The following is a 52,993-nucleotide window of genomic DNA, read 5'->3' on the forward strand; positions in this document are numbered from 1 at the left end:
ACAAGGCGCCCTCCGCCTCCTGGCCACCCTCCTCCCCACCCCCTAACCCCGCTCCGACCCGACCCGACACCGCTCCTCACCACCCCGGTCAACAAGCACCCACCCCGAACCCGGCCCCCTCACCACCCCGGATCAGCGAGAACCCACCCCGAACTCGGCCCCTCACCGCCCCGACCAGCGAGAACCCACCCCGTACTCGGCCCCTCACCACCCCGACCAGCAAGCACCCACCCCGAACCCGGCCCCTCACGACCCGGGTCAGCGAGAACCCACCCCGTACTCGGCCCCTCACAACCCGGTCAGCGAGGACCTGCTCGGGACTCGGCGACGGCGGGGCGCTCGCCCAGCCCGGGAAGAACCAGCCGGACGGCGACTCCCACGTCCACGACTCCGGCGCGAACCACGCATCGAGTGATCGAAGCGTGGTTGGCCTCCGCCAGGGCCCGAGCGCGCCCACATGCCTTCTCGGGAGCGGCGAGCGCCTGGACCGCAGCCGCCAGGGCACTGAGATCAGCGGCCGACTGGGCACGATGCCGCGCTATTCGGGCCGCCCCGACGAACAACACCGTTGCCGCAAGAAACCAGATCAGCACCATCAACCCGACGACCCACACCGCAGCCGCGCCCCGCTCCCCAAACCTCCCACCCGCGCCGCGCTCCGCAAAGTTCTCATCCGCGCCGCGCTCCGCAAAGCTCTCACCCCGCTCCGCGAACCTCCCACCGGCGCCCCGCTCCTTAAGACTCCCTGTCACACCCCGCTCCCCAGAGCTCCGACCGGCACCCCGCTCCCCGAATCTTCCAGTCGCACTCCGCTGCCCAGAGCTCGCACCAAGGAGTCCACCGGTGAAGTCGTCAGTGTGCTTTTCATGATCCATCCATAGGTCCTCCCAGCGGGGAGCTCGCCGGGAGGTCTCCCGAAGGAGGAGCATCCGCTCCTAGCTCGGTGGCGGAACTCGCAGAGGCTCCTACCGGGACCGCCGGGACTGCGATCACCCAGCTTGGCCGGACTGAGGTTGAAATGGTCACCCGGCTCAAGGCGGAATCGCGGGTCACCGAGACGATGGCCCCTTCCGGTGCGGCGCGAGCGGCTGCCTGCCTTACCGCTTCGAGTGACTCCCCTCTCGCGGCAGCCCGGGCCCCGGCCCGGGCGGCGTCGACACATTCGAGCTGAGCCGTCACCGCCGCGATCGCCCACAGCGCCGCTCCCAGCACCAGTACCAGCGACGGAAGCGCCACCGCCATCTCAGCCGTGACAGAACCCCCATCGGCTCGCACGAGCCCACGGCGCTCGGCCGTAGCTCTTCCGTACGAGTGCCTCTGCGCGACTTCGACTCGTTCGGCTGAACCAGGTCGAGGCTTCATTTCCACCCCCTTGTCAGGGCTACAGAGCTTGACCAGGGCTACAGAGAGCGGGCAGTAGATGGGCCGAACGGCGGCGGAACATCCAGTCCTGCTCCGCCGCCGAACGACTTCGGGCACTGAGACGGCTCTCACGCCATCTGCTCGGAGGAGGCGGTCCTCACGCCGTGCGATTCACAGCCCGGCTCCTTCATGGCTGGGAGCCTGCTTTCATCCGGCGAGTCTCAGGGCCCGGCTGATGATGTCGGTCAGCATCTTTCGTACCTCCGGGCTGCTTACGATCTTGAACAGCAGGCCCGCGAACGCGCAGGCGGCGATGGTGCCCACCGCGTACTCGGCGGTGGACATGCCCGCCTCCGATCGCGTGCGCGCCACCATGGCGAGGTTGCGCGCCGAGGCGCGGACAGCGTCCAGTCGCTTGCGCAGACGCTGCTCGATCACATGGCCCTTCCTGATCAGCGCCGCTCCCAGCGTGCGCCGACCGCACTCACGGATCCACCTGCGCATCGGACCTCCCCTTGAGTCGTCATCGCGGCCGTGTGGATGACCCGCACCGGCCCCAACAGGTGAGATCAGGTTGGCCCAAACGAGGTACGCGACCTGTGGCCGAACCGGATTCTGTGGATAACCGCCCGCCCCTCATCGGAGTATGTGGAGAACCGCCGGCGCCTGTGGAGAACGTCCTTGGAGCCTGTGGAGGTCTTTCGTGCATGCGAAGAAGGACCTCGGTGCCGGCGAGGTCTTCGGTACCTATGGAGAGGGCCCGTGGAGAAGGGTCCCTGGGGGCCTGGGAGAGCTTCAGTGCTGCGGGGAGGGCCTTCGGCGGGCCAGGAGGTCCTCGGTGCCGTGAGCGGGCTTCGGTGCCCCTGAGCAGGCTTCGGTCCCTGCGGAAAAGCCCTCTGTTCCCCACGGACGAGAAGGAGCCGGCAGCCTCGCCGGCCGATGGGTCAGGTGCCGAAGACCTGGGCGGCGAGTCCGGCGACGACCGGGATGATTCCCAGGAACACGAAGGCGGGGAGGAAGCACAGGCCAAGGGGCGCGACCGCCTGGACTCCCACACGTCGCGCGGCGGCGGACGAGGCGGCCCGGGCCTCGTGGCGGGCGTCATCGGCGAGCCTTGACAGCACGTCGGCGACGGGCGCCCCGCTGAGCGAGGCACGGGTCATGCCGCGGGCCAGGGCAGCGAGAGGGCGATCATGCTCCAACTCCGACCAGGCGGCCTCAGGCAGCGCTCCCAGCCGCAACTGGCCGTTCACCCACGCCAGACGGTCGCCCAGGGGACCGCCCATCGCCCGGCCCGCTGACTCAACCGCCCCCGTGACGGGTTGACCCGCCCGTAGACAGGCCACCATGAGGTCGATCGCGAACGGGAGATCGGCGGTGACGCGTGCCTGCCTTCGTCGCACCTCGCCCGGTTCTCCACGAGAGGCGACCACCGCCATGACCACACCGATGCCGGCGCCTCCGACCAGGCCCAGTAGCGCACCGGTGAGGAGAAGACCTCCCAGCGCGGCCAGAAGCACGGAAAGGCCCCCACGTAGCGCGTGCCGGCTCCGCTCCTGCTTCGTCGGGACTCCGGACAGGCCAGAGGGACGCGTTCGAGTGAGGCCGGCGGAGGCGGGCGGCGCATCCGGCGGCCGGCCGTACATGCTCAGGCGGACGAGGCGCTCGGTGGGATTCCACGGCGTCAGCCACAACCATGTGGAAAGTGCCGCGAGCCCGGCGGCGAGCAGGATGCCCATAGGTCAGTCCGACGGATGGGTTCGCTGGGCGCGTGCTACCAGCCGGTTGGTCCACCACACGCCCGTAAGGTCCAGCAGCACGCCCGTACCGAGGCAGGCGAAGCCCGCCGGGCCGCCGAACAGGAAGGAGAGCGGCCGCAGGCCCAGCCCGGCCGCCAGCAGCAACCCGAGCACCGGGAGACCCGCGAGCAGCCGGGCCGTGGAGCGGGGACCGGCCAGTTGCGACGCCACCTCCGAGCGATGGGCCTCCGCTTCCCTCAGGGAAACGCCGACACGTTCGACCAGCGCCGCCAAGCCTCCCCCCACGGTGAGGCTGACACGCCAGCAGGCGGCGAGCCGAAGCAGACCTTCCCCTCCGTGGTCGGGCGCCGCCCGTTCTAGGGCCGTGGCCACGTCTCCGCCGTCGCGCGCGATGGCGACCACGGGGCGAAGCACGCCGGGGTCGGGAGGTTCGAGGCAGGATGCCGCCCGGGACAAGGCCTCCCCAGGCGTGCGTCCGGTGGCGAGCTCGGCGACGAGGCCCTGGCACAACTCGATCGACGCCACGCGCCAGGCCGCGGCCTCGCGGGCCCGGCTCGGTCGACGGGCGAACCGCAGGAAGGGGGCCACGAACCGCGATCGCATCCCATCGCGCGAACGGGTCAGCGAGAGCATCCGGGCCGTTTCCGGATCAGGACCTGTCCACAGCAGGGCAGCGATCACGGCCAGGAGCACGCCTGCCACCAGCACGCGAACCTCTCTTCCAGATCAGATCGATACGCGGCACCAGCGAGCGCCGGAGCCGGTGGTTGATGGTCAGAAGCCCGGGGCGGCGCCGGGGGCTCTGGACAGGAGGGATGGAAGGGCGGGGCCGGGCCGGGGCTCACCTGTGGGAGGGAAGGTGAGGGCCGGGAGCACCCGGACCAGCCCTGACGGCTCGCGATCCGTGAGACAGATCTCGGCGACCCTGCGCCGCCCTCCTCGGGGCTCACGGACCACGTGGATCACCGCGTCGAGCGCCGCCGCGATCTGGCTGTGGACCGCCTCACGGGTCAGCCCCGCGGCGCAGGCCAGCGCTTCCAGCCGAGCGGGCACATCGGCGGGGTTGTTCGCGTGCAAGGTGCCGCAACCGCCGTCATGGCCGGTGTTCAAGGCGGCCAGAAGATCGACGACTTCGGCTCCGCGCACCTCTCCCACCACCAGGCGGTCAGGCCGCATGCGCAGGGCCTGCCGGACGAGGTCTCGCAGGCCGACCCCGCCGGCTCCTTCGAGGTTGGACGGTCGCGTCTCCAGGCGGACGACATGTGGATGGAGTGGGCGGAGCTCCGAGGAATCCTCGACGAGAAGCAACCGCTCGCCTGGATCGGCCAGCGAGAGAAGCGCGGACAACAAGGTGGTCTTCCCGGTGCCTGTGCCGCCGGTCACCAGGAAGGCCAGCCGGGCGGCCATGATCGCGCGAACCGCGACGGCGCCCTGACCCGGAACCAGCTCCTCCAGCGTGAAGGACCTGCGCGGTGGAAGCCGGAGAGACAGGCACGTGCCTTCGGGGGCGACGGGCGGCAGGACGGCGTGGAGCCGCACTCCACCCGACAGCCGCGCGTCCACATACGGGCAGGCGTCGTCCAGACGCCTTCCCGCCGCCGCGGCGAGCCTCTGGGCGAGCCGCCGGACCTCGTCGTCACCGGAGAACACCACCGAAGTGCGCCGCAGGCCGTGGCCGTCGTCGGCCCACACCTCACGGGGGCCGTTGACGAGCACGTCGGTGACCTCGGGCTCGGCGAGCAACGGTTCGAGGGGCCCCGCACCGATCAGGTCGGCACGCAGGGCACGGGCGACCGCGAGGATCTCGGCGTCACCCAGCACCGCCCGCTCGGCGCGGAGGGCGGCGGCGACCTGGGCGGCCGAGGGATCGGCGCCCGTACGGGCGAGACGCACCCGGACGGCCTCCACGAGCTCCGGTGACACCATGCCACGGCTCATCGGAACTCCAGGGTGCGAAGGAACTCGGCGCAGAAACGACCCAGAGGAGTGCGGTCGCCCAGCGGGGGCGCGTCTCCGCGGTTCAAGACCTCGGCGAGGCCCCTCTGATCGGGCAGGACTCCCGTACACGGCAGGCCGAGGGATGTGGCGATCACATCGTGACGCAGCGATCCGCCTCGGACCACCGCGCCCAGGGCCGAGGTGTGCCGGCGCAGTTCGATCAGCACCTGGGACGCCGCGAGCACTCCCCTGACGTCGGCGGGCACGAGAAGCAAGGTCGAGGCCGCCCGTGACAGCGCCTCGGCCGCTGCCGGGCCCACGTGGCGAGGAAGATCGACGACGACCAGATCGCATCCTCTGCGGGCCGCCTCCAGCACCGCCCGCATCGCCTCGGGAGGAATGGGCGGGGACTCTCCACGGTGCCACGACAGCACGGTCAGCTCGCCGATCGTGGGCAGGGCCTCCTGGAGGGCGGTGAAGCTCACCCGGCCTTCTCGCTCGACGACATCGGGCCATCGCGCGCCGGTGGCCTGCTCCTGGCCGAGGACGACGTCGATGCCGCCGCCGAGGGGATCAGCGTCTACGAGCAATGTGCGCAGACCCCGGCGTGAGCCCGCGAGGGCGAGGGAGGCGGCGAGCACGCTCGCGCCCGCGCCGCCCCTGCCGCCGATGACGGAGACCGTGTGCCCGGCCCTGACCATGGGCTCGGAGGCCTCGGCGAACTCGTCGACCAGCTGTCGCTCTGCGGCGGGGAGCTCCAGAACGGCCCGCGCGCCGACCGCCACGCATCTTCGCCAGACCGAGGGGTCCTCGGGTGCGCGTGTCACCAGCAGCACTCCTTGCCGGGGTGGCGGGCCGGTGGCCGCCAGCGCGTCGGCCGCGTCGGTGCCGACGACGACGAGCGGCGCCCGCTTCCAGTAGGGCCGGGCGTGCGTGGCCGCGTGGGCGACGTCGATCTCCACGCCGGCCGCGGCGGCGACGCGGAGAAGGTCGTCGAGCAGATCCTGATCTTCGGTGATCACCAGGGGACGGTTCACGTGTGGGCCTCCCTGCCGTTGGGAGGCCCACCTTGCGCGATCTCGCCCCGGGCCCATCGCGCCGAACCGCGTTCTGGGGATAACCCGATCGTCAGGCGACGCCTGCGCGGGCGGTTCTGGCGGAGACCATGTACGCGGCCGGCCCCAGGCGGAAAGGGTGGCCGGAGAAAAGGGGCGACCCCCGCCGGGGGGGGAGAGCGGGGGTCGCCAACCGGTCCGGCTCCGGGGGGGTAGAGCCGGTCCCGTTTTAGAAGAAAGCCTTCATCGTTGACCGAGGCCTGGCAAGGAAGCGGCAAAAGCTAACCCAAGCACGATCGCCTCTGTCATGTGGCCACCAACGTATGGTGCCCGATGAACTCAAGTTCCGTCGAGGAGCAATCTCTGTTTTTCACTAGTTTTTTTTCGCCGTAGCGGAGCGGCTACTGGAAGTGTGCGAAAAACGGCCATGGGAGTCCGATCACACTCGGTGATCGGGGTGGATTCACACGCTGATGTCAGGAAGATCGGCAACTGCGGCGCGACAAGGCTTTGCGGCTTACCTGGGAAGCCGTCCGCGCCGGGGTCAGAGCACTCCACAACTCAGTAAAGGTCTTGCTCCGGGGGGTTCCCATCAGGCCGGATCGGACGTAGAAAGGTGGCACGGACCTAGTGTCCGAGTACGGCCGCCGGGCACCCACGCGCGACCAGCCGCGGGAGGCGCGTCGAGACGGGCTTGACCCGCTCAGACGATTTGAGGTGCACGCTTGGTAACCCGGCGTGGCGTACTGGCGACGGCGTCCCAGACCAGGGACGCCGTTCGCTTGTGTACAAAGGTTTTCGCGTTCCCTCGCCAGCAACGCAAGATTTGGCTTCCTCGCACCGTTCCGGCGAAGATGTTTCCGCGCACACGCCCCAGACCCCAAGAACATCCTGCGCTTGCGCATGCGGGTTTCGGCGAACCCGGCCACGCGCCGACCACGCCAAGGCCAGGACCGAAATCGCCGGCCCACAGGACGGTCTCAGGCAGGCGCGGCCCCGGAGGGCGTGCCGGGTCAGCCTCGCTGGAGCGCTTCGCAGATGGCGGTGGACTCGCGAGCGCCCAGCTCCACAGCCGTTGCGCAGTGCCGTACCCAGCCCGCGACGCCCTCAGAGGTCCCCTTCAGGTACCCCCGAAGGCCCTCCCTGTAAGCCTCTCCCGAATCGGCGTGACCGACCTCGACGGCCACCAGGGACTTGGGGTCCAGGCCGAACTCGACGAGCGTGAGCCGCTCGGCCGCCCTCGCCACCAGGCCGTCGGCGGTCCCGAACGGGCGGAGCACCACCAGCTCGGCGTGGACGATGGCGGCGAGCACCAGCGCGGGAGCCTTCGTGGGGGTCGTGAGGAGCGCCACGAGCGAGGCCATCCGGGCCGCGGCGACCTCCGCCGCGGGCGCCGGCCCGAGGCCGAGCAGGTCGGACGTCGCGGGGCCTGTGCGGGGCCGCCCCAGCGGTTCTTCGCCGTCGGCGGGACCGGCGTACCCCCCCTCGCCACCTGACCCGGCGAACCCACCGCCGACATCAGACCCGAGGAACCCACCGCCCACATCACGCCCGGTGAACCCATGGCAGGCATCGATCCCGGTAAGCCCAGGGCCCGCACCCGGTTCTCCGGGCCGTCCCGCGGCACCAGGCCCGGAAGGCTCCCGGTAGAAGTCCGCGGCGGCCACGGCGTGCAGGCGTGCCAGCACCTGCCGCGGGGCCGTACGCCAGGTCTTGGACAGCCTCCCCACCTCGGAGGACGCCCGAAGGGCCCCCTGGGCGACGGGCGACCCGGCCATGCCGGACCGCAGTGACTCCAGCGGGATGTCGGCGCCCTCCAGGGCCGCCGAGGCCCGCGCGCCGCGAAGGGCCGACTCGGCCGACACCTCCGGCCCGCGCCGGCGCAGCACGCGGTGCCCGTAGAGTCGGTCGACGGCCGTACGGGCCTCCTGTACGGCCTCGGGGACGCCAGGAAGCCGGGCGATGACAGCCAGAGGGTCGCTCACGCCTCCCGACCTTACCCGCGAGTACAGTCTGTCCCGACGGCAGTGCAGGTCAACAAGGGGTCAAGGGAAGTCCAGGGGAGTGTGAGCAAAGTCGCACTCGGTTCAGAAGCGGGCCCGCGCGGAGTCAAGACGACGGCGCCCGGCGAATGCGGTGAACCGTTCGGCGCGCGGTTCGGACCGTTCAACGAGGTCCACGGAAACCCGCTCCGGCTCCTGTCACATTTATTGTTAGATATCATTCCCGCACCGAATGCGTCGTTTTTGTGACTGTCTGTAAAGTCGGTTGTGAACCACGTCAGACATGATCACCGAACGGCACGGCCGGTCCCACCTCTTGTCCCCGCCACCCCCAGCCTGGTGAAGTGGGACCCAGCCCGATCGAGCCAGGCCATGTGAAGGAGTACGTTGTGGCCCCGGAAACCCCTGGTCGCGAGACCCAGGAGACGCTGTCGAACCTGCTGCAAGAGACCCGGAGCTTCGCGCCCCCGGCAGACCTAGCGGCTTCCGCGAACGTCACGGCCGACGCCTACGACGAGGCGGCGGACGATCGTCTCGGCTTCTGGGAAAAGGCGGCCGACCGGCTGAGCTGGGGGCAGCGCTGGGAGACCACTCTGGAGTGGAATCCCCCATTCGCCAAGTGGTTCCTGGGCGGCACGCTCAACGTCGCCTACAACTGCGTCGACCGTCACGTCGAGGCCGGGCGCGGCGACAAGGTGGCGTACTACTGGGAGGGCGAGCCGGACGGCGACAACCGCACGCTCACTTACTCCGACCTCCTGCGCGAGGTCAGCAAGGCCGCCAACGCCCTGACCGAGCTGGGCGTGGGCAAGGGCGACCGGGTCGCGATCTACATGCCGATGATCCCCGAGCTGCCGATCGCCATGCTCGCGTGCGCCCGCGTCGGCGCGATCCACTCGGTGGTCTTCGGCGGGTTCTCCGCCAGCGCGCTCAGCGGACGCATCAAGGACGCCGACGCCAAGCTCGTCATCACCGCCGACGGCGGCTACCGGAGGGGCGCGCCGAGCGCGCTCAAGCCGACCGTGGACGAGGCCGTCGCCGAGTGCCCGGGCATCGAGCACGTGCTCGTCGTCCGCAGGACCGGCCAGGACGTCGCGCGTACGGAGAAGGACATCTGGTGGCACGAGCTGGTCGACCGGCAGAGCGAGCGGCACGAGCCCGTGCAGCACGACGCCGAGGATCCCCTCTACATCCTCTACACCAGCGGCACGACCGGTAACCCGAAGGGAATCCTGCACACCACCGGCGGCTACCTCACGCAGGTCGCCTGGACGCACCACGCGGTCTTCGACCTCAAGCCGGAGTCCGACGTCTACTGGTGCACCGCCGACATCGGCTGGGTCACCGGCCACTCCTACATCGTGTACGGCCCGCTCGCCAACGGGGCGACCAGCGTCATCTACGAGGGCACGCCCGACACCCCCCACCGGGGGCGCTTCTGGGAGATCGTGCAGAAGTACGGCGTGACGATCCTCTACACCGCCCCCACCGCGATCCGCACGTTCATGAAGTGGGGCGACGACATCCCCGCGAAGTACGACATGTCGACGCTGCGCGTCCTCGGGTCCGTCGGGGAGCCGATCAACCCCGAGGCGTACGTCTGGTACCGCGAGCACATCGGCGGGAACCGCAGCCCGGTCGTGGACACGTGGTGGCAGACCGAGACGGGCGCCATCATGATCAGCCCCCTGCCGGGCGTGACCTCAGGCAAGCCCGGCGCGGCGATGCGCCCGCTGCCCGGCATCGTGGCCGACGTGGTCGACGACGAGGCCAGGTCCGTGCCCGACGGCGGCGGCGGGTTCCTGGTGGTCCGCGAGCCGTGGCCGTCGATGCTCCGCGGCATCTGGGGCGACGACAAGCGCTACGCCGACACCTACTGGTCGCGCTTCGAGGGGATGTACTTCCCCGGAGACGGCGCCAAGCGCGACCAGGACGGCGACCTGTGGCTGCTCGGCCGGGTCGACGACGTCATGCTCGTGTCCGGTCACAACATCTCGACCACCGAGGTGGAGTCGGCGCTGGTGTCCCACCCGAAGGTCGCCGAAGCGGCGGTCGTGGGCGCCACCGACCCGATCACCGGTCAGGCCATCGTGGCGTTCGTCATCCTGCGCGGCGGCGCCGAGGAGGGCGAGAACATCGCCAAGGAGCTGCGCGACCACGTGGCCAAGGCGCTCGGCCCGATCGCCAAGCCGCGTCAGATCCTGGTGGTGCCCGAGCTTCCGAAGACCCGTTCCGGCAAGATCATGCGCCGTCTGCTCCGCGACGTGGCCGAGAACCGCAGCATCGGCGACGTCACCACTCTGGCCGACAGCTCTGTGATGAACCTGATCTCCGAGAAGCTGCCCTCGGCCTCGACCGAGGACTGACGCCTGAGAGGCCCCCGGCCTCGCCGTACGGCGGTACGGGAGGAAGGCGCGGACCCGGCTGCGGGTCCGCGCCTTCCGCGCGTCCTGGACGAAACCGCTCGTGCGACCCGGCAGGGCCGTACCGCGATCACGTTCAGTAGTCTGGGGATGGTCGTGCCTAGATGTCCGGTTGGTTCTGCCGTCCGACCCGATCCGACCGATCCGACGGGATCTGACGGATCCGACGGATCTTCGGTGATCGTGATAGCCGGCCTCACGATCGGGAAGTACCCGGGCATATTAGGTGGCGCGTGGTTGTCCGTACGGCCGGGTCTGGCCAGACTGTCGGAGGAGTGGGGCCGCCGTGCCTGCGGGGAGCGCGCATCACGAGCCCGATCGCCGTGGCGATCTCGCCTCATGTGCGCGTCCGAACCCGCGGACCGGACGGCGAGGCGCGACGATAAGCACCATCGCACAAGATGAATGTGTCCGGAATTTCCGTTAGGAGAGCACACATGGCCGCTCCTCCCGAGGAGGAATCGCTCGGCGCCCTCGTCGCCCAGGCGAGCCACCACATATCCACCCTGGTCCGCTCGGAGATCGAGCTGGCGAAGGCCGAGCTGAAGTTCGACGCGAAACGGGTAGGCACGGCGGCCGGGCTCTTCGGCGTGGCCGCGTTCATGCTGCACCTGTGCCTGATCCTCGCGTCGTTCGCGATCGCCTACGGGCTCGTGCAGCTCGGCATGATGCGGTGGCTGGCGTTCACCATCGTGACCGCGTTCTACCTGATCGTGGCCCTGCTGCTGGCCTTCGTCGGCTACCGGAGGCTCAAGGGCCTCGCCGGGATGAAGCGCACCACCCGGAGCCTGAAGAACCTCAAGAACGGCGGCACGCACGACGACGAGCTCGACGCCCTGGTGGGCACGGGCCCCACGCGCGTACCCGAGCCCTACCGTGGCCCCACGGCGGGGCAGGTCGGCCACCACCGCGTGCCCGTGACCGACGAGACCGACTCCCTCCCCGACCCCGGGCATACGAGCCCCCGGCCGTGAGCTACGCCATGAGCACGCGTCCCGACGAGTCGCTGGCCCGGATACCCGGGCCCTGGACCCATCGCTCCGTCCACGCGGGGAACGGGATGTTCCACATCGCGGAGGCCGGTGAAGGGCCCATGGTGCTGCTGCTGCACGGCTTCCCGCAGTTCTGGTGGACCTGGCGCCGCCAGCTCGTGTCCCTGCCGGAGGCGGGGTACCGGGCCGTCGCGGTGGACCTGCGCGGGTACGGGGCGAGCGACAAGCCTCCCCGGGGGTACGACCTGCCCGCGCTGGCGGGCAACATCTCCGGGTTGATCCGCGCGCTCGGCGAGACGTGCGCGGTCGTGGTCGGCCACGACTGGGGCGGCCTGGTCGCGTGGACGATGGGGGCGACGGACCCCAAGGCGGTGCGCCGCCTGGTCACCGTCTCGGCCCCGCATCCCCTGCGGCTGCGCCAGGCCATGCTGACCCAGCCCTTCGGGCAGCTCAAGGCCAGCGGTCACCTCTTCGGCTCCCAGCTTCCGTGGCTCCCCGAGCGGTGGCTGACCAAGGACAACGCCTCGCGCGTCGGGCAGTTGCTGGACGCCTGGTCGGGGCCCGAGTGGCCCGAGGAGGACGTCGCCGGCACGTACCGGGACGTGTTCCGCATCCCCACGGTCGCCCACTGCGCGCTGGAGTACCACCGCTGGTTCGTACGCTCGCAGCTCCGGCCGGACGGCATGCGCTACCGCAGGCTCATGCGCACCGAGATCGAGATGCCGACGCTGCAGATGCACGGCTCGCTCGACCCCTGCACGCTGCCGCGTACGGCCCAGGGCTCCAGCAGGTACGTCGCCGCGCCGTACCGCTGGCGGCTCATCGAGGGCGCCGGGCACTTCCCGCACGAGGAGCGCCCCGAGCAGTTCGACGCGGAGCTGCTGGGCTGGCTCGGCGACCCCGAGCCCGACCGGTGAGGGCACCAGGCGGGCGGCTTCCAGAGGCCGGGACGGAGCGACGATGAGCCAGGTGGGGCGAGACAGGGATCCCGCTGGACGGCCGCGTAACGCCCGTCCCAGGGACGCGCTGGGCCGTCCCCTGCCTAAGGGCGTGCCCGGTGTGGAGCGGGTCCCCGACGACTACGCGCCCGGCGCCGGCCAGGCCGTGGCCGACGCGGTCCGCTACCTCGCCGAGGAACGGCCCTTCCATGCCCACGAGGTGCTGGAGGCTCGCTGGAAGACCGGACCGGCGGAGGAGCGCGAACTCTGGCAGGGACTGGCGCAGGTCTGTGTCGGGCTCACCCACATCCAGCGGGGGAACGCCCGGGGGGCCGCCACCCTGCTCAACCGTGGTGCCGACAATATCGCGCGATACGCGCCCGAACCCCCGCGAGATCAGCCCTTCGACCTGGACGAGATGGCGCGCACCGCCCGCGACCTGGCCGAGCACCCGGCGTCCGATCCCGGCGCCGCGATCACCCGCGTGGCCGAGATCCTGAAGCTCCCCGGACGCGGCCATTGATCGAGCACCGACCTCGGCGCGTCACCGACCTGCTGACCGAGTACAGCTAGTCGCAGTCCTGGGTGTCGACGCGCGCGAGGGCGCCGCTGCCGTCGTCGGCGTCGGGCCGTACCTCCGCGGCGGTGAGCGCGTACCCGGTGTCCGGCTCGTCGGTCGCCGCGGCGAAGATCACCCCGTACACCTGGCCGCTGGGGGTGAGCAGGGGGCCGCCGGAGTTCCCGGCCTGCACCAGCCCGCGGATCGCGTAGACCTCGCGGGTGACGGTCTTGCGCGAGTAGATGTCGGACGCCTTGGCGTTCTGCTTGACGCGGATCCTGGCCGGCTTGGTGGTGAACCCCTTGCCCTTGGGGAAGCCCGCGATGATCGCGTCGTCCTGGCTCTCGGCGGTGTAGTCGAACTTCAGCGGCGACACGTCCAGGTCGGGGACGTAGAGGATGGCGATGTCCCTGTCGGGGTTGTAGAGCACGACCTGGGCGTCATGCCCCACACGGTTCTCGTCGGTGACCCGCAGCTCCTGGGTGACCCCGGCGACGACGTGCGCGTTGGTCATGATGCGGTGGGGCGCGAAGACGAACCCGGTGCCCTCGATGCGCTTGCGGCACGCGGGCGCGGTGCCCTGGACCTTGACGATCGCGCGGCGGGCCTTCTGGAGCTGGGGCCCCTTGACCACGCTCGCGTCGGGCGGCGGGACGTCGACGAACTGGCCGCCGCCGATCGCGTTGAACACCTGCGGGAACTCCGAGGTGTCCACGAACTTCTTGAAGGAGAGCCGCCAGTCCTTGGCCTGCTCGGGCATCGCCGTGTCGACGGTCTGGAGCAGCAGCGAGCCGTTGGTCTGCTGCCGCAACCATGGAAAGGGGGCGACGGAGAGCAGCGAGCCGATCAGCCACGCTATGACCAGCACGGACAGCGCGCTGGTGAAGGTGCCGCCGACCGCGTCGACCGTGCGGGCGGGCTCCCAGGTGACATGGCTGCGGACGACCGCGCCGATCGTGGAGGACGCGAACTGGCCGACGACCGCCGCCAGGAACACGATCACGATGGCGAGCAACGCCTGCTCCGTGGAGGCGCTGACGACCGCGTGCGCGATCGGCGGCGCGATCAGGACCCCGAGAAAACCTCCCCCGACGAAACCGAGGAAGCTGAAGGCCCCGATGATGAACCCCTGCCGGTAGCCGGAAACGGCAAAGGCAATCACGAGAACAATCAGGATGAAGTCGAGGAGATCGCCGCTCACGCTTCAACGGTATCCAGCGCGGCCACAAGCCGTGCACCCGTTGGCTCGATATCGTTGCCGCATGGTATCGATCGGGGGGTCGAACGACAGGCGTACGGACGGGCACCCCGGCACGGGCACAGGCACCGGGGGCCGCTCCCACGGGAGCACCGGCACCGGCGCCCGGCCCGGCCCGGCAAACCCACACGAGCCTGCCACAGGGAATGTAAGCGGCCATAACCCGGGTGACGCGTATGAACCCAGCCAGGCCGGCGTACGAACATCCCAATCCGCCGACGTGCGAGAAGTGGGGACGGAAAGCCCTCGGAGCTCAAGGCCGGGGAACACGGAGGAACGACACCAAGGGTGGGAAGACGTGCTCGAACCGACACCGGCGAACGTCAGGGAGCCGAGCTTAGGAAGGCCGCGCGAGCACGCGCCTCTCCGATGGGAGGGCGCCGGCCTGCCCACCAGCCACGGCCTGGCAGCGCGCGGCGTCGGCGAGCTGATCGCGCTCGCGCTCGACGACGAGGACCCGGACGGCCCGATCAGGTGGAAGGCCGTGGGCGCCCTTCACGCGAAGGGCGATCTGGAGACCTTCACCGAGGCCAGGAGGCTCTGTGGGAGCGACTCCCGCGCCGAGCGGGTGCTGGGCGTGGACATCCTCGGAGAGCTCGGCGCGCCGCAGCGTCCGTTCGTCGACAAGACCCTCTCCGTCCTGCGCTACCTGGCCGCCGGCGACGACGACGTACGGGTGCTCCACGCTGTGCTGATCGCGTTCGGGCACCTGCGTGACCCGAGGGCCCTGCCGTCGGTGATCGAGCTGGCCACCCACCAGGATCCCACCGTGCGTTACGGGGCGGCGTACGCGTTGTCGCACGTCCTTGGACGTCCGGCGGACCCGGCCGGGCTCGCGGCGCTGCGGCGGCTCGCCAGGGACCCCGACGACGACGTGGCCGACTGGGCGGCGCTGGGCCTGATACTCCCGTAGAGGCTCCCGAACAGGCCCCCCGAGCCAGGCCTCGCGCAGAGGGTTCCGCAGGAACCTTCCGCGGAGGCTTCCGCAGGGCTTCCGCAGGGCTTCCGCAGGGCTTCGGCGGGAGCCTTCCGCAGGGGGCCGGGGTCCGTCAGCGCCGGGCGAGTCTGAGGACTTCGGGTGGCAGGTCCTCGATGCGGTCGTCGTCCCAGGGCCGTTCGAACCCGGTTACCGCCAGCACGTCGTCGAGCACGCCCGCCGTGAAGCCCCAGACGAGCATGCCCCGCACCCGGAAGGCCGGCCCGGCGGTGTAACCGCCAGGGAAGCGGAGCCGCAGGCGGTTGACGGGGTCGGCCAGCTCCGCCATCGGCACGCGTGCCACCGCCTCGACCTCGTCGGGCGAGGCGGCATGCACCGTGCTCGGCGTGTGCCACCAGCCCAGCACCGGCGTCACCCGGTTGTCGCTCCGCCAGATGTACAGCTCCGGCAACGTGCCGATCACGTGGACGCCGCTCGGATCGAGGCCCGTCTCCTCCTCGGCCTCGCGCAGAGCGGCCCCCACGGGGCCGCCGTCGCCGGGATCCACCCCTCCACCGGGGAACGCGGGCTGACCCGCGTGGTTGCGCCCCTTCGCGCTGCGCTGGATGAGCAGGACGTCGGGCCCGTCGGCCGACTCGCCGAACAGCAGCAGGACCGCCGCGTGACGCCCGCCGTCGAGCGGGGGCCGCATGGGGGCGGGGACGGGACGGTCGGGGGCGCTGGCCGCGAGGTCGTTCAGCCAGCCGGGCACGGGCGCAGTCATGCGATACCTCCTGCGGGGAGCAACATCAGCGGCACCCGGCTGCTTCCCCAAGATGGCCCATGGAGGCACAGACACGTGACGCCCGACGGCCCCGCGAGACGGGCCGATCAGGGACCGGTGCGGGCGGGGCGGCCACATCGGGGAGACGGGCCGATCGCCCCGGTACGGACGCGACGGGGCGGGCCGATCGCCCCGGTACGGACGCGAGGGGGCGGGCCGATCGCCCCATTACGGACGCGACGGGACGGGCCGGGCACCCCGGTCATGACGCGGCGGGGCGGGCCGGTCGGTCATGAGAACGGGCCGGTGCGGACGAGCTTCGACGCCTGGGCGGGGTCGGTCGGGCCCTCGCCGTAGGACGGGCACAGGCTCGCGAGCGGGCACACGCCACAGGCCGGCCTGCGGGCGTGGCAGATGCGGCGGCCGTGCCAGATCAGATAGTGGGACATCTGCGTCCACTCGCTCTTGGGGATCAGGTCGCCCACGGCGTGCTCGATCTTGACAGGGTCGGTCTCCGTCGTCCACCCGAAGCGGCGGGTGAGCCGCTGGAAGTGGGTGTCCACCGTGATCCCGGGCACGTCGAAGGGTTCTCCCGTTTTAGGATCACGTGCGTTCCCCAACACGACATTGGCCGTCTTGCGCCCCACCCCCGGCAAAGTGACCATCTCTACCAAGGTCCTGGGCACCTCACCTGCGAACCTGTCCCGCAGCGCCACCGACAACCCGATGATCGCCTTCGTCTTCGCCCGGAAGAAACCGGTCGACTTGATGATCTCCTCAACATCCTCCGGATCGGCCGCGGCCAGATCCTCAGGGGTCGGATACTTGGCGAACAGAGTCGGGGTGACCATGTTCACCCGCACATCGGTGGTCTGCGCCGACATCACCGTGGCGATCAGAAGCTCGAACGGAGTGTTGAAGTTCAACTCGCAGTGCGCGTCGGGGTAGGTCTCGGCCAAGATCCGGGTCATCCTGCGGGCCCGCCGCACCAAACCCAGTCGGGTCTCGTTCTGGAACCGCTTCGCCCTCTGCCCCGGGGTCACCACCTGCGTCGCCATGGCGTCCAGCGTAAGACCTCGGCGCATCGCAGGCGCCGCGCTCCGCCATGTCCGCCAAGGCGCTCGACGGCGGTTGTTCCCGGCGTTGGAGTGCCGGCGGGTGGGCGTAGGTTTTGGTTCGGTCCGGCGTGCGGGCGCGCCGGCGGCTCCTGCACAGCGGGGCGCCCGTCGGCAAGTGCTGTCCCGCCAGCAGACGCTACCGCCACTGACTAGCCTGGGCCGCCGAGCATCGAAGGCCATTACGCTACGAATGTCGCACCGTTCAGGGGTTGCATCCGGTACCTGGGTACGCGCTCATCGTCCTACGAGATCGAGATGTGTCACGTATGGCATGGGCTGCGTTGATCAGGCCGATGTGGCTGAGAGCCTGCGGGAAGTTGCCGATCGGCTCTCCGGTGGCCGAGTCGACCTCCTCGGCGAGCAGGCCGACGTCGTTGGCATAGGAGACGGCGGTCTCGAACACCCTTCTGGCCGCGGGTCGCTCGCCGGTGAGGGCCAAGGCGTGCGCGAGCCAGAAGGTGCACAGCAGGAACGTGCCCTCCTGTCCGGCGAGCCCGTCGGCGGCGTGGTAGCGGTGGACGAGGCCGCGGGCGTCGCTCAGGCCGGTGGCGATGGCGCGCACGGTGGACCGGACCCGTGGATCGTCCGGGGCGAGGAATCCCACCAGCGGCATCACCAGCAGCGCGGCGTCCAGGCCGGTGCCGCTGAACGTCTGCGTGAAGGCGCCGATCCGCGGGTTCCACGCCTGGCTCAGGATCGCGGCGCGGATCTCTTCCCGGACGCGCGTCCAGTCACCGACGCGCCCGCCTGCCTCCAGCAGCGGAGCGAGCGCGATAGCCCGGTCCAGCCCGACCCAGCACATCAGCTTGGAATGCGTGAAGTGCCGGCTGGGCCCGCGGACCTCCCAGATGCCCTGGTCCGGCTCCCGCCAGCGACGGGCGGCGGCTTCGGCCACCCCGACCAGCATCGCGCGGGTGAACGGGTCGAACGGGCCGGTGTCACAGTAGGTCTGGTGGGCGGCGTCCAGCAACTCCCCGTAGACGTCGAGCTGAGCCTGGCGCCAGGCGTCGTTGCCGACCCGCACCGGAGAGCTGCCGCGCCAGCCGCGCAGGTGCGGCAGGCGTCGTTCGCTCAGGTCGCGTTCGCCGCCGACGCCGTACATGATCTGCAGATCGGCGCCGCGATCGAGCTGGGTGGCCGAGGCGCGGGCCAGGAAGCCGAAGAAGGCGGTCTCCTCGATCTCGCAGGCGGCGGTGGACAGGGCCTGCAGGGTGAAACTGGCGTCCCGGACCCAGGTGTAGCGGTAGTCCCAGTTGCGCTCCCCGCCGATGCACTCGGGCAGGGAAGTGGTGACCGCGGCGACGATGGCCCCGGTGGGAGCGTACGTCATCGCCTTCAGCACTCTGCCGCTGCGCTCGACCAGATCGCGCCAGGGGCCTTCGTAGCTCGCGTGCAGCCGTGACCAGGAGCGCCAGCCCCGGACGGTGTCCTTGACCCTGCGCCGTACCTCGCGGGAGGTGCGGCACGGCGGATCGGGGTCCCATGCCCAGCCGGCCTGAAGCGCGAAGCCGAGGCTCTGCCCGGCCCGCAAGGTGACGGCGGCGTCCGCCACGGAGCCGCTCACCCGCAACTCCACCGGGCTGGACAGGGTCAGCGCGGTCGCGCCGCCGCGCGCGATCAGACCGCCGCGGACGGGCTGCATCAGCGGGTGGACGAGGCCGAACTCCGGACGCGGCGCGTAGGCCATGTCCACGGCCACACTGCCCTCGACGCAGGTCACCTGCCGCAGCACCAGCCCGGCGGAGGACGCTCCCAGATCGTGCCCACGCTCCCCGGCGCCCAGTGCGAGCGCGTCCGTCAGGACCAGCGTGCCCTCACGGGTACGGAACGTGGTCTCCAGCACCAGGGTGCCGGGGACGTAGCGGCGGGTGACCTCGGCCGGGCAGGCCGGACCGAGCGCCCAGTGGCCGGCATCGTCATCGAGCAGTTGGGCGAAGATCGCGGGGCTGTCGAAGCGAGGCAGGCACAGCCAGCCCACCGAGCCGTCGCGGCTCACCAGGGCGGCCGACCGGCAGTCCGACACCATCGCGTAGTCGCCGATCGGCCGGGTGCTCACCGGTGCGCCCTGCCGGCCAGGCGGCCGCCGGCCGCGCGCCGCACGGCGTAGACGAGTGCGGACCCGGCGAAGAGCGCCAGGGTGACCAGCAGCCATCGGCCGAGGTACGGGTCGGTGCTCAGGGCCGTCGCCTTCCGGTAGTTGTACTCGGACGCGCGCAGGATGAGGGGGAACCAGATGAGCAGCAGCAGCCCCGACAGCCCCGCCGGTACCCGCAGGTAGTCGACCGACGGCCCCGGTCGCCTATCGCCCACCGCTGGGAGGCGCTGTAGGCGACGGTCCGCCGCGGAGTAGAGAGGAAGGACGACGAGATCGTGCAGGATCACGGCTCCGAGGAACCACAGCAGGAATCCCAGCAGGATGCCGGCGGCGATGACACGAGTGAGGGCGTAGGCGGCCACCCCGAAGCAGGCGAACAGTGCGAACAGGTGCCACAGACCGGCGCCATAGCGTTCTCGCGCCCGCCGGCGCGCCTCGCCGATCCTGCCCCTCATGGCACTGATCCCGCCCCTCATGGCGGGGCCCGGAAGTCGAGCTCGCGCACCCATTTGGTGTTGTGCACGCCGGGGGCGTTGGGCACCATGATCCGGGCGGGGAACCCGTGGTCCAGCGACAGGTCGGCGCCGTTGACCCGCAGCGCCAGCAGGGAACGGGGATCGGTCGCCTGCCCCGGGCTCAGCGACACGTGGCTGAACACACCGCCCCGCTGCAGCGAGCGGACGTAGACGCCCGCGCCGCCGTCCGCCCCGCCCAAACGTGCCAAGTCGGTGAGCCGGACGCCGGTCCACGTCTGCTCGGTGGACCATCCCTCCACGCAGGCGATCGGCAACCGGTAGGTGTACAGCGGCATGGCCAGCAGTTCCTCACGCGACAACCGCACCTGACGGGCGCCATGCACCGTCAGCCGCCACTCGGGCCCGGTTTCGGCCGCGACGACGCCCACGCTCGCCGCCGTCTTGTTCACCTGGAAGTCGTTCGGCCCGGACCCGTAGTACCGCCCGTGCGGGGCGAGCAGCGCGGTACGCCGCAGCGGGCCGTCCATCGTCTGCCCGGCCGACAGGCCGAGTACGGTCAGGGAGCCGCCGCCGACGAAGGCCAGCAGGCCCCGGCGTGAGATGGTCGGCGGCGCGGGAGCGGCGGCGACCAGGCCGTCGGGGTCAGGTGGTTCCGGGCGCGTGTCGCGCAGAGATGTGCGCAGTTCCTGACGGAAGCTGCGGAATCGCAGGGATGTGAGCAGCCGGGGCAGCTTGATGGCGATGTGCACCGCCAGCGCGGCCAGAAAGATCCATGCGCCGTACAGGTGCGCCGGGTAGAAGGAGAAGGGAAAGACGTAGAAGAGCTGGATGTTGAGGATGCCGGTGACGAACTCGAAGACCGCGCCGCCGACCAGGAGCAGCAGGCTGGCCCGTTCGAGCGTCTGCGCCGGGGTGCCGGTCGGCGGCCAGGTGAACAGCTTGGGGATCACCGACCACAGCTTGGCCAGCAGGATCGGCACCAGCGTCAGGCCGAGGATGACGTGCACGCCCTGGGTAACGCGGTAGAGCCAGACCGGGCTGGTCGGCCAGTCGAAGAGATAGAAGCCGAACAGCCCTCTTTCCGGCGTGAGGTCGTTGCCCGGTAGCCGGGGATCATAGGCGGCGTACGAGATCAGGCCCGTGATGGCCACCAGCGGAAGCCCGACCAGCAGCACCAGCCCGAACACGGAGGTCAGCCACGGGCCACGCAGCGGACTGCGCCAGAACTCCGGCCGGAACGGGCCCGGCGGACGCTCCTGCCCCCGCAGGTACGCCCTCAGCCGCGCGCCGGGCCTGCTTGCCGCAGACCGACCCTGATGGTGACGGCGCCCGTCCGACGCATCCGACATGATCCCCCCGAAGCCGGCGCAGGCAGGAGCCGGCCACCGACCTACCGCCAGTTCTCACCGTGAATACCGTCGGCCAAAGTCGGACCACGCCCTGTTTTCCGTCATACTCCGTCTCCGGGGGAATGGCTTTCCCCAAGCGGGAGCAGCGGAAGACCGCAGGCGTCCTGGTCGGCGCCACCGCCATCTGAACCTCGACCCGCGCCGGACGTCCCCTGACACACCGAGCTTCGTCAGCGCCTCCGCATTCCAGTGCTCGCGGACGGGCAAGTCGCCACCATGGCCGGGATGGTGTGGGCCACCACCCTGGTTCAGTGTCTGGAGTCCAGGAAAGGCCGCCGCCGGTGTCGGCCAAGAATTCTTACGGCCTTCGAACTCTCCTCGGCCATTGCGCCCCGGCTTGTGGGATGGGGCCTACCGTCGGCCGGGTGAGGGTACTCGTGACCGGTTCGGCCGGGTTCATCGGAAGTCATGTCGTCGAGGCGCTGGAGGAGGCCGGGCACGCCGTCTCGGGGATCGACCTGCGGAACGGGGACGACGTGCGCGACACCGCCGTCCTGGACCAAGTGCTCCCCGGTGTGGAGGCGGTGGTGCACCAGGCGGCCAAGGTCGGGCTCGGCGTGGACGTCGCCGATCTGCCGGAGTACACGTCGGTCAACGCCTATGGCACCGCCGTACTGCTCGCGGCGATGGCCGGGCACGGTACCGGGCGGCTGGTGCTGGCGTCCTCGATGGTCGTCTACGGGGAGGGGGCCTACGAGTGCGCCCGGCACGGGCGGGTGCGGCCGGGCCCGCGTGCCGCAGCGGACCTGGCGCGGAGGCTGTTCGAACCGCGCTGCCCCCGGTGCGGCTCCCCCGCGACGCCCGTCACGATCGGCGAGGACGCGCCCGCCGACCCGCGCAACGCCTACGCCACCACCAAGCTCGCCCAGGAGCACCTGTCCGCCAACTGGGCGAGGGAGACCGGCGGCACGGCGGTCGCGTTGCGCTACCACAACGTCTACGGGCCGAGGATGCCCAGGGACACGCCCTACTCCGGCGTGGCGGCGATCTTCCGGTCCTCGCTGGAGGCGGGACGCGCGCCGAGGGTCTTCGAGGACGGCCGGCAAAGGCGCGACTTCGTGCACGTCCGCGACGTCGCCCGGGCCAACCTCGCCGCCCTGTCCGGCGGCACGCCGGGAGCCCTGGCCGCGTACAACATCGCCAGCGGCGAGCCGCGCACGGTCGGCGAGATGGCCGCCGCGCTCGCCGCCGAGCGGGGCGGCCCGGATCCCGTCCTCACCGGCGAGTACCGGCTCGGCGACGTCCGGCACATCGTGGCCTCACCCGTCCGGGCCTCCGAGGAACTCGGCTTCCGGGCGCGCACCACCTTCGCCGAGGGCATGAAGGAGTTCGCCGGCGCTCCTCTTGCCTGACTCGCCCATGTGAGGTCCCGGCGGGGCGACGAAGAAGGCGTCACGCCGGGTCGCGGATCGTGTCGGCGACGTGAGAGGGATGGCCCCGGTCACCAGGGAGATGCGACCAGCCCTTGCAGCAGCAGACCGGTCAAAGCCTGCGCGGCGAGCATGCGGCGGCCGGGAGCGTACGCCGCCGACAGGCCGATCCACACGGCGAAGGCCACCCAGATGCGCTCCACCTCCCCCCGCGTCACCCCGCTGACGTCCAGCGCCAGCACCGCCACCAGCGCCGCGGCCACCACGGCGGCGATCCCGTGGCGGCGTGCCAGGTTCATCACGGCGGCCACGATCCCGGCCATAGGGATGTGGGCACGAGGATTCCCGCAGACCGCGGTGACGGCCGGGCAGTGGGTGAGGTGGCGCCCCGCGTGGACGAGGCCCGCGGTCGTGGCCGGGCCGGTGATCAGGGCGAGGACGGCTAGGTTCGCCACCAGGAAGTACAGGTAGGGGCGGGCGGCGCCCGGGTCGGCCGCCCATTCCGCGTGGGTGGCCGCCACCCCGGCGAGCCACGAGAAACCCGCCGCCGCGAACAGGCCCGTCACGGCCGCCGCCCCGGCCAGGGCGGCGAGCACCGCCGGGCGCGGCAGCCGGGCGAGCAGGGCGACGCTCGCCGGGATCACCAGGTAAGGGACCAGCCCGTAGCTGAGGTAAGGCAGTGCGCCGAGCAGCACCCCCGCCCCCGCCGCGTACCACGTCCTGGTCGTGGTGCTCCGGCCGAGCACCAGGAGCGCGACGCCCCACGCGCCGACACCGGCGAAGAAGGCGTCCATCGTGGTGGCGATCCAGACCGAGGCCGGGGTGAGGGCGAGGTACGGTAGCACCCGCCGGGCCGCGTCCTCCCCCGCCAGGCGGCGTACGGTGAGCCCGATCGCCACCGTCGCCGAGCAGCCGGCGAGGATCACCAGGATCGCCGCCCACAGCGGCCCGCCCAGGCCCACGGCGGCGAGCGCCCACACCACGAGCACCGGCAGCGGCGGATGCCCGCGCACGTGCGTCGGATACTCCGGCAGCCGCTGCGTGAAGGTCGCCAGCCAGCCGAGCGGGTCGTGGCCCACCGCGGGCAGCACGGCTAGGTACTCCTCGCGGTGAGTGAACGGTGCGGCCAGTCCGTCGGCCGATATCGCCAGCAAGATCGTCCAGGCCAGCGCGCATCCGCAGGCGACGAGCAGGGCTCGTCCGAACCCGCCCTGCCCGGCCCATCCCGGCAGGTTCCGTACGGCGACCACCGCGAAGGCGACCGCCGGCAGCAGCGTGACCGTGAGCACCCGGAAGTGCGCGTGCAGCGGCGGCAGGTGATCGATCCGCAGCACGCCGAGCGCGTGCAGGACCGCCCCCACCGCGAAGCAGCCGGCGATCAGCGCCCCCCACCCGGCGAGCGCCCCGCGCGTCCGGGGGCCACCGGGGTTCCCCGCCTCGCAGGTACGGGTACGCGTGCCGGTCGTCCACCGACCCGATCTTTCCGCCACACCGTAACAGTAGGTCTGAGCTGCACTTATTTTGAAGACGGCGTCACCACGCCGTAAGAATCCTCAGGCCCGCCCTGCCTTAGCGTCGGACCCATGGAGATCGACGTGGTGCTACCGTGCCTGGACGAGGAGGCCGCGCTTCCCTGGGTCCTGGAGCGCATGCCGGCCGGCTACCGGCCCATCGTGGTGGACAACGGGTCGGCAGACGACTCGGTGAAGATCGCCACCGGCCTTGGGGCCCGGGTGATCGTGGAGCCGCGGCGCGGTTTCGGCGCCGCCTGCCACGCCGGGCTGCTGGCCGCGACTTCGGACATCGTCGCCTTCATGGACGCCGACGCCTCCCTCGACCCGCGGCAACTGCCCAGGGTGACCGGGCCCGTAGGAGCCGGAGACGCCGACCTGATGCTCGGCCGGCGGATCGCCCGGTCGCCCGGCGCCTGGCCGCCGCACGCGCGCGCCGCCAACGCCCTGCTGGCCCACCGGCTGCGCCGCCGCACCGGGGCCGCGTTGCACGACCTCGGCCCGATGCGCGCGGCCCGCCGCACCGGGCTCCTCGCCCTGGCCCTGCGTGACCGCAGGTTCGGCTACCCGCTGGAGATGGTGCTGCGCGCCGCCGCGGACGGCTGGCGGATCGCCGAGGCCGAGGTGGACTACCTTCCGCGCGCGGGCCGCTCCAAGGTCACCGGCACGGTACGCGGCACCGTGCGCGCCATCGGCGACATGCGGCGGGTCATCAGGGAGACCGCGTGACGCAGATCCTGGTCATCGCCAAGGAGCCGGTACCCGGCCAGGTCAAGACCCGGCTCTGCCCGCCCTGCACCGAGGAACAGGCCGCCCGGCTCGCGGCCGCCGCCCTGGAGGACACCCTGCACACAGTGGCCGCGACGTGCGCGCCGCACCAGGTCCTCGCCCTCCAAGGGCTGCCAGGGCCCTGGTTGCCTCCCGGTTTCACGGTGATCCCGCAACGCGGGCGTGGGTTGGACGAGCGGCTCGCGGCCGCCTTCACCGACGCCCACGGGCTGCACCCCGTGCCGACCGTGCTCGTCGGGATGGACACCCCCCAGCTCACCCCGTCCCTGCTCGAAGCCGCCGCCGACGCGCTGACCGAGCATGACGCGGTGTACGGTCCCGCCGCGGACGGGGGCTTCTGGCTCCTCGGCCTGCGCCGCCCCGACCCCGCGCTGCTACTCGGCGTGCCCATGTCACGACCGGGCACCGGAGCGGCCCAGCTCAAGCGCTTGCGCCAGGCCGGGCTGCGCCTGGCCCTGCTGCCCGAACTGCACGACGTCGACACCTTCGCCGACGCCCTCCACGTCGCCGCGCAGGCCCCCGGCACCAGGTTCGCCGCGACGCTGGACGCCGTGCGCATGAGCATGGCCGCGCACTGACCATGACGGGGAGGCGGGCTGAACGGCTCGGTGCGCAGGCGACGGACGTCGTCCTCGGTCCACAGCTTGGCCAGGAGCAGAGGGATCGTCTCGGGTCCTGCGGGTTCTCCGGGTTCTCCGGGTTCTTCAGGTCAGGGTGGCGAACCATCGTCCCGCCTCGTTCCACTGATCCGCGGAAGGGAAGCCACAGCTGCGGGCGAGCGGTCCGATGTCGTCGGCGGAGACCGTCGCCCAGGGAAACCAGTCGGCCGCCCGCCCGCCGCGACGCAGCCGCACCCACTCCACTCCGCTCCGCGACCCGGGCGGCGCCAGCTCGGCGATCACCGCGCCGCCGGGCCGTACCAGCTCGCGGAGCCGGCGCAGCAGGGCCGCCGGGTCGCCACCGATTCCGATGTTCCCGTCGGCCAGCAGCGCCACGGCCCAGCGGCCGGTGCCGGGCAGCCACTCGAAGACGCTTCTGCGCAGCGCCGGCCCGCCCGCGCGCCGCGTCAGCGTCACCGCCAGCGGGGTGATGTCGATGCCAAGGACCGGCACGCCCATCCGGGCCAGGGCCGCGGTCAGCCGGCCGGGCCCGGAACCGACGTCGAGCGTCGGCCCGCCGCACCTGGCCAGCAGTGCCCCGTCACCCTCGATCGGCCGCAACCACCGCTCGGCGGCCAGGGGCCGGACCCGTCCGTCGGAGTACTCGACGTCCACGTCCCCTCCCATCAACGCGTCCTCATAGAAGGCGCCGATCACGCGGCGTCTCCCCGTTCGCCGGATCCCGTGGCCGGAAAGCCGGGAAAACCAGAACCGCCGCGATTGTCGTTAGCCGGCTCGCATGCCGCGGGCGAACGCGGCGGACGACCGCTCATGGCGAAATGATCGATCACACTCCGACGCTACAGCGGAATGCACTCGTTGACTCTTACGGGCCTGTGACGTGATGCCGGGGCCGCCGATCGCAGTGAAGGTGTCCTGACCAGCTAAGACGCATCACCGCAGGCGTGGGTCCTGGCCTTTGGCACATTCGCAGTGAATAGCAGGATCGGCACACCTGAAATGCTTCGCATAAAACCCTTCAAACCGATGTATACATATCCCACAGGGACCATTCCTTCGCCGGGTCGCGCAGCGGACATCGCTTGATCATCCTGATTTCGCGCTCGGCTGCGTCGTGGTCGAAGGGAACCCGTTCGTCTCAGGTGAACCGCAGAGATCCACGCCGCTTCGAACAGCTTCGTGAGCCGAGCCAGACCCAGCTCACTGGTCAAGAGCTCCGCCACCCCCGACTGGGCGGTGAAGCCGCTCCGACCTTCCACGGCCGCCACCGTCGGCGAAGCGGCCTTCTCCGTGTTCGCCGAGTTCAGCGGGAGGACTTTCTCCCTGGAGGATCCGGCGCTTTCATGTTGCCTTGGGCGGGACGAACGCGTTGCCGAGCACCACGTTGGCGGTCTTCCTGCCGACCCCCGGCAGGGTGACGAGCTCCTTGAGCTTGCCGGGCACCTCGCCGCCGTAGCGGTCGCACAGAGCCTGCGCCATGCCCATGATGCTGTTCGCCTTCGCCCGGAAGAATCCGGTCGAGCGGATGATCTCCTCCAGCTCGGCCATGTCGGCGCCGGCATAGTCAGCAGCCGTCCGGTACTTGGCAAAAAGTGCCGGAGTAACCAGATTGACTCTTTTGTCCGTACACTGCGCTGAGAGGATCGTTGCGACCAGCAGCTCCAGCGGGTTGCCGAAGTCGAGTTCGCAGTGGGCGTCGGGGTAGGCTCCCGCCGGGATTCGGGTCATTCGCCGAGCTCGGCGCACCAAGGCGAGCCGGGACTCCCCAGCGGAGGTTACTTTGCGGGGCATCCGACAGCCTACGCGGACGGGCTCCATGAGACCCGCTTGGTGCGGTACGTCACAATGTCTAGCAGTGAGCGCGATCCCAGGTGTGGAGCGCAGTCGTGTTGGCGCGACCACTGGAGCGAGGAGGCACCGTGAATACCGACGAAGTGCTGGGCAGGGCCCCTTTGTTCTCCGCGCTCGACCGTGAGAGCGCGGCCGCGCTCCGTACGGGCATCTCGGAGGTGGAGCTCCACAAGGGGCAGACGCTTTTCAGCGAGGGAGAGACGGGCGACAGGCTCTACGTCGTACTGGACGGCAAGATCAAATTAATCCGCACGGCCCCCGACGGCCGCGAGAACCTGCTCAGCGTGCTCGGCCCGAGTGAGATGTTCGGAGAGCTGTCCCTGTTCGACCCGCGCCCCCGTACGGCCAGCGCGATCGCCCTGACCGATGTGCGCCTGGCCGGGCTCGGCCACGACGACCTGCGGCCCTGGCTCACCGGACGTCCTGAGGTCGCCCTCCACCTGCTCCGTGCCCTCGCGCAGCGGCTGCGCCGCACCAACGACGTGATGGCCGACCTCGTCTTCACCGACGTGCCCGGCCGGGTCGGCAAGGCGCTGCTCGACCTCGCCGAGCGCTTCGGGCAGCGCACCGAGGAGGGCCTGCGGGTCCATCACGACCTCACTCAGGAGGAGCTGGCCCAGTACGTCGGCGCCTCCCGCGAGACCGTCAACAAGGCGCTCGCCGACTTCGCCCAGCGCGGCTGGCTGCGCATCGAGGCCAAGGCCGTCGTCATCATGGACGCCGACCGCCTCTACAACCGTTCGAGGTAGGCGAGCTGCGCCCGCACGGACATCTCCGCCGCGGGCCACAGCTCCTCGGACAGCCCGGCGTAGACGACCCGTACGATCTCTCGCGGCGTGGTGGCGCCCTCGCGCTGGGCCCGCCTGATCTGGTCAAGGCGCTCGCGCCGGTGGGCGATATAACCGTCCAGCGCCGCGATCGGCTCCGGCAGGACGGGCCCGTGACCCGGCAGCAGGGCCGTGGCCGCCATGATCTCGGCACTCGCCCGCAGGCGGTCGAGGCTGCGCAGGTAGTCGGCCAGATCGCCGTCGGGCGCGATCACCGTGGTCCCCCGGCCGAGGATCGTGTCCCCGGTCAGCATGGCCCCGTCGACCGGCAGCCAGAAGCACAGCGAGTCGAACGAGTGGCCCGGCGTGCCGACGACCCTGAGCTCCAGGCCGCCCGCCGTCACCACGTCCCCGTCCGCGAGCCCCTCGTCCCCGAGAACGTGCCGGGGGTCCAGGGCCCGTACCCGGGCGCCGGTGATCTCGGCGAACCGCCTGGCTCCGCCGCTGTGGTCCTCGTGCCCGTGCGTGAGGAGGATCGCCTCCACCCGCCTGCCCGCGAGGTGGCCGGCCACCCGCAGAAGGTGGTCCTCGTCGTCGGGACCGGGGTCCACGACCACCACGGCCTCCGCACCGGGCTCGCCGATGACCCAGGTGTTCGTGCCGTCCAGGGTCATCGGGGACGCGTTGGGCGCGAGCAGGTTGGTCGCGCGGGCCGTACCGGACCCGTCGGGGCCGCTCAGGGGGATTCGGAGACCACTCATGACATTCGATAGTCCTCGCCGGGGATGACCAGCCACATCGCGCCGTCCACCTCGGCGACCCGGGGCTGGAAGGTCACGATCTCGCGCTCGCACGCCAGCACGGCGGCGACATCGTCATACGCCGCCAACTCGGTCAGCGTACGGATCGTCGGGGGCATGAGGAAGATCTGCCCCTCCTTCGCCCGGCCGAGCGCCCGCGCCGGACGGAGCCACGCGACCTCGTCGGCCTCGCCGCCCACGTCGCGCGTGCGCTGGCCAGGAGGCATGGCGGCCACGAAGAACCGCGTGTCGAACCGCTTGTGCTCGACGTCCGGCGTGATCCAGTGCGACCAGGGCCTGAGCAGGTCGGCACGCAGGACCAGCCCTCGGTTGTTCAGGAACTCACCGAGCGACAGGCGCCGGTCGATCAGCGCCTCGCGGTCGGCCTCCCAGTCGTCGCCCGTGGTGTCGGCGACGACCGTGTCCGCGCTCGGCCCTGCCAGCAGGACCCCGGACTCCTCGAAGGTCTCCCGTACGGCAGCGCAGACCAGGCCGCGGGCGGTGCTGGTGTCGGCTCCGAAGATCGCACCCCAGGTCTCGGGGGCCGGCCCGGCCCAGGCGACCGTCTGGTCGGCGTCACGGGGGTCGACCGAGCCGCCGGGGAAGACGTACGCCCCGGCGGCGAACGCCATGCTGGCCTTGCGCCGGATCATGTAGACCTCAAGGGCCGGCGCCCCGCCGGCCCCGGCCTCGGCTTCTCCCGGCTCGGCTCCGGCTTCTCCCGGCTCGGCCTCGGTTGCCCCCGGCCCGGCGAGGTCCTGGACGGGGCGTAGGAGCGCCACGGTCGCGGCGTCTCTGGCGGGCACGGGGGCGAGGTCACCCGAAAGGATCGCACGGGCACGCTCTCCGAACTCGCCGGGCAGCGGGATGCCGTTCATGCCACCTCCATGATCCAACCGAATCAAGCTCGGCTGGACCATGGTGTCACGGTCAGCGCACTTCGGCGATGAGCTCGACCTCGACGGACGCGTCCAGCGGCAGGGCGGCGACGCCGACGGCGCTGCGGGCGTGACGGCCCGCGTCCCCGAGCACCTCGCCGAGCAGCTCGCTGGCCCCGTTCACGACGTGCGGCTGCCCCGTGAAGCCGGGGGCGCTCGCGACGAACCCGACGACCTTGACGATGCGCACGATCTGCGACAGGTCACCGGCCACGGAGGCCACCGCCGCGAGGGCGTTCAGCCCGCAGATGCGGGCCTGCTCCTTGGCCTGGTCGGGGTCCACCTCGGCGCCCACCTTGCCGGTGACGGCGAGCTTGCCGTCGACCATCGGCAGCTGCCCGGAGGTGTAGATGTAGTTCCCGGTGCGTATGGCCGGCACATAGGCGGCCAGGGGCTTCACGACCTCCGGAAGGGTCAGCCCCAGCTCGGCCAGGCGCTCCTCAGGCGTGCTCACTCCTTCTCCCGCTTCATGTAGGCGACGAGCTGCTCGGGGTTCGGCCCCGGGATGACCGTGACAAGCTCCCAGCCGTCCTGGCCCCAGTTGTCCAGGATCTGCTTCGTGGCATGGGTCAACAGAGGGACCGTCGAATATTCGTAGCGCTTCATGGTGGCACTGTAGACGGGAGTGAGGGCGTCAGGTGGCGGTGCTCCCCCAGTTCCCTCCCGCCTCATGGGTCACGGCGTTCCCTTGCGTCGATGGCATCGCCCCACGGCCATTGTGACGATCCGCATATTGACCTTTTGCCGGTGATCGACAATGCGAAGAAGACGGGGCGAATCTCACAATCTGAACGTTCGAGCGGACCCGGCGGGAGTCTTGGAACGATCTCGCGCCCATGTTCCCGTTGCCCCGTGACGCCAGCGCGAGCGGAGCCGATCGGCGATCATCCCAAGCGGTCGCCGCGGCGGGGGATCCATTGTCGGGGCCTCCCTTTACACGGGCGGTCAGGGAGCCCGGGAAAACGCGTTTCCGGGGCCGCCGGGGTGTGAGGTGCGTCGCAAGCCCCTTCCAAAAGCCGGGCACGGCGAATCGCGAAGTAACCGTTGGGTAGCCTTCGGAACGTGAGTGCTCGCGACACCGATTGGGACGGCGTACGACTTCATGTCGTCACCGGCAAGGGTGGCACCGGAAAGACGACGGTGGCAGCCGCGCTGGCCCTCGCCCTGGCGGCGGGTGGCCGGAAGGTGCTGCTCGTGGAGGTGGAGGGCCGTCAGGGCATCGCCCAGGTCTTCGACACCCCGCCCCTGCCGTACGAGGAGCGGAAGATCGCCGTGGCACCGGGCGGCGGCGACGTGTACGCGCTCGCCATCGACCCCGAAGAGGCCATGCTCGAATACGTCGAGATGTTCTACGGCATGAAGCGGGCCGGCAAGGCACTGAACAAGATCGGCCTGGTCGACTTCGCCACGACCATCGCCCCCGGTCTGCGGGACGTGCTCGTGACCGGCAAGACCAGTGAGGCCGTACGACGTCGCGACAAGTCCGGAAGGCGGGCGTATGACGCCGTCGTCATGGACGCGCCACCCACCGGTCGTATCACCAGGTTCCTCAACGTGACGCTGGAAGTGGCGGGGCTCGCCCGCATCGGCCCGGTGAAGAACCACGCCGACCTGGTACGCGGCGTGGTCGCCTCGCCGGAGACCGCCGTGCACTTCGTCACGCTGCTGGAGGAGATGCCGGTCCAGGAGACGCTGGACGGCATCGACAACCTCCGCGCCGCCAAGCTGCCCGTGGGCGGCGTCTTCATCAACATGGTCCGTCCCGAGCTGCTGCCCGAGGCCACCCTCGACGCCGCCATGAAAGACCGGTTCGACCCCGGTGAGCTGGCGCTCGGCCTGAAGGCCGCGGGCATCGCCGACGGCACGTCCGACGCGTCCGCGATCGCCGAGGCGCTCACGGAGGAGATCTCCGAGCACGCCCAGCGCAACCACCTGGAGCGCCGTGAGAGGCAGGCGCTCGCGGAGGCGAAGGCCCCCCACTACGAGCTGCCGTTGCTCGCCGACGGCGCCGACCTGGCCGGTCTGTACGAGCTGGCGGAAGCGATCCGTTCCCAGGGAGCAGCGTGAAGTCTCAGACGGGGAAGGCCCCCCGCACGTCACCCATCCAGAGCCACCACGGGACCTCGCCCGTTCTCGACATGGACGCCGTGCTCGACGACCCGGGCACGCGCATCGTCGTGTGCTGCGGCTCGGGCGGCGTGGGCAAGACCACGACGGCGGCGGCGCTCGGCCTCCGAGCGGCCGAACGGGGCCGGCGCGTGGTGGTGCTCACGGTCGACCCCGCGCGGCGCCTGGCCCAGTCGATGGGGCTCACCGAGCTCGACAACACGCCGCGTGTGGTCGCCGGGGTCGGTGGCACCGGCGAGCTGCACGCGATGATGCTCGACATGAAACGCACCTTCGACGAGATCATCGAGGCGCACGCCGATCCCGAACGAGCCCGGCAGATCCTGACCAACCCGTTCTACGAGTCGCTGTCGTCGAGCTTCTCCGGGACGCAGGAGTACATGGCGATGGAGAAGCTCGGGCAGCTCCGCCGCTCGGACGAGTGGGATCTCATCATCGTCGACACCCCGCCGTCGCGGTCGGCGCTCGACTTCCTCGACGCGCCCGAGCGGCTCGGCCGCTTCCTCGACGGACGGCTCATCAGGATCCTGATGGCTCCCGCCAAGGCCGGGGGCCGGAGCGCGTTCAAGCTGCTCAACGCCGGTTTCGGCCTTGTCGCGGGCGCGCTGACGAAGATCTTGGGCGCCCAGTTCCTCAAGGACATCCAGACGTTCGTCGCGGCCCTCGACGCCGTCTTCGGCGGGTTCAGGCAGCGCGCCGACCAGACGTACAGGCTGCTCCAGGCTCCCGGCACCGCGTTCCTCGTCGTGGCCGCGCCGGAACGGGACGCGATGCGGGAGGCCTCGTACTTCGTGGAGCGACTGGCCGAGGAGCGCATGCCCCTGGCCGGCCTGGTGATCAACCGGGTCCATCGGTCCCCGGCGCCGGCCCTCTCGGCCGCCCGCAGCACGGCGGCCGCGGAGGATCTCGAATCACGTGGTGAACACGAACTGACGTCCGCCGTGCTGCGGCTTCACGCCGGACGTATGCAGCTCGCCGCGCGCGAGCATAGGGAGCAGGAGCACTTCGCTTCGGCCCACCCCACAGTGCCGATCGCCCAAGTACTCGCGATGCCGGAGGACGTGCACGATCTCGAAGGCCTGCGCAAGATCGGTGAACTCCTGGCGTCATGAAGTGGCTCCCGCCACAGCCGTGCAACCTCGTGAACTACCACGCAGGTGACCCAGGGACGCGATCGAGGGGCCCGTGCATGGCCCCTCGCGTCGTGATAGCGGGCATGAGACGGACACCGCCCCAGCCCCTGAACTCAGCCGGCAATCAGCTCGTTGGTCCGCTCGTACTCTTCCTTGGCGACCTCTAGCAGGTCACGCCAAGACGTCACATCCGGCCGTCGCCTGAGCAGCGCACGCCGCTCGCGCTCGGTCATCCCGCCCCACACCCCGAACTCGATGCGATTGTCCAGTGCATCCGCGAGGCATTCGGTACGGACCGGGCATCCTCGGCAGATGAGCTTCGCCCTGTTCTGGGCGGCACCCTGAACGAACAACGCGTCAGGATCCGCGCCCCGACAGGCGGCACGGGAGGTCCAATCCGTGATCCACATTTCGACCCCACTCCCCTATAGGTGGTCAGTCGTCACTTGGCGGCCGACGGGCGCGGGCGTCGAGCCTCCTTATTCAGTTGCCGCAGAGGAGAACGTACGCAACCAGACGTTCGGACCGACAGACCCCGGCCGGGTCAATTTCCCACATGGTCATGTCAGGCCATGTGGCCGGGAATGACTAGTCCTCCCCTCCGCGAGTCGCCGACGAGTCAATGCGAAATGGACTTTGAGTACCTATTGAGTCAGCGACTCGGCATACGCTTGGTCTCGTGCAAGCTCAAGGCAAAGCCCGCGGGTCCGTGTTCGGGAACCTCCTCCGCCTGATCGCGGCGTCCGTCGCGGCGGGGGTGCTGGCCGCCGCCATCGCCCTGCCCGCCGTGGGCGGAGCCGGCGTGGGGGTCAAGAGTGCCACCGATGTGCTGAACCTGAAGCCCGAAGACCTCAAAGAGCCGCCGCTACCGGAGAAGACCGAGATCCTCGACTCCAGCGGCAAGCTGATCGCACAGTTCTACTACCAGAACCGCGAATCGGTGGCACTGGACAAGGTCGCCCCGGTCATGCAGGAGGCGATCATCTCCATCGAGGACTTCCGCTTCTACGAGCACGGCGCCCTCGACCTGGAGGGCTTCGCCCGCGCGATGATGAAGAACTTCCAGTCGGGCGGCGTCTCCCAGGGCGGATCCTCGATCACCCAGCAGTACGTTAAGCAGGTGCTGCTCAACAAGGCCGAGACCGACGAGGAGAAGCTCGCGGCCATCGCCCCGACGGTCTCCCGCAAGCTCAACGAGCTCCGGTACGCCATGGCCGTCGAGGAGAAGTACTCCAAGGACAAGATCCTTGAGAACTACCTGAACATCGCCTACTTCGGCGCGAGCGCGTACGGCATCCAGGCCGCCTCCAAGCGGTTCTTCGACAAGCCCGCCTCCAAGCTGAACCTCCAGGAGGCGGCCACGCTCGCGGGGGCCGTACAGAACCCCAACGCGACCGACCCGAACCTGGGCAAGAAGAACAGGGCCGCCCTGCTGGCCCGGCGCAACGTCGTCCTCGACCGGATGGCCGAGCTGCACAAGATCACGCCTGAAGAGGCCGCCACCGCGAAGGCCAAGAAGCTGGTCTACAAGGACATCTCGATCCCCGGCGGCTGCGAGCAGAGCGACTACCCGTACTTCTGCCTGTACGTCCAGCACGAGATCCTGAACGACAAGCAGTTCGGCAAGACCGAGAAGGCCCGCAAGGAGTTCCTCAACCGGGGTGGACTGACCATCAAGACCACCCTGGACACCAAGATGCAGAAGGCCGCCGACAAGGCCATCAAGAAGTGGGTCTACGCCTCCGACAAGCCCGTCGCCGCCGAGGCTCTGGTCGAGCCGGGCACCGGTGCCATCAAGGCCATGGCCGCCAGCCGCAGGTTCGGCAACAGCAAGAAGAAGAACGAGTCCAACTACAACCTGGTCGCCGACGTCGCGCACGGCGGCGGCACGGGCTTCCAGGCGGGTTCGACCTTCAAGGCCTTCACGCTCGCCACGGCGCTGAAGGAGGGCCTGCGGTTCGGCGACGGTCTCGACGCGGGCAGCAGCTTCCAGGCGAGCGGCTACAGCGACTTCAAGAACTGCAAGGGCGAGAACGTCGGCGACCCGAGTCACGTCGCGCACAACTCCGAGGGCGGCGGCGGCTTCAAGACCCTCCAGACCGGCACCTGGGGATCGGTCAACACCTTCTTCCTCGGCCTTGAGAAGAAGGTCGGGCTCTGCGACGTCGTCAAGACCGCCAAGGACCTCGGCATCAAGCGCGCCGACGGCGGGAAGCTCCAGGAGGTCGAGACCTTCACCCTCGGCGTCAACGAGATGGACCCCATCACCGTGGCCAGCGCCTACGCCACCTTCGCCGCCCGCGGCAAGTACTGCGAGCCGATGGCGATCACGGCGATCACCGACCGGTACGGCAAGACCACCAACTTCAAGCCCAGCTGCAAGCAGACACTCGACGAGAAGGTCGCCGACGCGGTGAGCGGCATCCTGTCCGGAGTGTTCACGAAGGGCACGATGAGGGGCGTCGGCGGCATCGGCCGCGACGCGGCGGGCAAGACCGGCACGACCGACGGATCCATGACCGCCTGGTTCGCCGGCTACACCCCGGACCTCGCCGGAGCCGTCAGCCTCGGCGACCCGCGCGGCTCGTACACCCACCCGCTGCGCGGCATCACCATCGGCGGCAACTACTACGGCGAGGTGTTCGGCGCCACGATCTCCGGCCAGATCTGGAAGGCCACGATGCTCAGCGCCCTGAAGGACATCCAGGCCTCGTCCTTCACCCCGCCGGACATGAGCCGCTTCGGCGGTTGCAGCGGCGGCTGCGCGCCCAAGCCTCCGAAGGAGCCGGTCGACAACAACGGCAGCCCCTACCCCGTCCCGGACGGCAACGGCGGTAACGGTGACAACGGCGGCGGAAACGGCGGCGGCGGGGGTAACCGCGGCGGCGGAAACGGCGGCGGCGGGGGCAACCGCGGCAGCGAGACCGGCGACGGCGGTCTCGACCTGGTCACCCCCACCACCGCTCCGAACACCCGCAACGGCTGACCAACGAAAGGCGCCCCCACAGAGTCACCTGTGAGGGCGCCTTTCCGCTCGCAAGAGCCCCTGATGCACGACCTCGGGCCACCTCAGCCCGCGAGACGGGTGCGCACGGCCTGGGCCACCCTGCCGCCCTCCGCGCGTCCGGCGACCTTGGGGTTGAGGACCTTCATGACCTGGCCCATGGCCTTCGGACCCTCGGCGCCGCTCTCGGAGATGGCCTCCGCGACGAGCCTGTCGAGCTCCTCGTCGCTCAGCTGGGCGGGGAGGTACTCCTCAAGCACGGCGTGCTCGTCCTGCTCCGCCTGCGCCTGCTCGGTCCGCCCAGCACCCGCGAACGCCTCGGACGCCTCCCGGCGCTTCTTGGCTTCCCTCGTCAGCACCTTGACGATCTCGTCGTCGGAGAGCTCGCGCGCCGACTTGCCCGCGACCTCCTCGGTGCTGACGGCCGCCAGGGCCATGCGCAGCGTTCGGGTCCGCACCTCGTCACGCGCCTTCATCGATGTCGTGAGGTCGGCCTTCAGCTTGTCCTTCAAAGCACTCATGGTCACCATCTTGCCGTGTCGCCGCAGCGCGATCGCCGCTATTTCCCTCTGACCGGGGTCCCGCTCACGGAGTGTCATCACGAAAACCCCTGTTCTTCGCGTTGGGAGGCAGCATGCCGCGCCCTCATGCATCATGAAGGGGTGAGGAAAGCTGCCGCGATACCCCTGTCCTTGCTGGGCCTCGGCGTTGCCGGGATCGGCTACGCCTCGGTCATCGAGCGCAACTGGTTCCGGCTCAGGCGCTTCGACGTTCCGGTCCTGGCGCCGGGGCAGCGGCCGGTGCGCATCCTGCAGATCTCCGACCTGCACCTCACGCCCGGGCGCACCCGTCTGATCAACTGGGTGCGCTCACTGGAGGCCCTCGATCCCGACCTCGTGGTCAACACGGGTGACACGCTGGCCCACCCGGATGCGGTGGGGGCCTACCTGCACGCGGTCGAGCCTCTGCTGTCCCGCCCCGGCCTGTTCGTCTACGGGTCCAACGACCTGTACGCCCCCAGGCCCAAGAACCCCGCGCGCTACCTCTGGCGATCGTCCAAGAGCGACAGGCGCCAGCACATCCCCAACCTCCCGTGGGACGAGCTGGGCGCCGGCATGACCGCCGCGGGCTGGCTCGACATGAACAACACCACCGCGCGCGTCAAGGTGGGCGATCTCGACGTCTTCGTGGGCGGCATCCACGACTCCCACATCAACCGTGATCGGTACGACCACATCGCCGGCCCCGCTCCCGCCGACGCCGACCTCCGACTGGGGGTCATGCACTCCCCCGAGCCCAGCAACATGTCCCGCTTCGCCGGTGACGGCTACCAGTTGCTCCTGGCAGGTCACACCCACGGCGGCCAGCTGTGCGTCCCGTTCTACGGAGCCCTGGTGACCAACTGCGGCATCGACCGCGCCAGGGTGAAGGGCCTGCACCGCCACGAGTCCGCCTGGCTCCACGTCTCCGCGGGCCTCGGCACCTCTCCCTACGCCCCGGCGCGCTTCGCCTGCCCGCCCGAGGCGACCTTGCTCACCCTCGTCCCTCGCCGCCCCACCCGCCCCTGACGTACGACTCCACGAAATCGCGCATCGCCCGATGCGTCAGGCCCTTTCGTCCCTCCCGGATGACGCGAGCACCACCAAAGTCCGCTAGACTCATGCGAGCACAAGCAAAAGCGCCTGTGCACCGGGGTGTAGCGCAGCTTGGCAGCGCGCTTCGTTCGGGACGAAGAGGTCGTGGGTTCAAATCCCGCCACCCCGACCCAGCTCAGCGGCCGTTTCTCCTTAACCGGAGAGGCGGCCGTTTCGCTGTTTGGGGAAGGATTGGGGAATCATGATCACGTTGGTTCCCTCGCGCCATGGTGCGAGCGCGGCGTCCAGCACGGGGACCTGCGAGCGGGGATGGATCTCGTGCCGCAGTTTCAGCCCCATCTCCCACAGGCCCTGCAGCAGCGCCAGGAGCTCGGCCACCATGTCGCTGGTGATGTGCGCGTAGCGGCCCTGCATGGTGTTGTCCTGGTGGCCCATGCGGTCGACCTTCAGCGCCTTCTTCACCCCGCCGTCGTCCATCCACGTCTGCAGGCCGTGCCGCAGCCCGTGCCAGGTGAGCCCCGGGCGTAGCGGCAGCCACGTCGCGATGTGCCGGCGATCAGGGTCCGCCGGGTCGTAGCCCCACTGGCCTCTCTTCCGGGGGATGACGAAGTCCTGCCCGGCGACCGCGTACGGCCAGGCGGGCAGCAGCGGCCGGCCCGGGAACGTACTCGTTCCGGTTTCGTCCGGGGTGACGTCGACGATGACCGGCCGCGGCGGCCTCGGCCACCGCTTCTCATTCTTCGCCGGGTACACCCCGTCGGCGGCCGGGCGCATCACCCCCGAGCTGAACACGCCGCGCTGGTAGTGCGCGCCGCCGGCGCGGCCCTTGCGGCCCGGTGTGAGGAACAGGTACCGGCGGCCGGCGCACCACTCCACGAGCTCGGCCCCGTCGACCTTCGGCAGATGCTCCGCGCGCCCGGTGCAGCTGCACGTCCTCGCCCGCTCGGCCAGTTCGCACAGCAGCGCCTGGAGGAACGGCGGGACGTCGGCCTCACGGATGGAGCCATCCTTGGGCCACCCACGGTAGAAGCCCGCCAGCTCATACAGCTTGGTGTTGATGTTCAGCCGGGCACCCCCATCGAGGAGGGACTCAGGGCCGAGCGCCAGGATCTCCGACCACCGCGCCCCGAGGTAGGCCTTGGCGACCGTCAACACGAACACATCCATGTCGCCGGCGAGCAGCGCCGCCCGCTCGGCGAGCAAGATCACCTCCAGCGGGGTGGGCCACTGCTTGGCCGCGCGCAGGTGCGCCTCCACCCGCCGGACGGCCTTGCGCCCCTTGCCGCGCTTCCTGGCGGCCGGGTTGCTCGGGATGTGCCGGGGCACGGCGTCGGCAAGGATCGTGCCCAGCAGCCGGCGCACGTCCTGGGCGGTACGCGGCGCGTAGCCGGCCCTGACCATGCCACGCTCCCACGGGTCCATCTCCTCAGGCGTGAAGGAATCCAAGCGCCGCTCCTGGAACACCGGCAGCAGATGGTTCTCCAACATCGAGCGGTAGTTGCGCATCGTCGTGGGCTCCAGAGCCAGCCCGTCGAACCACGTGCCGGACCACTCGCCGAAGGTGATCGACGCGTCCGGGTCCTTCCAGCGGCCGCGGCGGATGTCGGCCTCGGCGTCCAACCCGAAGTTGCGCGCCTCCTCCTCGTCAGCGAACTTCTCGCCGCGCGCGTTCCGCGAGACTCGTTTCTTCTTACCGTCGGGCTTGAGGTAAACGACCGACCAGTGACCGCCTCGGCACTCGGTCGAAGGCATGACAACACTCCTCTCAGGGGGAGGGGGAAAGATCAGGGCGGCCCCCCGCGGACCGCCCTGACCACTCATAACCAAACCGGCATGACCGCTATCGGGGGAGGGAAAAACCAGCGCAGGACCTCAGTGCCCGCAATGGATAGATCCTTCGCGAGGTCCTCGGTCATCTCACTGGCCGGCACGTCGGTAGCCACGCCGTACCGGGTGAAGCGAAACCGTAATTCCCGGGGGATCTCCATATCTCGCCGAACGAACCGGCAGGTTCCCCAAGGTCTGACCGCTGGAACGTTCCTCGGTATCAGCATGCTCAATTGGGCGGTTGCGGAGGCTGCGAGCAACGGGATCAGGCGCTCCCGAACCTGTCCCTGCTCAACGGCACAGTCAATGCGGGTCGGATGCACTTGGACGGCGGCGAGAGCGCATCCCTGGAAAGCGTCGGGGTCAACAGTGGTGTACCTAACTAGGATCATCTTCGTCCCATTTCGGTGGCGCATGTGCGGTTACAGCTATGAGGACGGTAGCTGTGGCACATTGCCCCATTATTGATCGATAGTCCACCTCTCGAAATGTAACTGTGATGTCAGGCTGGGGGGTTAATATGCGTATGTCCGACTCTTGCCGTATTAATCCTTTTGATCCTGGTGGGCCTCATTGAGGTGGACGGCAAGTGCTTCGGCCATTTTTCGGAGCCTCTCCACGTCCGCCGGCGACAGACCCCCAGGTGGCATGCGTACCGGGATGAGCATGACGCTGTCGTCAAGCGGGACCTCAACAACCCCGAGCTCGGGTCCCACCATCTCCGTCAACACGGCGGCTGCGTCGTCACGCCCTGCGCTCTGTAGATCGGCTGGAGATATCCCGAGGGCGTAGGCCATGTGTGCCAGCGTCTGGGCCCTGGGCACGATCCGGATGGGGGCTGTATCCCGCCCTGTCCCCTTGTATCCGCGTTCGACGTTTCCCCAGGTTACCTCGCTGATTCCCGCCTTCTCTGCGGCCGCCGGGATCGACAGGCGAGGCCGGATGCTCTCCCGGACGCGCCGAATCAGCGCGCCCTCGCGCGTAGGAGGCGGCAGGTCCCTCGCCATGGCCCGTCGTCCTTCCAGCAAAGTACAGCAAATGACAGGAACAGAGTCGCCTACTGCCGTCCGGCTGGCAAGCAAGGAAGCCCTTAGGTACAGAAACGTAGTAGGGGTTCTTGCGTATCACTTTTCTTTGCTTTACTTTGCTACCCATGACTACGAGAGAGAGGCAGCGGCCACTTCTCCAGGATCACGCGGAGCTCCGACGTCGGCGCTTACTGGCTGGCATGAGTCAGGCGGCTCTAGCAAGGCAGGCCGGGATCGGCGTATCTCATGCGTCCCTCATCGAGAGCGGGAGGAGATCAGCTGGTGTCGAGTTACTCGGCCGTTTGGCTGGGGTGCTCGGCTGTGAGGTAGGCGACCTCATGGCACCTGAGGCGCTCCAAGGAGTGAGCAGGCCATGAGCGCGGCACCCGAGGAGGATGTGCCGGCCTATCGCCTGTACAACAGCAAGGAGGCCGCCGAACGTGCCCGCCCCGGGCTCGGCGCCAGGGTGTTCCGCCAGCTGGCGCGGAGCGGTGAGGTGGAGTACACCCCCGTGGGCCGCCTGATCTTCTGGACCGACCCTCAGATCGCCGCCGCGGTGGCCTACCTGGCAGCGCTTGGCGTCAGCAAGCAGGCCAAGAAGCAACCCGCACCCCGCCAGAGCCGTACGGCCGCCAGCCCGCGAGCCCCACGGGATCGCGCGCCGCTCGTAGCCAGGCCTGGCCGCAGGTACCTCAGCGCGGCAGCGAACGGCTCGGGGTGAGCCGTCGTGAAGATTCGGATCGCTGGCACATCCGCCGAGGTCGCTGCTGAGGTCGAGCGTCTCAGTGCCCTGTATCACGTCCGCTCGGAGTCCGAGCAGCAGCGGGCCCGCACGCCGAGCGGCCAGGTCTGGGTCTACCTCGACATCGCCGGTCTCAGCGCCGATTCAGTGCTGCTGCCCGTCCCCGACGTCGAGCACGCTCTGGCCGCGCTGCACGCCCTGGCCGCCGGCGAGGGGCTGGACCCCATCAGCGCCGGTGTCGCCGAGCGGATCGGCGCCGCGCTTGCGGCCGCCGCGCGGTCGGACACCGTACACCCCGTCCCCGACACGTTCAGCGCCCAGCCGCGCTGACGCCTCCTCGGCTGTGCCACCAGCCGAGGAGGCCTGATCCAGCCCCATCTCACGAGAGCAGATCCACATGTTGATTCTCTCCCGCCGCCGCCGCTCCTTGGAGCGCCTGCCCGAACCGACCGTTCAGGAGGTCCGCGCGTTCATGGACGCGATCAGAGCGGAGTCGATCGCCGAGCTCCACTACGACGGGCCGGTGCCCGCCGTCGACGTCCAGGCGGAAGTGGACTCCTGGGAGTACGACAAGACGTACCGCCCGTGGGAGTACGCCCGGCGCCTGGCCGACGTCGAGCTCGGCGGGCGCGCCGCCCTCGCGATGCAGGCCGGTGCCGCGTGAGCATCCTGGCCCCCACCCTGCCCCCCGCGGGCATCCCGCTGCTCGTCATCGACGAGCGCACCGGGCTGCGCCGGTCCGCGATCCGCTGGCCTGACGGAAACCCGCCGCCGGTCGGCGGCTGCCGGTGGTGTGGTTTCACCTGGGAGGTCCACCAGCCCGACGGGGTGGGCGACCGGGTGCCCGCCGGCCGGTGCCCCGGGTTCGACTCGCCGACCAGCGCGCAGCGCCGGGCCCGCGCCGCGGCTCATGCCGCGCGGGTCCAGGCGTTCCGCGAGGTCGAGGACGAGCTGATCGACCGGCTCCTCGCCGGGCTGCGGGACGGTGCGGCATGACACAGCAGTCCCGCTACGTGCTGTCGGCCGACGAGCAGCTGACGAAGCTCGCCGAGCGGTGGCCGCCCGGCTCCCTGATCATCAACCTGGCCGGCCGTCAGCGTGGTGTGGTCACCGTGGTGGCCGACTCGATCGCGTCCGACTGGAACGACGGCAACCCCGGGCACTTGGCCCTGATGGCGATGCGGCAGGAGGCCGGGCTCGGCGGTTTGGTCCACGCCGCTTGGGAGCACGGCGACAGCTGCTGGACCCGGGTGGGTTCCCTCGGCATCGAGGACCGCGACGGCCTGTACCGGGTGATCCAGGACCAGGAGTTCCCCTGGTGGATTCCGGTCTACCGGCTCGCCGAGGTCGATGGCGAGCTGATCTGGTGGCCCGCCGACCGCGAGCTCCTGTCTGAGTGGAGCTGGGCTGATCGCCGGGCCCAGGCCGTGATCGACGCGCAGCGCGAGGCCCGCGAACTGCGGGTGTGCCGTCTGCCGGTGGCCCGCAGCCAGACGAGGCGGCCGGCTCGCAAGTCGAGAGCGGGCTGGTCATGAGCCGCCCGGAGAGCGACTACTTCGACTGGGCGATGGTCGGTGGCCACGCCAAGGGCTGCAAGCAGACCCGCTGGGAGATCCGCGAGCGGCACGACGAGCACATCACCGGCCGCCAGGAGATCGAGCTGCAGGCGGTCTGCCCGCAGGTGGGCGGCTGCGGCGTGGCCATCACGTGGTCGTTCAGCGTCGCGCCCGACACCGACCCGGTCAGCGGCGACGTGCGCTCGGGGACCGGCTGGAGCAGCGGGCCGGTTGAGCACATCGGCTACGGCACCAAGCCGACCCGCGCCGGTGAGGTCTGGTTGCACGCCGGCGCCCCGCTGATCCTCGGGCACGCCGAGGGACCGGCGTACTACCTGGTGACCCGGTCGCAGACCCCGCCCGCCGACTGGGCCGAGGTCCTCGGCTCCGTCGCCCCCGCCCGCCACCGCGGCCGCCAGGTGAAATCCCGGTGGCTCGCCGGTGCCGGCTACTCGCCCGGCAAGTACGGCACTCGCCCGACGCAGACGTGCGACGACCGCAAGAGCCGCACGGCGGCGGTCGCGTGGGTCCTTGAGCGCGCCGCCGACGAGCCTTCCCCCACCGCTGCGGCCGATCCGGCCGCCGCTGCCACCCCCACCAGGGAGACCGCTTCATGAGCATGCTCAGCGAGACCAACAACACTCGGATGGAGCACCCGACCGCCGGGCCGGTGGAGCAGGGCGAGGACCAGCCGCCGCGCGCGGCGGTCGCGTTCGGCCCGCACCGGCGCCTGTGGTTCGGCGACCCCGCCGAGCTCGCCGCGCTGGAGGAGGTCGCGCGCACCCAGCGGTTGCGCCTGGAGGCGATTCTCGGTCACGTCCCGCTCGCGGCAGCCGCGCCCGCGCCCTTCCCGCCTGCCGCGCCCGCGCCGGTCCACCACGAGCGCACCGCCCCGGCGCCCGCCTACTCGGCGCCGGCCTACACCGGGCCCCCGCCCGGTGAGCCTGACAGCTCGGTGTTCCGGCCGTACGTCCCGCAGTCCCAGCGCCTCCAGCCGGGGCAGGCGGAGGCCGTGGACCCTACACGGGCGGTCCGGCCGTGACCGGCGGCCGCCACCAGCAGCCGCGGCCGCGGCTGCTGGACCGCGCCCGGACGCGCCTGGAGCGCGCCTGGACGCGCCTTGGTCGCGCGCACGCCGAGAGCGCGCCGCGCTGGGGCATCTGGACCTGAGATGCCCCGCCTGATCGCTCCCCCACCGGCCGCCGCGGGCCGGTGGGGGAGCCCCGCCCGAACGCGACGGCTCGTCCTCATCGCCGCGCTCGCCCTGCCTACCGCGCTGGCCTGGCTGCAGCTCACCGCCGCCAGCCCTGCTGTCACACATCCCCCGGTGATCGTCCGGACCGGCATGCCGCCGACTCCGTTCGTCACCGTCTCCCCACATATGGAGTCCCGATGACCGACATCACCAAGCGCCGCCGCCCTGACCCACGGCTGCGGATCATCACCGAGGCCCTGAGCAAGCCCGGCGCCGACCACTCGCCGGCCACCATCCTGAGGGGCCTGTCCCCGCTGGACGAGTACCACGTCGCGTGGGACATCGACGTGCGGGAGCTCGCGCGGCACGTCTACACCAAGCTCTACGGCCGCCCCGCCTCCGAGGCGAGCCCGCTGGAGCAGGCCGAGGACGCCAAGCGCGCCCGTGACCTCGGCGCCGAGATCGGCGCGCTGACGAGCGGCTACGAGGAACTGACGTCCGCGCTCTGGTACCCGGCCCAAGAGGGGGACATCGTTCACATCGGCCATGAGCCGCTCGCCGACCACCTTCCGCCCTTCGGGGAGACCTACCTCGTCTACGACGACAAAGAGAAGGGCGGCCTGGTCCTGCGGCTGATCGCGTGGACCGGTACGGAGCACGCTGCCAGTCGCTACTACGCGCCCGGCATGGTGGGCGACCCACTGATGGAGCCGTGGATGGAGGCCGGGCCCGGCGCGCTCACCGTGGTCCGGGATGGCCGGGTCGTCCACGACGGTGCGGCCCGCCGGCTCTCGCCGTGATCTACGTGTACGTCGTGGTGGCGTTCATCGTCGCCGCGGTGCCGTACGCGGCGCTGATCGGCGCCGTCCTCGCGGTCGCCGCCGGGCTGGTGCGCCTCGGCTCGCGGTTCCCTGTCTACCGGCGGCCGGCGAGCAGGCGCCCCGGCAGGCCCTCCCAGTGACCTACGACCAGACGTGCGCGGCCCTTCCTATCGGGGGTGGGGCCGCGCACGCCCAACGCATGGCGGTATGCCGATGACCCTTACTGGCACCTTCGTCCTGGCCCTCACGCCAGGAGACACCCTCACCGCCCTGGCCCAGGCCGCCCAGCTCGGCACCGCCGCGCTGGGCCTGCTGCTGCGGTACGTCACCCGGCCGCCCCGGCCCGGGGTCAGCCGTGACGAGCTGGCACAGGACTACGGGCTCAGCGTCGGCGCGCTGCGCCGCGACAACGGCGAGCTCGCCGACGCGGGCTTCCTCATGCAGGCGCGCCGCCCCGTCGGCAAAGGCGGGTGGCAGCACCTGATCCTCGTGGCCACCGAGCCCGGGCGGCTGCCCGCCGAGCACGAGGCATGGGTGCTCCTGGACGCCGCCCTCGCGGCCGACCAGGCCAACACCTCCGCGCCAGCCGCGCATGTTGCGACCTGCGACGACACCGAAGAACCCCAGGTCGCAACATGCGTCCAAAACCCGCACATAGAACCAGTTAACCCCTTCTCCCCGGGCGGCCCACGGCCGCCGGGGGACAAGCCACAACCCTCGGTGGTGGCCACCGTCGCCGAACTGCGGCAGCTCGCCCAGTTGCCGCCACTACCAGCACCTGCGGACCAGGGTGATCTGTGGTTGACCCCTGGCCAGGTGCTGAGCCTGACCACGCACTACCCGCCCCGGCACGGCGACCTGGCCCTCGGCGTGCTGGCCAGAGTCGGCCTGCCGTTCTACCTGGCACCCCGGGTCATGGCCCTGCTCATGCAGGGCTACGACACCGGGCAGCTGGGGCGGACCCTGCGGGACGTGCACGAGGGCGAGCACCCCTCAGCGCTGGCGCGGTGGCGGCTGGACCAGATGCTCCTGGCCCCCGATCCCGACCACGTGGCATGGCGGGCGCCCAGCTCGGTGATCGAGCCCCCAGCGACCGGGCCGGCCGCCGAGGCGGCGACCGCGCGCGGCGCTTCCCTCGCCAGGGCCCTGATGCGCGAGCGGGGGATCCGGGCGTGACCGTCGCCGCGGTGGTGCTGCCGCTGTGGGGGGCGGTCGAGGAACGGCGGCTACGCCGGCGGATCCGACGCCGGGCCGGGCGCCGCCGTCACCGCTGCCACGAGTGCCGGCGGCCGATCACTGACCCCGTGTCGCTGCGGTTCAAGCTCGGGTCCGGCTGCCGTCGCAAGCTCGGCATCACCGGCCGGCGCCTCCAGGTCGGCCGGACGATCCGCGTACGCGGCCCCGGGCACGTCACCGGCCAGCTCGACCTGCTGACCTTCTGGCGACTCGAACGGATATCCGCATGAGCTTGGCTCACATTCGCGCGATCATGAAGCAGGTCGTGAACAAGCTGACATGCGAACACGTATTCGAGTCGATCGAGCGCGTCGGGCACGTCGTGACCCTGGAGTGCCCGTTCTGCGGCCGTCGAAAGGTCCGCGTCGACTGAGGAGGCTCGCCACATGGTCCCCAGCTCCCACGACCTTGAACCCTGCCCGTACGGCTGCGGGGAAGAGGTGCTCGTCACGATCACCGAGCACGGCCGGCGCCTGCCGGTGAACCCCGGCCCGGACCCAGCCGGGAACCAGGCCGTCTGGTGTGCGGGCACCGGCACCTGGAGATCGCGGGCCCTCAACGGCCGTGACGCGATGCGGCTCCTCGGCTACGAGGACCCGTTCGTGCCGCACGTCGCGACCTCACCCACCTGCACCCCCCGGCCGCGGCAGACACCCCTGCCCGGCCTGACCATCCCGTCCGCCCGTCGCCGGATCGGACGGCTCCCACGGCCGTACCGCCGCACATGAGAGACAGACCATGACCCCCGACCCCATCAAGATCACCAGGGTGAGCATCGTGCGCGCTGCCCTGGCCGAGATCCCCGCCCGCATCCGCGCCTGGTGGCGGCTGCAGGCCGAGCGCGCCCGTGAGCCGTTCGACTTCGACCAGGACTGGGACACCGACCACCCCGCGGTCGCACCCCGGCCGCCGCAGCTCACCCGTCTCTGCATGGCGAACATCGAAAGCCTGTTCGAGCCTGGCAAACTGCACTGGTGTAATCGTGCTCAGCACCCAGACGACCGGCACGACTGCGACTGCGGCATGCGATGGGGGACAGACTGCCTTGGCTGACCTGATCATCCTTCCCCCGACCTGGACCGAGACCTGGGTCCGCACGCGGCATGGCCGCAAAGCGCACCTCATCGTCAGCGATCTGGTGCTGACCCCGACGCCTGAGGTCCTCGAAGCCTGGTGGGACTACTCCGACGGCGGCGGCCTGCAACTCCTCTACCGTGGGGGCAGCATCAGCCCCTGCACCGACCTTCGAGACGCGAAGACCGAACTACGGCCGGCCCCCCAAACCCTCGCGCGATGCGCTGGATGCCTCGGCACGCTCGAATGCCTGGCCGACCTGGTGGACGACTACCGCAGGGCCTACGTCGCCCAAGCGATCCGACCGGCGGTGGCACGGCTGCGCGCGCACCATGGCGAGGCCTTCGATCGGCAGGGAAGCGCCCGATGACACCAGCCCGTCCCCTGCCGCCCCCGCCCCCGGAGGGTGCCGCCGAGGACTGCTTCAACGACGAGGCGCCCAGCGTCGGATGGCGCTGGTATCGCGCCCTCGGCACCTGGGAGCGCGTCTGCGTCGCCCACAGCGGCGGCAGCAAACCATTCCGGACGGGCGACTACGTCCCCGACTGGGCCCGCGTTGAACGAACCCTCAAGGAGTCAGACCATGGCTGAAACCCACGATCACGGCGCGGTCTGGATCCAGTCCGACCTGCTGCCAGGCGGCACGTACGTGGCCACGCTGCACGCCGATGACGACAACTCCCGCGTGCTGGACCGTGACACCGCACTCCGCTACGCCGCCGCCGTCCACCAGGCGGCGACCCAGGCCGAGCACGACGCCGCGGTGGTCGCCCAGCTGCGCGCCAGCGGGCTCTCGCGCGAGGAGGCTGCCCTGACCCTGGTCGATCTGCGGGCCGACCGGGCCCCGCTCGACCCGCAGGTCACCGCGCCCCTGGTGTTCAAGCCGTGCGTGTCGGCCAACCGCGGCGTCGGATACCTGGAGTTGAGCGTGGGCGATCGCCCGCTGGGGCAGTGGGACGCCGATGCCGCGCACGCGCACGCGGGTCACGTCATGGCGGTGGTCGCCGCCGTCGACCTCGACGCGGCCTACCGCCGCTTCCTGATCGGCACGGTCGGCCTGGACGCCACCCACGCGGAGGACATCGTCGGCGACCTCGCCGAGCACATCCAGGCCGCCCAGTGACCGGCCAGCCCCAGACGGGCATGACCGCCGACGAGCGCTACGCCGCCACCCTGCAGGCGCTCATCACCTGCGCCTCGCACGTGTACCGGATCGCCGAACTGGTCGACCTGGGCGAGCTCCAACAGCACCTCGACACGTGCGAGATACTCGCGCCCATCCTGGAACCCACCGCGTACAACGACGGCGGCCGGCTGCTCATCGCCGAGCAGCGCACCTTCCTGCAGGCGACGATCACCTACGTGCAGGCGTTGCGCGGCCTGGAGCGGATGCCCACATGAGCCTCGCCCCGATCACCGTCAGCCTGAACATCGACGCCACCAAGACCCGGCAGGCCCTGGCCCGCCTGTGCGAGCAGGTTGGCACCTTGCACGCCCGCCTGCTGGACGTCCTCCATCCCGTCGCCGCGGCCATGTCCGCGGCCGGCGGCCAGATGGCGGAGCGGATCGACCGCCACCACGTCACCCTGTGGGCGGCCGGCACCGGCCCGGAGGCGCGCCGGCACCGCCGCACCTGCGCCAGATGCACCCCGAGCTACCGCCGCCCCCTGCCGATCAACGGCCACGAGTACCACCGACGCACCCGGACCCGGAGGAAACCATGAGCATCGAGACGAACCTCACCCACCGAGCCGAGGACGACAAGCGTGGAATGACGTTCGGGGAATTAGTCACGTTCGTTGAGGAAGGCACGCGAGCAGGCGTGCCCAACGAGGCGCTCGTACGCCAGGTCGCGACCTGGCGCAGCACGATCAAGGAGCTGAAGGTGTCCACTCAGGTGAGGGCTGGTTGAGCTCTGCCCTTGAAGTCGGGGTGCTGATCGGGGAGCTGCTGCCGCTCCTCGGCCAGCTGCAGGCGCTGCTGGCCGAGCCGGTGGCCGACGCCACCACGGGGACCACCAGCCACCACAAGGCCACCGGCTCGCCGGCACCCTGGCACGAGGAGGCCGCCACCGTGCTGCTAACTATCCACGAGGAGGCGAGGCGCCTGGAGGCCTCGCTCCTGTGGCAGATCACCGGGGAGCTCCCCGCGCGGCGCGGCGGGTCCGATCGCAACACGCGGGCCGCCCTGGCCGTGATCGGCAACCTGGTGCACGCCGTACCCGAGCGCGACGCCCGGGGCGCCCTGCACATCGTCGGCCGGTGGATCCGCAACGCCCGCCAGGTGAAGGACATCGGCATCGAGGAGCGCTGGCAGCCGGCCTGGCCCTCCGGGCCTGGTGAGCTGCCCCCCAAGTGCCCCTACTGCAAGACCTACAGCGTCCGCGTCGCAACACGGGCCGGCCTGGTCGTGTGCATCAACCGCTCGTGCAAGGACGGGAAGGAGGAATCACCGCGCGGCCGACTTGAACGCAGCAGCCTCAACGGAGATCCAATGATCGTATGGAACGACGGTCGTACGATCACCTACCGGAGGGACTGGGCATGACCTGGACAGTGGATGAGGCGGTGCGCGAGCTCGACCCCGCGATGACCACGCCAGAGGTCCGCGCCATGATCCTCTGCTTCCGGATCCCCCCGATCGGGCACCGCCGGGCCGGCCGCGGCCGCCCGGCCCCCGAGTACCGGCAGGAGGAGATCCTGCGCGCGCACGCCGACCTCGCGCCCTGGCTCGTGGCCACCCCCAGCGCCGAAGCTCCCCCGCCCGGGAGACCTTCAAGCTCCCCCGCCCGGGAGACCTTCATGGCGCCTGGTGGACCCCCCGGCGGGGGCCCTGTGTGGACCCCCCGGCGGGGGCCCACTTGAGCCCAGTGGCCCCCCGCCCGTGAGACCTTCATGGCGCCTAGTTGACCGCTCGCTGATTTTCTGGCCTAATTCCGTGACAGGAGAACTGTGTCGAAAACCCGGCTGTCGCCCCTTGAGCGGCCGGGTTTTCGCATGTATGAGCGAGCGCGAGAGGGGGTTCTCGTGTCCGGCCGCTACACCTTCACCCACGACCAGGGCGCCACCCTGGACCGCATCCTCACCTACAAGACCGACGCAGGCGTCCCGATCCCGATCAGCGGCATGACCGCGCGCATGCAGATCCGCTCCCGCCCCGACGCGAGCGGCACCCTGTACGCGACGCTCAGCACCACCGACGGGTCGATCGTCGTCGGTGGTGCAGGCACCATCCGGCTCATGGTCGATGCCGATGTCACCTCCGGCTGGAGCTTCCGCACCGGCTACTACGACCTGGAGCTCACCGACCCCTCCGCCGAGCCGCCCAAGGTACGGCGCCTCATCGGCGGTTCGTTCGTACTCTCCCCTGAGGTGACCATCGGATGAGCGAGATCATCGAGATCACCGACAACACCGTGGTCATCACCGAGCGGATCACCGAGGTCGTGGAAGTCGGCTACACCCTGATCACCAGCGAGGGCGGCGGTGGCGGCAACGGGCACACCCCGCAGCTCTACTCCGGCGCGGCCGCCCCCACCACGCTGCACATCGACGGCGACCTCTACCTCCGCACCAGCAACGGCGACCTCTACCAGCAGCAGGCCAGCACCTGGGCCCTGAAGGGCAACATCCGCGGCCCCCAAGGCGCCACCGGCCCCGCCGGCCAGAACGGCGCCGACGGGATGCAGGGACCGCAAGGCAACCCCGGGCCCGCGGGCGCCGACGGCGCGCCAGGAGCTCCCGGCGCTCAGGGCGTGCCCGGTGCCGACGGCGCGGATGGGGCCGACGGCCAGGACGGGGCGCCCGGGCACACCCCGCGGCTCTACTCCGGCGCGGCGGTGCCGGTCACCCTGCACACCGACGGCGACCTGTACCTGCGCGACACTGGCGACCTATACCAGCAGCAGGCCAGCGCCTGGGTGATGAAGAGCAACATCCGCGGCCCGCAGGGTGCGACCGGCCCTGCGGGAGCCGACGGCGAGCAGGGCCCCCAGGGCGAGCCGGGCCCAGCCGGATCCGGCGGATCCCTGGTGATGTCCGACAGCGGATACATCACCACCGGCGATGTCACCTGCGGCACGAGCTTCACCCAGCTCGGCCCGGATCACGTCGTCGCGGCGGCCGTCGGCGACGTCCTGCAGCTCAACATCGACATGATGGCCAACGTCTCGGGGAGCGACCTGCAACTGGAGGCAGCGACCCAGGTCTCCGGCGTCGACGCGATCTACTGGTCCGACGGCACAGCGACAGGCCGATGGCCCGGCGGCCTCACCAGCTGGTACATCCCCACCGGCGACTACACCGGGCCGCGCGGCCCCGGCCAGTACGTGGTCCAGGCCGGCGACGTGGTGGCGGGGATGGTGACCGTGCGCCTGTACGGCCGGGTGACCTCAGGCTCCCGCCTGGTCTTCGCGAACTTCGTGTACGCCTTCCGGTCCTGGCTCACGAACCGCGGCTGATGTGCCGACCCGCGCGCCACGACGATGCACGGCCGCAGGGTGTGGGGAAGACAGCGAGTTCGACGGCCGTTGCGCTCGCCACCGCCACCCCACACGACGCGGCAAGGCACAGCCCCGGCCCTCCTCTCACGCCCAGGGCTACGACCGGGCATGGCGCGTCATCTCCGAACGCGCGCGAGCCGAGGAGCCCTGGTGCGCGACCGGATGCGGCGCCCCGTCCGAGCACGTCGACCACATCGACGGCGACAAGACCAACAACGTCCGCTCGAACCTGCAGGCGCTGTGCCGGCCCTGCCACTCTCGTAAGACCGTGCTCCACGACGGCGGGTTCGGCAATGAGCGCACGCCACGATGGTGAGGCGGTCACTCAGACGATGCCGTCCAAGGGACCTCGGATCGCGGCAGCACCTGGAGGCGCAGCGCGCTGACATGCTGCATATCCCCCATGATCGTCGGCTGCAGGTACGGGATGATCTCGCCCCAGACCTTTGCCACCACCACCTGCTGATCCTCCAGGTCACCGCTCTGTGCGTCCACGAAGATCGGCACGCTCTCGGGCAAGGTCTCCAGGTAGGTGCGTAGCTGCCCGACCGTCATGGGCTGGAGCTCAGGTGTGTCCATGCCCGGAAGGCTGACACCCCGGCTTGGCGGTGGCAACCGACGAACGTTAGGCGAACGTTAGATCAGCCGATCTTCCCTGGTCACGCAGCGTGAATTAAATATTTGCGCTCGCCCGGGGAGGGGGGTGTTGATCATGCCGGGGGTGGGTGGCGAACGCGCGGGGGGGAGATCGCGGCGAGCGTGACAAGTTTTCGGGTCCGTTTTTCCGGACGACCTTGAGGGGGTGGTGACCGTGGGTAGTCGCGGCCCGGCGCCCAAACCGACGAATCTTCGGCTGCTGCACGGCGATCGGAAGGACCGCGTCAACACCTCCGAGCCGGTGCCGGCCGAGGTCGAGATCAAGATGCCCACCTGGCTCAGCGCCGCGGCCCGCTCAGTGTGGCGGCAGTACGCACCCGACCTGCAACGCACTGGCGTGCTCACTGGCTGGGACGTCGAGGCCTTCGCGATCGTCTGCGACGCGGTGGTCCGCCGGCGGGCCGCGGTCAAGCAGCTGCGCGCCGAGGGCGAGGTCTTGAAGGTCCCGATCCTCGACAAGGAGGGCGCGTACCTGCGGATGCCTCCCACGGGCGACGGAGGCCTCGGGGAGATCGTGTACCGGCGGGTGAAGAACCCATGGACGCTCGTGCTCGCCGAGGCCGACGGGCAGATCCTTCGCTGGGGCGGGAGGTTCGGCATGACTCCGTCCGATCGTGCTCAGCTGAGCCTTGAGGGAGGCGGGCATCGTGACCCGGCGGAGGACCTCCTCACCTGAGCGCCGGCCGCCGAACCACGACCAGCGGTGGCGGCCGAACGACCGCAAGGGCCCGGTGTGCGGGTTCACCCTGCGCGGGAAGACCTGCG

At 70.4% G+C, this 52,993-nt stretch carries 68 protein-coding genes, 1 tRNA gene and 1 pseudogene (2 of these 70 running past the window's edge); 44 read left to right on the forward strand and 26 right to left on the reverse strand.

Translation table 11 applies throughout. The annotated features are described in order from the left end of the window. On the forward strand, positions 1-46 hold the 3' end of the coding sequence (locus ACGFIV_RS00560) for a DEAD/DEAH box helicase (RefSeq protein ID WP_392830646.1). Its footprint begins 2,276 nt before the window's first position; 46 of the gene's 2,322 nt are visible here — the last part of the coding sequence; its start codon lies beyond the left edge, outside the window; it ends in the stop codon at positions 44-46. 253 nt (positions 47-299) lie between these two features. Here the strand turns inward: ACGFIV_RS00560 and ACGFIV_RS00565 are convergent, their stop codons facing one another. From ACGFIV_RS00565 to ACGFIV_RS00600, 8 genes are all read right to left on the reverse strand, one after another. Beyond that, positions 300-929: an Rv3654c family TadE-like protein gene (locus ACGFIV_RS00565; protein WP_392830649.1), complete on the reverse strand. Its 630-nt coding sequence runs from the start codon at positions 927-929 to the stop codon at positions 300-302. Continuing rightward, positions 865-1,362: a TadE family type IV pilus minor pilin gene (locus ACGFIV_RS00570; protein ID WP_358553142.1), complete on the reverse strand. Its 498-nt coding sequence runs from the start codon at positions 1,360-1,362 to the stop codon at positions 865-867. The genes ACGFIV_RS00565 and ACGFIV_RS00570 overlap by 65 nt, the downstream gene beginning before the upstream one ends. A gap of 207 nt (positions 1,363-1,569) precedes the next feature. Further along, positions 1,570-1,866 (reverse strand): DUF4244 domain-containing protein, encoded by a 297-nt coding sequence (locus ACGFIV_RS00575; protein WP_358553144.1) that lies wholly within the window; start codon positions 1,864-1,866, stop codon positions 1,570-1,572. Between the two features lie 440 nt (positions 1,867-2,306). Continuing rightward, complete coding sequence (locus ACGFIV_RS00580) at positions 2,307-3,101, reverse strand: type II secretion system F family protein (RefSeq protein WP_358553146.1); 795 nt, start codon at positions 3,099-3,101, stop codon at positions 2,307-2,309. Between the two features lie 3 nt (positions 3,102-3,104). Next, positions 3,105-3,830, reverse strand: a complete 726-nt coding sequence (locus tag ACGFIV_RS00585) for a type II secretion system F family protein (protein WP_358553148.1) — start codon at positions 3,828-3,830, stop codon at positions 3,105-3,107. Positions 3,831-3,896: 66 nt separating this feature from the next. Next, positions 3,897-5,060, reverse strand: a complete 1,164-nt coding sequence (locus ACGFIV_RS00590) for a TadA family conjugal transfer-associated ATPase (RefSeq protein WP_358553150.1) — start codon at positions 5,058-5,060, stop codon at positions 3,897-3,899. Then, on the reverse strand, positions 5,057-6,097 hold the full coding sequence (gene ssd, locus ACGFIV_RS00595; protein ID WP_358553152.1) for a septum site-determining protein Ssd: 1,041 nt from the start codon (positions 6,095-6,097) through the stop codon (positions 5,057-5,059). Before ssd ends, ACGFIV_RS00590 begins: the two co-directional genes overlap by 4 nt. 1,031 nt (positions 6,098-7,128) lie before the next feature. Continuing rightward, complete coding sequence (locus tag ACGFIV_RS00600; RefSeq protein ID WP_358553154.1) at positions 7,129-8,100, reverse strand: oxidoreductase; 972 nt, start codon at positions 8,098-8,100, stop codon at positions 7,129-7,131. A gap of 407 nt (positions 8,101-8,507) precedes the next feature. Between ACGFIV_RS00600 and acs the strand changes: the two genes are divergently transcribed. The 4 genes from acs (at position 8,508) to ACGFIV_RS00620 (ending at position 12,994) form a co-directional block, all read left to right on the forward strand. Further along, the gene (gene acs, locus ACGFIV_RS00605) at positions 8,508-10,484 is read left to right on the forward strand and encodes an acetate--CoA ligase (protein ID WP_358553156.1); all 1,977 of its coding nucleotides are present in this window, start codon (positions 8,508-8,510) and stop codon (positions 10,482-10,484) included. A gap of 494 nt (positions 10,485-10,978) precedes the next feature. After that, positions 10,979-11,515, forward strand: coding sequence for a phage holin family protein (locus ACGFIV_RS00610; protein WP_358553158.1), 537 nt, complete (start codon positions 10,979-10,981; stop codon positions 11,513-11,515). Positions 11,516-11,523: 8 nt separating this feature from the next. Next, the gene (locus ACGFIV_RS00615) at positions 11,524-12,450 is read left to right on the forward strand and encodes an alpha/beta hydrolase (RefSeq protein WP_358553160.1); all 927 of its coding nucleotides are present in this window, start codon (positions 11,524-11,526) and stop codon (positions 12,448-12,450) included. Between the two features lie 43 nt (positions 12,451-12,493). Then, complete coding sequence (locus tag ACGFIV_RS00620) at positions 12,494-12,994, forward strand: DUF309 domain-containing protein (RefSeq protein WP_358553162.1); 501 nt, start codon at positions 12,494-12,496, stop codon at positions 12,992-12,994. 46 nt (positions 12,995-13,040) lie between these two features. Here the strand turns inward: ACGFIV_RS00620 and ACGFIV_RS00625 are convergent, their stop codons facing one another. Continuing rightward, positions 13,041-14,231, reverse strand: coding sequence for a MarP family serine protease (locus ACGFIV_RS00625; RefSeq protein WP_392830662.1), 1,191 nt, complete (start codon positions 14,229-14,231; stop codon positions 13,041-13,043). Between the two features lie 355 nt (positions 14,232-14,586). On the opposite strand from ACGFIV_RS00625, the gene ACGFIV_RS00630 reads away from it, so the two are divergent. Then, complete coding sequence (locus ACGFIV_RS00630) at positions 14,587-15,201, forward strand: HEAT repeat domain-containing protein (protein WP_358552107.1); 615 nt, start codon at positions 14,587-14,589, stop codon at positions 15,199-15,201. Between the two features lie 136 nt (positions 15,202-15,337). Here the strand turns inward: ACGFIV_RS00630 and ACGFIV_RS00635 are convergent, their stop codons facing one another. The 5 genes from ACGFIV_RS00635 to ACGFIV_RS00655 form a co-directional block, all read right to left on the reverse strand. Then, complete coding sequence (locus ACGFIV_RS00635; RefSeq protein WP_358552105.1) at positions 15,338-15,988, reverse strand: CoA pyrophosphatase; 651 nt, start codon at positions 15,986-15,988, stop codon at positions 15,338-15,340. Positions 15,989-16,278: 290 nt separating this feature from the next. Beyond that, positions 16,279-17,046 carry an endonuclease III gene (nth, locus tag ACGFIV_RS00640; RefSeq protein WP_358552103.1) on the reverse strand — a complete coding sequence of 256 codons (768 nt, stop codon included), beginning with the start codon at positions 17,044-17,046 and terminating at the stop codon, positions 16,279-16,281. Positions 17,047-17,308: 262 nt separating this feature from the next. Beyond that, positions 17,309-19,162, reverse strand: coding sequence for a glycoside hydrolase family 15 protein (locus ACGFIV_RS00645; protein WP_358552101.1), 1,854 nt, complete (start codon positions 19,160-19,162; stop codon positions 17,309-17,311). Further along, positions 19,159-19,656 (reverse strand): hypothetical protein, encoded by a 498-nt coding sequence (locus ACGFIV_RS00650; RefSeq protein ID WP_358552099.1) that lies wholly within the window; start codon positions 19,654-19,656, stop codon positions 19,159-19,161. Before ACGFIV_RS00650 ends, ACGFIV_RS00645 begins: the two co-directional genes overlap by 4 nt. A gap of 17 nt (positions 19,657-19,673) precedes the next feature. Next, a complete protein-coding gene (locus tag ACGFIV_RS00655) occupies positions 19,674-21,026 on the reverse strand; it encodes a molybdopterin-dependent oxidoreductase (protein WP_358552097.1) in 1,353 nt (450 codons plus the stop codon). 425 nt (positions 21,027-21,451) lie between these two features. Here ACGFIV_RS00655 and ACGFIV_RS00660 point away from each other — a divergent pair, with 425 nt between their 5' ends. After that, positions 21,452-22,438 carry an NAD-dependent epimerase/dehydratase family protein gene (locus ACGFIV_RS00660; RefSeq protein WP_358552095.1) on the forward strand — a complete coding sequence of 329 codons (987 nt, stop codon included), beginning with the start codon at positions 21,452-21,454 and terminating at the stop codon, positions 22,436-22,438. 89 nt (positions 22,439-22,527) lie between these two features. Here ACGFIV_RS00660 and ACGFIV_RS00665 read toward each other — a convergent pair whose 3' ends face one another. Then, positions 22,528-23,946 (reverse strand): hypothetical protein, encoded by a 1,419-nt coding sequence (locus ACGFIV_RS00665; RefSeq protein ID WP_358552093.1) that lies wholly within the window; start codon positions 23,944-23,946, stop codon positions 22,528-22,530. A gap of 93 nt (positions 23,947-24,039) precedes the next feature. On the opposite strand from ACGFIV_RS00665, the gene ACGFIV_RS00670 reads away from it, so the two are divergent. Both ACGFIV_RS00670 and ACGFIV_RS00675 read left to right on the forward strand, forming a co-directional pair. Next, a complete protein-coding gene (locus tag ACGFIV_RS00670; RefSeq protein ID WP_358552091.1) occupies positions 24,040-24,696 on the forward strand; it encodes a glycosyltransferase family 2 protein in 657 nt (218 codons plus the stop codon). Beyond that, positions 24,693-25,334: a TIGR04282 family arsenosugar biosynthesis glycosyltransferase gene (locus ACGFIV_RS00675; protein WP_358552089.1), complete on the forward strand. Its 642-nt coding sequence runs from the start codon at positions 24,693-24,695 to the stop codon at positions 25,332-25,334. Before ACGFIV_RS00670 ends, ACGFIV_RS00675 begins: the two co-directional genes overlap by 4 nt. A 126-nt stretch (positions 25,335-25,460) precedes the next feature. Here ACGFIV_RS00675 and ACGFIV_RS00680 read toward each other — a convergent pair whose 3' ends face one another. Continuing rightward, positions 25,461-26,072 carry a methyltransferase domain-containing protein gene (locus ACGFIV_RS00680; RefSeq protein WP_358552087.1) on the reverse strand — a complete coding sequence of 204 codons (612 nt, stop codon included), beginning with the start codon at positions 26,070-26,072 and terminating at the stop codon, positions 25,461-25,463. 648 nt (positions 26,073-26,720) lie between these two features. After that, positions 26,721-27,167, reverse strand: a pseudogene (nth, locus tag ACGFIV_RS00685) (endonuclease III domain-containing protein); the annotation flags it as partial. 128 nt (positions 27,168-27,295) lie between these two features. On the opposite strand from nth (ACGFIV_RS00685), the gene ACGFIV_RS00690 reads away from it, so the two are divergent. Beyond that, positions 27,296-27,976: a Crp/Fnr family transcriptional regulator gene (locus tag ACGFIV_RS00690; RefSeq protein WP_358552085.1), complete on the forward strand. Its 681-nt coding sequence runs from the start codon at positions 27,296-27,298 to the stop codon at positions 27,974-27,976. On the opposite strand, the gene ACGFIV_RS00695 is transcribed toward ACGFIV_RS00690, so the two are convergent. From ACGFIV_RS00695 to ACGFIV_RS00710, 4 genes are read right to left on the reverse strand one after another with little or no spacing between them, the layout of a single operon-like run. After that, complete coding sequence (locus ACGFIV_RS00695) at positions 27,958-28,755, reverse strand: MBL fold metallo-hydrolase (RefSeq protein WP_358552083.1); 798 nt, start codon at positions 28,753-28,755, stop codon at positions 27,958-27,960. The two genes, ACGFIV_RS00690 and ACGFIV_RS00695, sit on opposite strands and share 19 nt — an antisense overlap. Beyond that, positions 28,752-29,672, reverse strand: coding sequence for an NUDIX hydrolase (locus tag ACGFIV_RS00700; RefSeq protein WP_358552081.1), 921 nt, complete (start codon positions 29,670-29,672; stop codon positions 28,752-28,754). The genes ACGFIV_RS00695 and ACGFIV_RS00700 overlap by 4 nt, the downstream gene beginning before the upstream one ends. Positions 29,673-29,724: 52 nt before the next feature. Then, the gene (locus ACGFIV_RS00705; RefSeq protein ID WP_358552079.1) at positions 29,725-30,186 is read right to left on the reverse strand and encodes a RidA family protein; all 462 of its coding nucleotides are present in this window, start codon (positions 30,184-30,186) and stop codon (positions 29,725-29,727) included. Then, complete coding sequence (locus ACGFIV_RS00710; protein ID WP_214410020.1) at positions 30,183-30,338, reverse strand: DUF4177 domain-containing protein; 156 nt, start codon at positions 30,336-30,338, stop codon at positions 30,183-30,185. Before ACGFIV_RS00710 ends, ACGFIV_RS00705 begins: the two co-directional genes overlap by 4 nt. 456 nt (positions 30,339-30,794) lie before the next feature. Between ACGFIV_RS00710 and ACGFIV_RS00715 the strand changes: the two genes are divergently transcribed. After that, positions 30,795-31,799, forward strand: a complete 1,005-nt coding sequence (locus ACGFIV_RS00715) for an ArsA-related P-loop ATPase (protein ID WP_358552076.1) — start codon at positions 30,795-30,797, stop codon at positions 31,797-31,799. Positions 31,800-31,870: 71 nt separating this feature from the next. Beyond that, a complete protein-coding gene (locus tag ACGFIV_RS00720) occupies positions 31,871-32,971 on the forward strand; it encodes an ArsA family ATPase (protein WP_358552111.1) in 1,101 nt (366 codons plus the stop codon). Positions 32,972-33,105: 134 nt separating this feature from the next. On the opposite strand, the gene ACGFIV_RS00725 is transcribed toward ACGFIV_RS00720, so the two are convergent. Next, a complete protein-coding gene (locus ACGFIV_RS00725) occupies positions 33,106-33,402 on the reverse strand; it encodes a WhiB family transcriptional regulator (RefSeq protein ID WP_114029663.1) in 297 nt (98 codons plus the stop codon). A gap of 269 nt (positions 33,403-33,671) precedes the next feature. On the opposite strand from ACGFIV_RS00725, the gene ACGFIV_RS00730 reads away from it, so the two are divergent. Next, positions 33,672-35,978 carry a transglycosylase domain-containing protein gene (locus ACGFIV_RS00730; protein ID WP_392830678.1) on the forward strand — a complete coding sequence of 769 codons (2,307 nt, stop codon included), beginning with the start codon at positions 33,672-33,674 and terminating at the stop codon, positions 35,976-35,978. Between the two features lie 83 nt (positions 35,979-36,061). Here ACGFIV_RS00730 and ACGFIV_RS00735 read toward each other — a convergent pair whose 3' ends face one another. Further along, positions 36,062-36,517 carry a GatB/YqeY domain-containing protein gene (locus ACGFIV_RS00735; RefSeq protein ID WP_358552072.1) on the reverse strand — a complete coding sequence of 152 codons (456 nt, stop codon included), beginning with the start codon at positions 36,515-36,517 and terminating at the stop codon, positions 36,062-36,064. A gap of 126 nt (positions 36,518-36,643) precedes the next feature. Between ACGFIV_RS00735 and ACGFIV_RS00740 the strand changes: the two genes are divergently transcribed. Both ACGFIV_RS00740 and ACGFIV_RS00745 read left to right on the forward strand, forming a co-directional pair. Further along, the gene (locus ACGFIV_RS00740; protein ID WP_392830682.1) at positions 36,644-37,564 is read left to right on the forward strand and encodes a metallophosphoesterase; all 921 of its coding nucleotides are present in this window, start codon (positions 36,644-36,646) and stop codon (positions 37,562-37,564) included. Positions 37,565-37,686: 122 nt separating this feature from the next. Continuing rightward, positions 37,687-37,760: transfer RNA gene (locus ACGFIV_RS00745), tRNA-Pro, on the forward strand. 23 nt (positions 37,761-37,783) lie between these two features. Here the strand turns inward: ACGFIV_RS00745 and ACGFIV_RS00750 are convergent. Both ACGFIV_RS00750 and ACGFIV_RS00755 read right to left on the reverse strand, forming a co-directional pair. Beyond that, positions 37,784-39,343: a hypothetical protein gene (locus ACGFIV_RS00750; protein ID WP_392830685.1), complete on the reverse strand. Its 1,560-nt coding sequence runs from the start codon at positions 39,341-39,343 to the stop codon at positions 37,784-37,786. Between the two features lie 620 nt (positions 39,344-39,963). After that, positions 39,964-40,425, reverse strand: coding sequence for a helix-turn-helix domain-containing protein (locus ACGFIV_RS00755; RefSeq protein WP_392830687.1), 462 nt, complete (start codon positions 40,423-40,425; stop codon positions 39,964-39,966). Positions 40,426-40,571: 146 nt separating this feature from the next. Here ACGFIV_RS00755 and ACGFIV_RS00760 point away from each other — a divergent pair, with 146 nt between their 5' ends. The 27 genes from ACGFIV_RS00760 (at position 40,572) to ACGFIV_RS00890 (ending at position 51,887) form a co-directional block, all read left to right on the forward strand. Further along, on the forward strand, positions 40,572-40,823 hold the full coding sequence (locus ACGFIV_RS00760; RefSeq protein WP_392830690.1) for a helix-turn-helix domain-containing protein: 252 nt from the start codon (positions 40,572-40,574) through the stop codon (positions 40,821-40,823). Beyond that, positions 40,820-41,167 (forward strand): hypothetical protein, encoded by a 348-nt coding sequence (locus ACGFIV_RS00765; RefSeq protein WP_392830692.1) that lies wholly within the window; start codon positions 40,820-40,822, stop codon positions 41,165-41,167. The genes ACGFIV_RS00760 and ACGFIV_RS00765 overlap by 4 nt, the downstream gene beginning before the upstream one ends. 6 nt (positions 41,168-41,173) lie before the next feature. Continuing rightward, a complete protein-coding gene (locus ACGFIV_RS00770; protein WP_392830695.1) occupies positions 41,174-41,518 on the forward strand; it encodes a hypothetical protein in 345 nt (114 codons plus the stop codon). Between the two features lie 67 nt (positions 41,519-41,585). After that, positions 41,586-41,852 (forward strand): hypothetical protein, encoded by a 267-nt coding sequence (locus ACGFIV_RS00775; RefSeq protein ID WP_392830697.1) that lies wholly within the window; start codon positions 41,586-41,588, stop codon positions 41,850-41,852. Then, positions 41,849-42,184 (forward strand): hypothetical protein, encoded by a 336-nt coding sequence (locus ACGFIV_RS00780; protein WP_392830700.1) that lies wholly within the window; start codon positions 41,849-41,851, stop codon positions 42,182-42,184. Before ACGFIV_RS00775 ends, ACGFIV_RS00780 begins: the two co-directional genes overlap by 4 nt. Beyond that, a complete protein-coding gene (locus ACGFIV_RS00785; RefSeq protein WP_392830703.1) occupies positions 42,181-42,723 on the forward strand; it encodes a hypothetical protein in 543 nt (180 codons plus the stop codon). The genes ACGFIV_RS00780 and ACGFIV_RS00785 overlap by 4 nt, the downstream gene beginning before the upstream one ends. Beyond that, on the forward strand, positions 42,720-43,361 hold the full coding sequence (locus tag ACGFIV_RS00790; RefSeq protein ID WP_392830706.1) for a hypothetical protein: 642 nt from the start codon (positions 42,720-42,722) through the stop codon (positions 43,359-43,361). The genes ACGFIV_RS00785 and ACGFIV_RS00790 overlap by 4 nt, the downstream gene beginning before the upstream one ends. Beyond that, positions 43,358-43,786: a hypothetical protein gene (locus tag ACGFIV_RS00795; RefSeq protein WP_392830709.1), complete on the forward strand. Its 429-nt coding sequence runs from the start codon at positions 43,358-43,360 to the stop codon at positions 43,784-43,786. The genes ACGFIV_RS00790 and ACGFIV_RS00795 overlap by 4 nt, the downstream gene beginning before the upstream one ends. Before the next feature lie 129 nt (positions 43,787-43,915). Continuing rightward, positions 43,916-44,140, forward strand: coding sequence for a hypothetical protein (locus ACGFIV_RS00800; RefSeq protein ID WP_392830712.1), 225 nt, complete (start codon positions 43,916-43,918; stop codon positions 44,138-44,140). Further along, positions 44,137-44,739, forward strand: a complete 603-nt coding sequence (locus ACGFIV_RS00805) for a hypothetical protein (RefSeq protein WP_392830715.1) — start codon at positions 44,137-44,139, stop codon at positions 44,737-44,739. Before ACGFIV_RS00800 ends, ACGFIV_RS00805 begins: the two co-directional genes overlap by 4 nt. Continuing rightward, the gene (locus ACGFIV_RS00810; protein WP_392830718.1) at positions 44,736-44,900 is read left to right on the forward strand and encodes a hypothetical protein; all 165 of its coding nucleotides are present in this window, start codon (positions 44,736-44,738) and stop codon (positions 44,898-44,900) included. Before ACGFIV_RS00805 ends, ACGFIV_RS00810 begins: the two co-directional genes overlap by 4 nt. A 73-nt stretch (positions 44,901-44,973) precedes the next feature. After that, entirely contained in the window at positions 44,974-45,936 is a 963-nt protein-coding gene (locus tag ACGFIV_RS00815) for a hypothetical protein (protein ID WP_392830721.1), read from the forward strand. After that, positions 45,933-46,226, forward strand: coding sequence for a hypothetical protein (locus tag ACGFIV_RS00820; protein ID WP_392830723.1), 294 nt, complete (start codon positions 45,933-45,935; stop codon positions 46,224-46,226). Before ACGFIV_RS00815 ends, ACGFIV_RS00820 begins: the two co-directional genes overlap by 4 nt. Next, positions 46,223-46,369, forward strand: coding sequence for a hypothetical protein (locus tag ACGFIV_RS00825; protein WP_392830725.1), 147 nt, complete (start codon positions 46,223-46,225; stop codon positions 46,367-46,369). Before ACGFIV_RS00820 ends, ACGFIV_RS00825 begins: the two co-directional genes overlap by 4 nt. Positions 46,370-46,382: 13 nt before the next feature. Next, positions 46,383-46,724, forward strand: a complete 342-nt coding sequence (locus ACGFIV_RS00830; protein ID WP_392830728.1) for a hypothetical protein — start codon at positions 46,383-46,385, stop codon at positions 46,722-46,724. A gap of 10 nt (positions 46,725-46,734) precedes the next feature. Beyond that, complete coding sequence (locus ACGFIV_RS00835; RefSeq protein ID WP_392830731.1) at positions 46,735-47,049, forward strand: hypothetical protein; 315 nt, start codon at positions 46,735-46,737, stop codon at positions 47,047-47,049. Then, positions 47,042-47,440 (forward strand): hypothetical protein, encoded by a 399-nt coding sequence (locus ACGFIV_RS00840; RefSeq protein WP_392830734.1) that lies wholly within the window; start codon positions 47,042-47,044, stop codon positions 47,438-47,440. The genes ACGFIV_RS00835 and ACGFIV_RS00840 overlap by 8 nt, the downstream gene beginning before the upstream one ends. Then, a complete protein-coding gene (locus tag ACGFIV_RS00845; RefSeq protein WP_392830737.1) occupies positions 47,437-47,661 on the forward strand; it encodes a hypothetical protein in 225 nt (74 codons plus the stop codon). Before ACGFIV_RS00840 ends, ACGFIV_RS00845 begins: the two co-directional genes overlap by 4 nt. Then, the gene (locus ACGFIV_RS00850) at positions 47,654-48,193 is read left to right on the forward strand and encodes a hypothetical protein (RefSeq protein ID WP_392830740.1); all 540 of its coding nucleotides are present in this window, start codon (positions 47,654-47,656) and stop codon (positions 48,191-48,193) included. Before ACGFIV_RS00845 ends, ACGFIV_RS00850 begins: the two co-directional genes overlap by 8 nt. After that, entirely contained in the window at positions 48,190-48,471 is a 282-nt protein-coding gene (locus ACGFIV_RS00855; RefSeq protein ID WP_392830743.1) for a hypothetical protein, read from the forward strand. The genes ACGFIV_RS00850 and ACGFIV_RS00855 overlap by 4 nt, the downstream gene beginning before the upstream one ends. Further along, entirely contained in the window at positions 48,468-48,794 is a 327-nt protein-coding gene (locus tag ACGFIV_RS00860; RefSeq protein ID WP_392830746.1) for a hypothetical protein, read from the forward strand. The genes ACGFIV_RS00855 and ACGFIV_RS00860 overlap by 4 nt, the downstream gene beginning before the upstream one ends. After that, the gene (locus tag ACGFIV_RS00865; RefSeq protein WP_392830748.1) at positions 48,791-48,982 is read left to right on the forward strand and encodes a hypothetical protein; all 192 of its coding nucleotides are present in this window, start codon (positions 48,791-48,793) and stop codon (positions 48,980-48,982) included. Before ACGFIV_RS00860 ends, ACGFIV_RS00865 begins: the two co-directional genes overlap by 4 nt. Then, entirely contained in the window at positions 48,979-49,617 is a 639-nt protein-coding gene (locus ACGFIV_RS00870) for a hypothetical protein (RefSeq protein ID WP_392830751.1), read from the forward strand. The genes ACGFIV_RS00865 and ACGFIV_RS00870 overlap by 4 nt, the downstream gene beginning before the upstream one ends. Then, positions 49,614-49,934, forward strand: a complete 321-nt coding sequence (locus tag ACGFIV_RS00875) for a hypothetical protein (protein WP_392830754.1) — start codon at positions 49,614-49,616, stop codon at positions 49,932-49,934. Before ACGFIV_RS00870 ends, ACGFIV_RS00875 begins: the two co-directional genes overlap by 4 nt. A 162-nt stretch (positions 49,935-50,096) precedes the next feature. Further along, positions 50,097-50,456, forward strand: a complete 360-nt coding sequence (locus ACGFIV_RS00880) for a hypothetical protein (RefSeq protein WP_392830757.1) — start codon at positions 50,097-50,099, stop codon at positions 50,454-50,456. After that, positions 50,453-51,529 carry a hypothetical protein gene (locus ACGFIV_RS00885; RefSeq protein ID WP_392830760.1) on the forward strand — a complete coding sequence of 359 codons (1,077 nt, stop codon included), beginning with the start codon at positions 50,453-50,455 and terminating at the stop codon, positions 51,527-51,529. The genes ACGFIV_RS00880 and ACGFIV_RS00885 overlap by 4 nt, the downstream gene beginning before the upstream one ends. A gap of 1 nt (position 51,530) precedes the next feature. Next, entirely contained in the window at positions 51,531-51,887 is a 357-nt protein-coding gene (locus ACGFIV_RS00890) for an HNH endonuclease signature motif containing protein (protein ID WP_392830762.1), read from the forward strand. Positions 51,888-51,892: 5 nt separating this feature from the next. Here the strand turns inward: ACGFIV_RS00890 and ACGFIV_RS00895 are convergent, their stop codons facing one another. Continuing rightward, positions 51,893-52,150, reverse strand: a complete 258-nt coding sequence (locus tag ACGFIV_RS00895; protein WP_392830764.1) for a hypothetical protein — start codon at positions 52,148-52,150, stop codon at positions 51,893-51,895. Positions 52,151-52,376: 226 nt separating this feature from the next. Here ACGFIV_RS00895 and ACGFIV_RS00900 point away from each other — a divergent pair, with 226 nt between their 5' ends. Next, positions 52,377-52,904, forward strand: a complete 528-nt coding sequence (locus ACGFIV_RS00900; RefSeq protein ID WP_392830767.1) for a phage terminase small subunit P27 family — start codon at positions 52,377-52,379, stop codon at positions 52,902-52,904. Next, on the forward strand, positions 52,876-52,993 hold the 5' end (the start) of the coding sequence (locus tag ACGFIV_RS00905; RefSeq protein WP_392830770.1) for a terminase TerL endonuclease subunit. It continues 1,676 nt past the right edge of the window; the window shows 118 of its 1,794 coding nt (coding positions 1-118); it begins with the start codon at positions 52,876-52,878; the stop codon falls past the right edge of the window. The genes ACGFIV_RS00900 and ACGFIV_RS00905 overlap by 29 nt, the downstream gene beginning before the upstream one ends.

Origin of the sequence: Sphaerisporangium sp. NPDC049003 (assembly GCF_043197795.1) — a bacterium.
Classification (GTDB): domain Bacteria; phylum Actinomycetota; class Actinomycetes; order Streptosporangiales; family Streptosporangiaceae; genus Sphaerisporangium.

Bases quoted from the DNA above. Each gene is read 5' to 3' on its own strand.
- ACGFIV_RS00800 (WP_392830712.1), top strand. From the start codon at position 43,916: ATGCCCCGCCTGATCGCTCCCCCACCGGCCGCCGCGGGCCGGTGGGGG.
- ACGFIV_RS00850 (WP_392830740.1), top strand. From the start codon at position 47,654: ATGGCTGAAACCCACGATCACGGCGCGGTCTGGATCCAGTCCGACCTG.
- ACGFIV_RS00860 (WP_392830746.1), top strand. From the start codon at position 48,468: ATGAGCCTCGCCCCGATCACCGTCAGCCTGAACATCGACGCCACCAAG.
- ACGFIV_RS00775 (WP_392830697.1), top strand. From the start codon at position 41,586: ATGTTGATTCTCTCCCGCCGCCGCCGCTCCTTGGAGCGCCTGCCCGAA.
- ACGFIV_RS00565 (WP_392830649.1), bottom strand. From the start codon at position 929: ATGCTCCTCCTTCGGGAGACCTCCCGGCGAGCTCCCCGCTGGGAGGAC.
- ACGFIV_RS00720 (WP_358552111.1), top strand. From the start codon at position 31,871: ATGGACGCCGTGCTCGACGACCCGGGCACGCGCATCGTCGTGTGCTGC.
- ACGFIV_RS00650 (WP_358552099.1), bottom strand. From the start codon at position 19,656: ATGAGGGGCAGGATCGGCGAGGCGCGCCGGCGGGCGCGAGAACGCTAT.
- ACGFIV_RS00620 (WP_358553162.1), top strand. From the start codon at position 12,494: ATGAGCCAGGTGGGGCGAGACAGGGATCCCGCTGGACGGCCGCGTAAC.
- ACGFIV_RS00760 (WP_392830690.1), top strand. From the start codon at position 40,572: ATGACTACGAGAGAGAGGCAGCGGCCACTTCTCCAGGATCACGCGGAG.
- ACGFIV_RS00570 (WP_358553142.1), bottom strand. From the start codon at position 1,362: ATGAAGCCTCGACCTGGTTCAGCCGAACGAGTCGAAGTCGCGCAGAGG.
- ACGFIV_RS00865 (WP_392830748.1), top strand. From the start codon at position 48,791: ATGAGCATCGAGACGAACCTCACCCACCGAGCCGAGGACGACAAGCGT.
- ACGFIV_RS00815 (WP_392830721.1), top strand. From the start codon at position 44,974: ATGACCCTTACTGGCACCTTCGTCCTGGCCCTCACGCCAGGAGACACC.
- ACGFIV_RS00805 (WP_392830715.1), top strand. From the start codon at position 44,137: ATGACCGACATCACCAAGCGCCGCCGCCCTGACCCACGGCTGCGGATC.
- ACGFIV_RS00710 (WP_214410020.1), bottom strand. From the start codon at position 30,338: ATGAAGCGCTACGAATATTCGACGGTCCCTCTGTTGACCCATGCCACG.
- ACGFIV_RS00700 (WP_358552081.1), bottom strand. From the start codon at position 29,672: ATGAACGGCATCCCGCTGCCCGGCGAGTTCGGAGAGCGTGCCCGTGCG.
- nth (WP_358552103.1), bottom strand. From the start codon at position 17,046: ATGGCGACGCAGGTGGTGACCCCGGGGCAGAGGGCGAAGCGGTTCCAG.
- ACGFIV_RS00875 (WP_392830754.1), top strand. From the start codon at position 49,614: ATGACCTGGACAGTGGATGAGGCGGTGCGCGAGCTCGACCCCGCGATG.
- ACGFIV_RS00835 (WP_392830731.1), top strand. From the start codon at position 46,735: ATGACCCCCGACCCCATCAAGATCACCAGGGTGAGCATCGTGCGCGCT.
- ACGFIV_RS00740 (WP_392830682.1), top strand. From the start codon at position 36,644: ATGCATCATGAAGGGGTGAGGAAAGCTGCCGCGATACCCCTGTCCTTG.
- ACGFIV_RS00580 (WP_358553146.1), bottom strand. From the start codon at position 3,101: ATGGGCATCCTGCTCGCCGCCGGGCTCGCGGCACTTTCCACATGGTTG.
- ACGFIV_RS00895 (WP_392830764.1), bottom strand. From the start codon at position 52,150: ATGGACACACCTGAGCTCCAGCCCATGACGGTCGGGCAGCTACGCACC.
- ACGFIV_RS00575 (WP_358553144.1), bottom strand. From the start codon at position 1,866: ATGCGCAGGTGGATCCGTGAGTGCGGTCGGCGCACGCTGGGAGCGGCG.
- ACGFIV_RS00750 (WP_392830685.1), bottom strand. From the start codon at position 39,343: ATGCCTTCGACCGAGTGCCGAGGCGGTCACTGGTCGGTCGTTTACCTC.
- ACGFIV_RS00590 (WP_358553150.1), bottom strand. From the start codon at position 5,060: ATGAGCCGTGGCATGGTGTCACCGGAGCTCGTGGAGGCCGTCCGGGTG.
- ACGFIV_RS00635 (WP_358552105.1), bottom strand. From the start codon at position 15,988: ATGACTGCGCCCGTGCCCGGCTGGCTGAACGACCTCGCGGCCAGCGCC.
- ACGFIV_RS00670 (WP_358552091.1), top strand. From the start codon at position 24,040: ATGGAGATCGACGTGGTGCTACCGTGCCTGGACGAGGAGGCCGCGCTT.
- ACGFIV_RS00795 (WP_392830709.1), top strand. From the start codon at position 43,358: ATGAGCATGCTCAGCGAGACCAACAACACTCGGATGGAGCACCCGACC.
- ACGFIV_RS00735 (WP_358552072.1), bottom strand. From the start codon at position 36,517: ATGAGTGCTTTGAAGGACAAGCTGAAGGCCGACCTCACGACATCGATG.
- ACGFIV_RS00725 (WP_114029663.1), bottom strand. From the start codon at position 33,402: ATGTGGATCACGGATTGGACCTCCCGTGCCGCCTGTCGGGGCGCGGAT.
- ACGFIV_RS00695 (WP_358552083.1), bottom strand. From the start codon at position 28,755: ATGAGTGGTCTCCGAATCCCCCTGAGCGGCCCCGACGGGTCCGGTACG.
- ACGFIV_RS00885 (WP_392830760.1), top strand. From the start codon at position 50,453: ATGAGCGAGATCATCGAGATCACCGACAACACCGTGGTCATCACCGAG.
- ACGFIV_RS00655 (WP_358552097.1), bottom strand. From the start codon at position 21,026: ATGTCGGATGCGTCGGACGGGCGCCGTCACCATCAGGGTCGGTCTGCG.
- ACGFIV_RS00755 (WP_392830687.1), bottom strand. From the start codon at position 40,425: ATGGCGAGGGACCTGCCGCCTCCTACGCGCGAGGGCGCGCTGATTCGG.
- ACGFIV_RS00830 (WP_392830728.1), top strand. From the start codon at position 46,383: ATGGTCCCCAGCTCCCACGACCTTGAACCCTGCCCGTACGGCTGCGGG.
- ACGFIV_RS00785 (WP_392830703.1), top strand. From the start codon at position 42,181: ATGACACAGCAGTCCCGCTACGTGCTGTCGGCCGACGAGCAGCTGACG.
- ACGFIV_RS00765 (WP_392830692.1), top strand. From the start codon at position 40,820: ATGAGCGCGGCACCCGAGGAGGATGTGCCGGCCTATCGCCTGTACAAC.
- ACGFIV_RS00790 (WP_392830706.1), top strand. From the start codon at position 42,720: ATGAGCCGCCCGGAGAGCGACTACTTCGACTGGGCGATGGTCGGTGGC.
- ACGFIV_RS00825 (WP_392830725.1), top strand. From the start codon at position 46,223: ATGAGCTTGGCTCACATTCGCGCGATCATGAAGCAGGTCGTGAACAAG.
- ACGFIV_RS00845 (WP_392830737.1), top strand. From the start codon at position 47,437: ATGACACCAGCCCGTCCCCTGCCGCCCCCGCCCCCGGAGGGTGCCGCC.
- ACGFIV_RS00610 (WP_358553158.1), top strand. From the start codon at position 10,979: ATGGCCGCTCCTCCCGAGGAGGAATCGCTCGGCGCCCTCGTCGCCCAG.
- ACGFIV_RS00615 (WP_358553160.1), top strand. From the start codon at position 11,524: ATGAGCACGCGTCCCGACGAGTCGCTGGCCCGGATACCCGGGCCCTGG.